The following is a 57671-nucleotide window of genomic DNA, read 5'->3' on the forward strand; positions in this document are numbered from 1 at the left end:
GCAGAGATCATCGGGATTGAATTCCGCATCGCGGACCGCTTCTACCCGAGTTCCAAGACCTGCCACGCCTGCGGGCATGTGCATAGCGGCCTGAAACTCAAAGACCGCACTTACGTCTGTCCTGCATGCGGCTACAAGGAAGACCGCGATTTGAATGCAGCGCTGAATCTGCGCGATACGAAGGACTATCGCATCGCCTGATTCACGCTCGCGCATTTCATAAATGTACCGATGGCTAGTCGGAAACAGGCCGTTGCCCTGCCGCGCAGGGAATATGGCCGACGCCTTTGGAGTGTACAAGAACTTGTGAGTAGTCTCAGGCTTGCCTGGACAAAAGCATACACGATGAAAAAGGAATATTTCTAGGCATAGATAATTTCTATGTTATTCTATGTTTTTAGTAGCAGGTATTTCAGTGAAAGCTGGTTTCATCAGTCTTGGCTGTTCCAAGAATCTCGTTGACACGGAGGTCATGCTCGGCATCCTCCAGCAGCACGGCATTGAGCTCACGGCCAACCCGGCCGAGGCCGACATCCTGATCGTCAACACCTGCGCCTTCATCCAGTCGGCCAAGGAGGAGTCGATCACGACCATCCTCAACATGGCCGAGTACAAGGAGAGCGGCCGCTGCCGCAGCCTGATCGTCGCGGGCTGCCTCGGCCAGCGCTACAAGCAGGAGCTCTTAGACGAGATTCCCGAGGCCGACGCCATCATCGGCACGGGCGCCTGGGGCCGCATCATGGAGGCCGTCGAGGAGACGCTCAAGGGCCATCGCCTTGTCATTGCCGGCAAGGACGAAGCGCTCTACGACGAGCACACGCCGCGCATCACGACGACGCCTTCGTACACGGCTTACGTCAAGATTGCGGAGGGCTGCAACAACCGCTGCGCCTTCTGCGCCATCCCGTACATCCGCGGCGACTACCGCAGCCGCCGCATCGAGGACATCTGCGATGAGATCCGCCACCTGACGGAGAACGGCGTGCGCGAAGTCGTGCTGATCGCCCAGGACTCGACGGAGTACGGCCGCGACCTCTACGGCCAGCCGAAGCTCGCAAAGCTCCTGCGCGAGATCGTCAAGGTGCCGAAGCTCAAGTGGGTGCGCACGCTCTACAGCTACCCGAAGTACTTCAGCGACGAGCTCATCGAGACGATCGCCAGCGAGCCGAAGATCTGCAAGTACGTCGACCTGCCGCTGCAGCACGCGCATGATGCCGTGCTGCGCAGCATGCGCCGTCCTGACACGCAGGAGGAGATGCGCGCGCTCATCCACAAGCTGCGCGAGCGCATCCCCGGCGTGACGATCCGCTCGACCTTCATCGTCGGCTTCCCGGGCGAGACGGATGCCCAGTATCAGACCTTGCGCAACTTCCTCGAGGAGATGCGCCTCGACAAGGTCGGCGTCTTCACGTACTCGCGCGAAGAGGGGACGCCGGCCTACGATATGCCGAACCAGGTGCCGGAGGAGATCATGCAGGAGCGCTATCACGACCTCATGAGCCTGCAGTGCAAGATCTCCGAGGAGATCAACCAGTCGCTTGAAGGCAAGGAACTCGATGTCCTCATCGAGGGTCGCGACGAGGAGCAGCCGAACATCTCGGTCGGCCGCTCCTACCGCGAGGCGCCCGAGGTCGATGGCCAGGTCTACGTCGAGAACGATGCGGACAGCAAGCCGGGCGACATCGTGCGCGTGCGCGTCCTGCAGGGCTTCACTTACGACGTCGTCGGCGAGCGCATTGACGGCGCAGAGACGGGGAAGAAGGCAGCGGAATGAGCAAGAAGCTTCTTGAAGAAAGCGTAGGAAAGGAACTCCTCGCGCAGGGGCTCACGATTGCCTGCGCCGAGTCGTGTACGGGCGGCCTCTTGACGAGCCGCCTGACAGATATCGCCGGCAGCTCGGCCTACGTCATGGGCTCGGTTGTCTCGTACACGAACCGCATCAAGGAATCGCTCGTCGGCGTGCGTCACGAGACGCTGCTTTCGCACGGGGCAGTCTCAGAGGAGACGGCGCGCGAGATGGCAGAGGGCATCGCGCGCGCCATCGGGACGGATATCGGCGTCGGCATCACTGGCATCGCCGGCCCGGGCGGCGGCACGAAGCAGAAACCCGTCGGACTCGTTTTCATCGCCGTTTCAGGTCCGAGGGGTACGATGGTCAAAGAAAATCACTTCAGCGGCGCGCGCACGGAGATCAAGCGCCAGACGACCGACACGGCCCTCGAGATGACCCGCGCGTATCTTGAACAGCTGAAACAGGAACAAGCCTGACAAGAAGAGAGGAAGAGATACTATGCGTTTCCATTCTTATATGGCAGCGGCGGCACTCGGTGCATCGCTGCTCCTGATGCCGGCTATGCCGGCCTTTGCCGCAGAGCAGGCACCGGCGGCAGCCTCGCAGGCAGCCGAAGCCGCGCTGCCCTACACTTACACGAGCCAGCAGTACGGCTACACGATACAGTGTCCGCAGAAGCCGGTCGGCGTCATTCCGGCCAGCGCGCTCTACGAGGACAGGAAGGGCGATGTCCTTATCTTCGACAACGACGGCTACAACATCAAGTACGCCTGGATTGTGCTGACGGACGCCTTTGACAACAAGAGCGTGCCAGATCTCAACAAGCTCAAGGAAGCAGATGCCGAGAAACTGCTCTCGGGGATCATGGGCAGCAACGGCTACGAGGGCATCATGCTCGTCAATCTCAACGCGAAGAACAAGGCCATCTACGCCGTGACGGCCAAGGAAATCGAGATCGACGAGAACGGTGACGGCCAGATTGACGGCGTGGCCAAGGCCGATACGCAGATGGCCGTCGCTTTCTTCCGCACGGAGAAGGGCAATCGCTACGGCGTTGAGCTCATCGACAACCCGGACCTGCGCGAATCGTCGCTCGCCGCTTTCCAGAAGGGCATCACGACTCTGAAGGATGTCGACGGCAAGCAGCTCATGAGCAGCAAGGACAAGAAAGTCAAGAACGTCAAGAAAGATAAGAAAGACAAGAAGAACAAGAAGTAAGGCAAAAGGGCTGCCGCACGGAAGAGTCGTGCGGCAGCCCTTTTGCTTGTACGGTCCATGGCTTGCATGGTGACGCAGGCATCAAAAAAGCCAGCCCTTGCGGACTGGCTCTGCATTCATATGGCAGGGGTAGCTGGACTCGAACCAACGCATGCGGGATTCAGAGACCCGTGCCTTACCAACTTGGCGATACCCCTGTGTCTTTCGACATTTATATATTATACGGATGAATACGGCATCTGTCAACCCATATCTTTTATTTTTTTTCAGGCATATCTATTGCATTTTCATAGCTGCATTGTTATAATTTACTTAACGAATGAACAATTGCTCATATGTTGGTAAATAGGAGGCCGAATATGAATCAAAGGCAAAAGACAAATCTCATCCGTATCATTACCGCGACACTACTCATGGTGCTGCTGGCATATCTGCCGCTTTCGGGCACGACGCGTTTTTTCGCATATCTCGTGCCGTATCTGATTGTCGGCTATGATATCCTCATCAAAGCGGGCAAGGGCATTTGGCGCCGTCAGCCCTTTGACGAATGCCTGCTCATGGCTGTCGCAACCATTGGTGCCATGGCTCTGGCTGTCTATGAGGACGGAGATTATACTGAGGGCATCGCCGTCATGCTGTTTTATCAGGTCGGCGAATGGTTCCAGTCCTATGCCGTCGGGCGCAGCCGCCGCAATATTTCCGACCTCATGGATATCCGACCAGATTATGCAAACCTCATGCAGGCAGACGGCAGAATGAAAAAAGTCCGGCCGGATGATGTCAGCATTGGTTCGGTTATCCTGGTCAAGCCGGGCGAAAAAGTGCCAATCGATGGCGTGATTACAGAGGGACACTCGAGCCTCAATACGGTGGCGCTTACCGGTGAGAGCCTGCCGCGCAGTGTGAAGCAGGGGGACGCAGTCATCAGCGGCTGCATCAATACCAGCGGTTTGCTGCATATCCGCACGACAAAGGCATTTGCCGAATCGACGGCTTCGAAAATCCTGAAGCTCGTTGAAGAAGCGGGTTCACGCAAATCAAAGTCGGAGAACTTCATTGCTAAATTTGCGCGTGTCTATACGCCGATTGTCGTCTTTGCCGCTTTGGCGCTGGCCATCGTACCGCCGCTGGTACGCATTGTGGGCATGGGCATGGCACCGGAATGGGGCACTTGGATTTACCGCGCGCTGACGTTTCTCGTCATCAGCTGCCCGTGTGCTCTCGTCATCAGCATTCCGCTATCGTTCTTTGCAGGTATTGGCGGGGCGAGCCGCGAAGGCGTGCTCGTCAAGGGCTCAAATTACATGGAAACGCTGGCAGATGTCGATACGGTTGTCTTTGATAAGACAGGAACCCTGACCAAAGGTGTTTTTGAAGTTGCGACCATTCATCCGGAAACCATCAATCCGCAGGAGCTCCTGCACCTCGCGGCGCATGTCGAACGTTTTTCGACGCATCCGATTGCCGTATCGCTGCGCAATGCCTATAAGCATGAGGCCGATGACTGCAGGGTTGAGGATGTGGAGGAAATTGCCGGCCGCGGGGTACGCGCACATGTCAACGGCAGGGTCATCTGTGTCGGCAACGAGAAAATGATGCAGGATATCGGTGCGGCCTGGCATCCGTGCGAAAAGACCGGCACGATTGTCCATGTGGCTATCGATGGGGAATACGCCGGCCACATCGTAGTCTCGGATATCGTCAAGGAACATTCTGCCGAGGCCATCAAGGCTCTGCACAGGAATGGCGTCAGAAAAGCCATCATGCTGACCGGCGATGCGAAGCGCGTGGCAGACCAGGTCGCGGGCGAGCTCGGCCTCGATGCCGTCTACAGTGAGCTGCTGCCGCAGGATAAAGTGGCAAAAGTCGAAGAATTCCTGCGTGAGGAAGACAAGCATAAAAAACTGGCCTTTGTCGGTGACGGCATCAACGATGCCCCCGTGCTTTCCCGCGCGGATGTCGGCATTGCCATGGGAGCCATGGGGTCGGATGCCGCCATCGAAGCGGCGGATATCGTTTTGATGGACGATGACCCGCTGAAGATTTCTGTGGCGAAGTGCATTGCGAAAAAGACGCTGCGCATTGTGCATCAGAACATCGTCTTCTCCATCGGCGTCAAAGTCATTGTACTCGTGCTCGGTGCCATTGGCCTTGCGTCGATGTGGGCAGCGATTTTTGCCGACGTCGGCGTCATGATCATCGCCGTGCTCAACGCCATGCGCGCACTCTTTGCCGGCGGCCGTGCCCCGGTCATCCCCGCAGCTAAAAATGAAGGCAAAACGGCTGCTGAGTCCTTGGCTGACGATAAGGCAGCAGGGGCTGTATCTTCGCCGCAGGAAACGAGTGCAGTTCATTCGTATAAGATTGACGTGGACTGCGCGAACTGTGCGAATCTCATGGAAGGGGCCGCAAAAAAGACTGCGGGCGTCAGAAATGCCGTGGTCAATTTCATGATGCAGGAAATGAAAGTCGAGTTCCGCGACGGGGCTGACCCGCAACAGGTCATGCAGCAGGTGCGCACGAACTGTAAGAAAGTCGAAGACGACTGCGAAATTTACCTTTGAATTTTGAATATAAATATTCGGTTTCCTTACAAAAATCGGCCGTCCGTCAGGACAGCCGATTTTTTATTGGCAAATGCGTATTACGTTGCCGGTGCAGAAGAGAGATGTTCAAAAAATGGTGTGGTCTCGAGGTAAATCTCAAACGTGCGCGGCCACGGGAAGCTCATGTCGGCCTGCATGTCGTGGAGCTGCAGATAGATGGTGCCCGAGGGTGCAGCGACGGGGAAGGGCGCGCGGAAGGCGGCCGTGTTCTTGTAGACGAGCAGGTGGCGCGTCATCGAGGTGCGCAGCATGAGGTTGGCCCAGCGGTAGTTGTGGTCGAGGTCGAGGTCGGCTGTGTTGGTGTAGTCGGCCTTCTTGAGCGTGCCGTTGATGGTGTCGATGTCTTCCTTGAGGTAGAAGTAATCCTCGAGGATGCGGTTCTCGAGGAAGCGGACCTGCGCGGCGGCGAGGCCGATGGCTTCATCCTCGCTGCTCACTGTTTCCAGCGAGGAGCGGTAGAGGCAGGCCTGGGCAATCGCCGTGCCGAGGGCGTTGCTCGTCGTGTTCCAGCCCGCGTAGGCCAGCAGGCGGTTGACGGGGAAGGCGGCCGCGATGAGCTGTGGCAGGACTGTCTCATCGGCGTTGAAGTGCTTGCTGAGGTCGACGAGTGCTGTCGGCTGCCCCTTGGCGAGGTTGTCTTCGAGCAGGCGCACGCAGGCACCGCGGCTCCAGAGCGTGTCCTTGTCGGTGTCGTTCGTCGAGACGAGCAGCGTGAAGTCGGCCTCTTCCGGCGAGGCGGCGAGTGAGCCGCCCGTCAGGCGTATCTTCTCCTCGGTGCAGATGCCCGTCGAGACGGCCATGTAGGGCATGACGCGGTCGCGCGCGCCGGGGTCGTTGTAGGCGACGAAGATCTTCGGCGCATAACCAGTCTGCTCGTTGTGCCAAGCGGCGAGCAGCGACAGGGCAATCTCGTCGGCGCCGTGCGTCAGGAAGACCTGGCGGTCAGAGAGGCCGAGGCTCTTGATGTAGTCCAGGAGCGCGTACTTCTCGATGTTCGGGATGCCGTACTCCTCGCCGTCGTCCTGACCGAGCACGAGGCGCGCCAGCGTGCCCTCGTGCGTGAGGTCGATGAGCCGTTCGTTGAGTGTGGCGTTCTCCCGGAAGTGTGCGAGGTAGCGCTCCAGGCTTGCGGGCGGGATCTTCGCCTTGAGGGCGGCGAGCTTCGTTTCGTCGACGGGCAGCCCTGCAGCCTGTCGGCCGGCGAGGCGCGAGTAGGCCATGATGTCGCGCCGCTCGTCGTAGCCGTCGATCGTGTCCTGCGGCGTCAGTCGCGGCAGGATGCTGAAGGCGTAGATGGGCACGGCGGGATTGGCTTCGTGGAGCTCGCGCAGGAAGGCGAGGAACTCCTCGACCTCTGCAGGTGTGGCCTGCTTCTCGCGGGCCGTCAGCAGGCCGCCGTAGAGCAGCTGGTCGACGGAGAGGAAGACGGCGTTGGTCGTTCCCTTGGCCACTTCCTCGAGCAGCCAGCGGCGCATGGCCTTCGTGTCGCCGGGCTGCGAGTAGTAGTCCTGCAGCTCGTGTGGCGGCGTCACGACCTCCGTGCCGCCGATGCGGCCCGCGTCGATGACGAACTGGCGGCATGGCGGGCGGCCGTCGAGCGGCACGAGGATGACATGATGCGCCGTTGTTTCCTGCGGCGAGACAGGCGTGCCGGCCGGATGGCGCAGGGCCCGCAGATTCCAGAGACCGAGCGCGAGGAGCGGCACGAGCACGAGAATGAGGAGAGCGCGGCGCTTTCGATATCGTTCCAAAGAGATGTCCATCCTTTCTCTACAGATGTTTGATACACGTTAGTTAATTATACCATAAAGGTTCACGAAAGCGGCAAAGTATGGTAGAATGAATCTGTTTATAGGCTTTTTGATTTGGAGTGGAATATATGAGAATCATAACGGGGTCGGCGCGGGGCTGCCGCCTCAAGACGCCGAAGGGCCAGGCGACACGGCCGACGTCGGACCGGATCAAGGAGTCCCTGTTCAACATCCTCGGCCAGAAGGTGTACGGGCGCAAGGTGCTCGACATCTTTGCGGGCACAGGGAATCTCGGGCTCGAGGCGCTGTCGCGCGGCGCAGCGTCGGCCTGCTTCGTCGACCAGGCGACGGCGGCGCTGATCCGCGAGAATGCGGTGCACACGCGCCTGCAGGACAAGGCTGCCGTGCACGGCTGCGATGTCTTCGCGCAGCTCTCGCGCTTTGCGCAGGGCGGGGAGTCCTTTGACCTGATCTTCTGCGATCCGCCCTACCACAAGGGCCTCGCCTGGCGGGCACTGACGTTTTTCGACGAGAGCACGGTGCTCGCTCACGCCGGCATCCTCGTCGTCGAGCACGGCGCGGATGAGAACGATATGCCGGAGCTCTCGGAGCTTCGCTGTGTGCTGAACCGCCGCTACGGCCGCACGACGCAGCTGAGCTTCTTCCAGCGCAAAGCGTACCTGAAAGAGATAGAGGAGGCAGAGCAATGAGGCGAGCCGTTTGTTCAGGCAGTTTCGACCCCGTGACGAATGGCCACATCGATATCTTCGAGCGCGCCAGCACGATGTTTGACGAGATCATTATCTGCGTGTTCCACAATGTGAACAAGCAGGCGTTCTTCCCGGTCGAGGAGCGCGTGCGCTTCCTGCGCGAGGCGACCGCGCACATCGAGAATGTCAGGGTCGACTCGTTCTCGGGGCTCATCACGGACTACATGAAGGCGCATGAGGCACATGTCATCGTGCGCGGCGTCCGCTCCATCAAGGACCTCGAGTACGAGCAGAACGAAGCCTATATGATCCGCCATCTGGAGCCCGATATCGACACGGTCTTCCTCTTGACGCGGCCGGAGTATTCATTCGTGAGTTCCTCGGGGATCCGGGAGCTCATCCGTTTCCACGGTGATGTGCACGGCCTGGTACCACCCTGCGTGGAGCAGGCAATCCAGATTCTAGGACAAGAAAGGGAGTAAGCGGAATATGGGAGTACGCGAGACTTTAAATAAGATCGAGAACATGGTGGCCACGGCCAAGACCTTCCCGTTCACGGGCCACATCCTCATCAACGATAACGACCTCGTCCACTACGTCGAGGAACTGCGCAATGACCTGCCGAAGGAACTCGATAAGGCAGAGGTCATCATGAAGGAGCGCGACCAGATCATCGAGGACGCGCGGCGCGAAGCGGAGCACATCCGCACGGAGGCGGAGCGCCAGGCTGCAGCGATGGTGGAGAACAGCGAGATCGTCTTGAAGTCGAAGCAGCGCGGCAAGGAGATCCTGCAGGAGACACAGCAGAAGGAGACGGCGATGGTCCAGGCCGCAGAAGCGCAGGCGCGGGAGCTCCAGAACAATGTGGACGCCTACGCAAACCAGGTCTTCGAGCAGCTGATCGCGCATGTCTCGCGGACGTTTGACGGCGTCCAACAGGCGCAGAACGGCGTGCAGCAGGCCGCCGCAGGTGTCCAGCAGGTCACGCAGGGACTCCAGCAGGCATTGCAGGTCCTGCAGACGGCCAAGGCGGGGCTCAATCAGCCACAGCCGCCCCTTCCTGCACAGTCGGCACCGACGCAGGCCCAGACCGCGGCAGAGGAGAAGCCGGCAGAAGAATGAGTGCGTGAGAATGCATGCAAATGATGGCCTATGATGAAGATCATGGGCCTTTTTGATTCTTGACAGGAGGATGAGGAGCGCATGACGGATGCGGAGATCGTGGCGATGCTTCGCCGCTATAAAGACGGGCGTCTCTCGGAGCGGGAGGCCGTGGCATACTTGGAGAAGTCTTCGGTTGAGGAACTCGGTTTTGCGGAGGTCGACCATGCGCGCGAAACGCGCCAGGGCTTCCCGGAGGTCATCTACGGCGAGGGCAAGACGGGGGAGCAGGTGCTCGCCATCATGGAATCGCTCGCGAAGAGCAGTGCAGGCAGCGTCATGGCGACGCGCATGAGCGCGGAGAAGGCCGCCTTTGTGCAGGAAAGACTGCCGGAGGCTGAGTATGATGCGGTTTCACGTATCCTCTACATCGAGCGGCCTGCCAGACGCGACGCAGCGCACATGGTCCTCATCCTGTCGGCCGGCACGAGCGACATCCCCGTGGCGGAGGAAGCGCGCCTCACGGCGCACCTCTATGGCAACGTGGTCAAGGTGCACTACGACTGCGGCGTAGCGGGCATCCACCGGCTCTTCGCCCACAGGGCGGACATCGAGGCGTCCAACGTCATCATCGTTGTCGCCGGCATGGAAGGCGCGCTCACGAGCGTCGTCGGCGGACTGACGGACAAGCCGGTCATCGCCGTGCCGACGAGTGTCGGCTACGGCGCGGCCTTCCACGGCGTTACAGCACTCCTAGCAATGCTCAGCAGTTGTGCCGCGGGTGTCAGCGTCGTCAACATCGACAACGGCTTTGGCGCGGGCGTGCTCGCGAGCAGGATCAACCATCTGCGCTGAAAAGGCGGAGAAGATAGAGGAGATGCATTTATGAAAGCGATTTATCTCGACTGTTTTTCGGGCATCAGCGGCAACATGCTGCTCGGGGCCTTCCTGCAGGCAGGCGTGCCGGAGGCGTATCTTCGCGCAGAGCTCGCGAAACTGCCACTTGAGGGCAGCTATGTGATGAAGGTGGAGCCCGTCATGAAGAATGGCATCGCCGCCTGCTATGTCGATGTCAGGCTTCCCTATCATGATGGGGAACATGGGCACGAGCATCGCACGATGGCGGATATCCGCGCGCTGATTGAAGCATCCGCGCTGTCGGAGGCGGTCAAGGCGCGCAGCCTGGCCATCTTCCAGATGCTTGCGGAGGCGGAGGGCAAGGTGCACGCGCGCCCCGCCGACACGGTGGCGTTCCACGAGGTCGGCGCGGTCGACTCCATCCTCGACATCGTCGGCGCGGCCATCTGCCTCGACTACCTGGGCATCGAGTGCGTCTTCGCCTCAAAGGTCAACACGGGCTCGGGCTTCGTGCACTGCGCGCACGGCCTTATGCCAGTGCCCGCGCCAGCGGTGGCCGAGCTCCTGCTCGACTGGCCGAGCTATCATGCCGGCGCCGAGAAGGAGCTCACGACGCCGACGGGCGCGGCCTTCCTGCGCAGCCAGGCTGCCTTCTCGGAGAGCCTGCCGGAGGGTTTCCGCGCAGCTGGCGCCGCCTATGGTGCCGGTACCTGGGATCTTGCCATCCCCAATGTGCTGCGCCTCTATATCGGCCAGCTTGATGAGGCAGCGGAGAACGGGCAGGGGACGGATTTCCTGGTGCTCGAGACGAATATCGACGACATGAGCCCACAGGTCTACGGCTATCTCTACGAGCGCCTTTTCACGGTCGGTGCTCTCGACGTCTGGACGACGCCCATCGTCATGAAGAAGACGCGGCCGGCCGCGATGCTTTCTGTGCTCTGCCGCACGGGCTCGAAGGATGCGTGCGCCTCCGTCATCCTGCGCGAGACGACGAGCATCGGCCTGCGCGTCCGCAAGGTGGCGCAGCGCATCGAGGCGGAGCGCGAGACGGTGCACGTCGCGACGCCGTACGGCGAGGTCGCCTGCAAGCGAGCCTTCTGGCACGGGGCGCTCGTCAACAGCAAGCCGGAGTACGAGGACTGCTGCTTATTGGCGCGCCGCGCAGGTGTGCCGCTGAAGCAGGTGGAAGAGGCCGCGCGACTGGCCCTCGCCGCGCTTGCCTGCGATGGACTGCTAGAGAGTAAGAGCTGAAATGCGAAAAGAGCCCTTTACAACACGATGAAGATGTCGTATAATGAGTCCTGTTGAAATCAAGATATGTTGTAACAAGGTTCGCGTGTTACTGGTCATGCAGGCATCAGCGAAGAGCAGCAGATCCCGTTTTAGAGGAAGGGATTTTTGTAGTTGCTTTTTGCTGATGCCTTTTTTGTGCCTGCACGCGGCGGGAAAGGACGGTCTTATGAAAGACGAAATCTTCAGCGTACTGCAGCGCGTCGGCCGCAGCTTCATGCTGCCGGTCGCTGTGCTGCCGATTGCCGGTATCCTGCTCGGTATCGGCGCGTCGTTCACCAACCCGACGACGATCAAGACGTATGGTCTCGAAGCCATCTTTGGCGATGGCACGCTTCTCGGCGGTCTCCTGACCATCATGGCCAGCGCGGGCAGCACGATCTTCGGCAACCTGCCGATCATCTTCGCCGTCGGCGTCGCTATCGGCATGGCCAAGGCGGAGCGCGAGGTCGCGGCTCTCGCGGCCATGATCTCCTTCTTTGTCATGCACAGCGCCTGCAATGCCATGCTCAAGCTCAACGGCCAGATCCTTCCGGACGGCACCATTGCGCCGGGCGTGCTCGAGGGCACGATCGCGAGCTCCTGCGGCATCATGTCGTACCAGATGGGCGTCTTCGGCGGCATCATCGTCGGCATCGGCGTCGCGTACCTCCACAATAAGTTCCACAAGATCGTGCTGCCGAACGCGCTGTCGTTCTTCGGCGGCTCGCGCTTCGTGCCGATTATCTCGACAGTCGTCTACCTCTTCGTCGGCATCGGCCTCTACTTCGTCTGGCCGCTGGCACAGCAGGGCATCTTCGCGCTCGGCAGCCTCGTCACGGGCACGGGCTACGTCGGCACGCTGATCTTCGGTATCATCAAGCGCGCCCTGATCCCGTTCGGCCTGCACCACGTCTTCTACCTGCCGTTCTGGCAGACGGGCGTCGGCGGTTCGATGATGATTGACGGCCAGCTCGTCCAGGGCGGCCAGAACATCTTCTTCGCGCAGCTCGCCTCGCCGGATGTCGCGCACTTCAGCGCTGACGCGACGCGCTACTTCTCCGGTGAGTTCATCTTCATGATCTTCGGCCTGCCGGGTGCAGCGCTCGCCATGTACCGCTGTGCGAAGCCGTCGAAGAAGACGGCGGCCAAGGGCCTGCTGCTTTCCGCTGCCCTGACCTCGATGCTCACGGGTATCACGGAGCCGATCGAGTTCTCCTTCCTCTTCGTCGCACCGGCACTCTTCGGCGTTCAGGTTGTCCTCGCCGGCGCAGCCTACATGATCGCGCACATGCTCAACATCGCTGTCGGCCTGACGTTCTCGGGCGGCCTGCTCGACCTCTTCATCTTCGGCATCCTGCAGGGCGAGGCGAAGACGAGCTGGATGTACATCATCCCGGTCGGCATCATCTACTTCTTCCTCTATTACTTCATCTTCACTTGGATGATCAAGAAATTCGACTTCAAGACGCCGGGCCGTGAGGACGACGACGAGGAGACGAAGCTCTACACGAAGGCTGACTACCAGGCTAAGAAGGGCGCTGGTGCAGATGGCAGTTCGCAGCAGAGCGTCGAGGATGCCAAGAGCTCGATGATCGCGCGCGGCCTCGGCAGCAAGAAGAACATCACCTCGGTTGACTGCTGCGCGACGCGCCTGCGCTGCTCGGTGGCGGATTCCTCGCTCGTCAACGAGAAGATCCTCAAGGCGACGGGCGCTGTCGGCGTCATCAAGAAGGGAACGGGTGTCCAGGTCATCTACGGCCCGCAAGTTGCCGTCATCAAGGCCAACCTCGAGACGTACCTCGAGACGGCCCCCGATATCGAGCCGGAACTCGATGCCCCGGCAGAGGAGCCTCAGGCAGAAGAGGCCCCAAAGGCTGAAGAGAAAAAGGCTGCTGCACCGCAGGCTGCTGCGCATGCGCTCTGCACGCCTGTCGCCGGCGACGTCCACCCGATCGCTGAGGCGCCGGATGAGGCGTTCGCGAGCAAGATGATGGGCGACGGCTACTTCGTCTACCCAACGGAAGAAACGGTCTACGCGCCGTCCGACGGCGAAGTCGTCTTCGTCTTCGACACGAAGCACGCCATCGGCATGAAGGCCGCTGACGGCACGGAGTACCTGCTGCACATCGGCGTCGACACCGTCAATCTCGGCGGCAAGGGCTTCGAGGTCTTCGTCGAGAACGGCCAGAAGGTCAAGAAGGGCGACAAGCTCATGCACTTCGACGATGCGTTCATCAAGGCGAATGCCAAGTCGGATGCCTGCCTCGTCATCTTCACGGGCCTGCAGGAAGGCCAGTCCATCGAGATGGAGAAGACGGGCGCAGTCAAGGCACTTGACGAAGTCGCGAAGTTCTGAGCAGATCCTATCATTATAACCGTATAATCATCGTATAACCGTATAATCACCGTAAAAAATCTCCTTGTATGGCTATAGCATATGACCTCGGAAATGGGTTATAATGATAGCATCATATAAGGGGGTTTTTTATGTTTCGTGTCATAAAGCCTTTGAACAACAACGGGCTCTTGGCGCTGACGGAGGAAGGAAGGGAAGTTATCCTGCTCGGCAAGGGCATCGGCTTCGGGAAGAAGAGCGGCGAGCGGCTCGGGCTCCTGCCGCAGGCCAAGGTCTACCACCTCATCACCGATGGGGAAAGCAGCGCCTTGCAGCGCATCAACGGCATCGATGCGCATGCGGTCGAGTTCGCGGCGCGCGTGCTCGACGAGGCGCGCAAGTCATTCCCTGACATGGCCGATGACATCCTGCTGCCGATGGCGGACCACATCGCGATGGCGCTCGAGCGCTGCCGGCGCGGCATCCGCCTGCCCAATCCTCTGCAGCACGACATCATGGCGATGTTTCCCGACGAGTACCGCATCGCCGAGCAGGGTATCCGCGCAATCGAGCGGGAAGATGGCGTAGAGCTGCCGCCTGAGGAGGCGGGCTACCTCTCCCTGCACATCCATGCGGGCATCAGCGAGCAGAATGCGGGCGACAGCCTGACGAACATCCGGCTGGCCGCCGAGTGCATCGCGGAACTTGAAGCAGAGCTCGGGCTGACGCTGCGGCGCACAGAGCTCAAGTACACGCGCCTCGTTAGCCACATCTGCTACATGATCCTGCGCATCCGCGCGCAGGAGGTGGTGCCCATCCAGATGGACGATTACGTGCGCAAGATGTACCCCAAGGCCTATGCGCTCGCAGAAAAGCTTTCAGTGTCGCTTTCCAGGAAGCTGCGCCTGCCCGTCGCGGCAGCGGAGACGACGCTGCTCGCCATCCACATCCAGCGCGTGCTCTGACCGTCCTCATGGCTCAGGCGCTGCGCGCAGGGATGCCCGAGGACAGTTGATACTTGACAAAGGAATGGGCACATCGCTATAATGTATGGAGGTTGATGCTGATATGAAAATAAACATTGCTGAATCGAATGCGGACTTCATGCAGGAGATTCCGTTTGCGTTCACGACGACGGCCGAAGCCATCGGCGCCGTTGCGGACGATTATGCCTTTGTGGGACCTCTGACGGTCGAGGGGCATATCGTCCACACGGGAAGCTGCTGGCGTGCGGAAGGCGTCATTCGCTGTACGAAATCCTTTGTGTGTGACCGCTGCCTGGCACCGTGCCAAGAGGAGCAGGAACATCCCTTCTCGGAAGAATTCCGCCGCACGGGTGAGATGGCTGAGGATGAAGAGGTCAATCGCTTCGACGGCGACCTCATCGATATCACGGAGCTTGTCCGCGATACCGTCCTGGCGGCTCAGCCGCTCAGCAAGCTCTGCAAGCCCGATTGCAAGGGCCTCTGCCCCGTCTGTGGAGCAGACCTCAATCAGGGAGACTGTGGCTGCGATCGGTTTGTACCGGACCCGCGCATGGCCGCCTTGCAGGAATTATTGGCGAAAAATAAGAAATGAACTCGTAAGGAGGTGTATCCGAGATGGCAGTACCAAAGCGCAAGACTTCCAAGGCACGCCGCGACCAGCGCCGTGCGAACTGGAAGCTCGAGGCTCCTGGCTTCGTAGCTTGCCCGCAGTGCCACGAACCGAAGATGCCTCATCATGTATGCCCGGAATGCGGCTACTATGATGGCAAAGAGGTTGTCAAGGCAGCTGAATAAGAACGATAGATGAGCAGGACATAGTCCTGCTTATTCTTTTTTTTGCCACTTTCCCGATTGCGCGATGAGAGGCTTGCTTTTTTAGGACAAACACCGTATAATGAATCCTGATATAAGGTTGTAATATCAGGTACTAAAATATTGGGGAGGAGATGAAGGCATGGCAAGGGTCAAGAAGAAGGAGCGTCAGCAGCTCCTCTTGCAACAGGTCAAGGAGAAACCGTTCCTGACCGACGAGGAGCTCGCTCAGAAACTCGGTGTCAGCGTGCAGACCATCCGCCTCGACCGGCTGGAGCTCGGCATACCGGAGCTGCGCGGGCGCATCCGCAAGATGGCGGAGAGCGCGCAGAACAAGGTCAAGTCCATCGAGAGCGGTGATGTTGTCGGTGAACTCATCGACCTCGAGCTTGGCCATTCCGGCATCTCTCTTCTGCGCATCACCGATGACATGGTCTTCGCGAAGACGAAGATCGCCAAGGGCTACTACATGTTCTCGCAGGCCAATTCCCTGGCCCTCGCGCTCATCGATGCGCCGATGGCCGTCACCGGCGTGGCAAACGTCAAGTACAAGGTGCCGGTGCACGTCGGCGAGAAGCTCATCGCCAAGGCGGAGATCGTCAAGGTACGCGGCAATAAGTATTTTGTCTGGGTCAAGACGCGAAATGATACCCAGGAAGTATTCCGTGCGAAATTCATCATGGTTTCGTGGGGAGAGGAGTGAGGAGGAATTCTGGCATGAAGATTGCAGTTGATGCCATGGGCGGCGATTACGCACCGCTCGAGATTGTTTTCGGTTCGGTGCGCGCCGCCAAGAAATACCATTGTGAGATCGTCCTCGTCGGCGACGAGGCGAAGATCCGCGAGGTCCTGTCGAAGGAGCCGGGCTGGGAGAAGCTCGGCATCTCCATCCACCACGCCTCGCAGGTCATCGAGATGGGCGAGCATCCGGCCGATGCCGTGCGCACGAAGAAGGATGCCTCCATCGTCGTGGCGACGCGTCTCGTCAAGGACGGCGTCTGCGATGCTGTGCTGTCGGCTGGCAGCACGGGCGCGGCCGTGACAGCAGCGCAGCTCATCCTGCGCCGCATCAAGGGCATCGGCCGTCCGACTATCGCGACGCCGATGCCGACACCGAAGGGTGTCACATTGCTTCTCGACTCCGGGGCCAACGTGGACTCGAAGCCGGAGCACCTCGTCCAGAGCGGCATCATGGGCTCAATCTACGCCGAATACGTCTTCAAGATCAAGAACCCGCGCGTCGGACTGCTCAATATTGGTGAAGAGGAGACGAAGGGCAATGAGCAGGCCAAGGCGACGTACGCACTGCTCAAGAACATGCACACGATCAACTTCTGCGGCAATGCCGAAGGGCGCGATGTGCCGAAGGGCAACTTCGACGTCGTAATTTGTGATGGATTTGTTGGCAATGTTGTGCTAAAATTTGCAGAGGGACTGGCAAAGACAATCCTGAAGCTCATCAAAGAGGCCATCAAGGGCGGCGGCATCCTCGCCAAGCTCGGTGCGCTTCTCCTGATGCCGACGCTCAAGAAGCTCGGCAAGCGCCTTGATGTCACGGAGTACGGCGGTGCGCCGCTCCTCGGCGTCAACGGCTGCTGCATCATCAGCCACGGTTCGTCGAACGCCAAGTCCATCTGCAGTGCAATCGGTGTGGCGAACGATTATGTCCGGGGGGATGTCCTCGCACACATCCAGGATACACTTGCAAAGGAGGATATACTGACGCATGATGGAGAAAAGAAATAGCGCTGGTATCATCGGGACGGGCTGGTATGTTCCCGAGAAGGTCATCACGAACGAGGACCTCGAGCAGATGGTCGACACGAATGACGCGTGGATTGTCGAGCGCACGGGCATACACGAGCGCCATGTGGCGCGCGAGGACCAGCCTGTATCGGACCTGGCGGAGCGCGCAGCCCGCATGGCCCTTGAAGATGCCGGCGTGCGTGCCGAAGACCTCGACCTCATCATCGTCGCGACGATGACGCCGGACCGCACGATTCCCTCGACGGCCTGCATCCTGCAGGACAGACTGGGGGCCTCGAAGGCCGGTGCCTTCGATCTCTCGGCGGCCTGCTCAGGCTTTGCCTATGCGGCAGCGACGGCCTGCCAGTTCATCGAGACGGGCGTCTACCGCCACATCCTCGTGGTCGGCGCGGAGACGCTCTCGAAGGTCGTGGACTGGACGGACCGCAATACCTGCATCCTGTTCGGCGACGGCGCCGGTGCCGCTGTCTTTGGCCCGGTCGACAAAGGCTTTGGCCTTTTGAGCTTCGACCTCGGCAGCGATGGCGCGGGCGGCGACCTGCTCGACATCCCTGCAGGCGGCAGTCAAAAGCCGCTGACGGCAGAATCCCTGCTGATGCACGAGAACTGCATCCACATGGACGGCAGGGCGGTCTTCCGCTTCGCAGTCAAGATTCTCGGCGAGACGGTCGAGAAGTCGCTGGAGCGCGCAGGCATCGAGAAGACGGAGATTGACTGGCTCGTCCCGCATCAGGCCAACACGCGCATCATCGATGCAGCGGCGAAGCGCCTGGAACTGTCGGCGGAGAAAGTCATCGTCGATATCGGGAAATATGGCAATATGTCAGCGGCGTCCATACCGGTTGCCCTGGCGGAGGCAGTGCAGGCGCACCGCTTCAAGAAAGGCGATCTCATTGCCCTGGCCGGTTTTGGTGCCGGACTCACCTGGGCATCCTGCATCATGAAATGGGCTAAGGAGGACTAATCTGATGTTCGAAAACAATGCAATCTGTAAGTTACTCAACATAAAGTACCCGATTTTCCAGGGCGGCATGGCCTGGATCGGCACGGCAGAGCTCGCCTCGGCCGTCTCGAATGCCGGCGGCCTCGGCATCATCGGCGCCGGCCACATGCCGCCGGAGATCCTGCGCGCAGAGATCCAGAAGTGCAAGGGCTGGACGGACAAGCCGTTCGGCGTCAATGTCATGCTCATGAGCCCGTACGTCAAGGAAGTCATGCAGGTCGTGCTCGAGGAGAAGGTCCCCGTCGTCACGACAGGTGCTGGCAACCCGGGCGAATACGTGCCGGCCCTCAAGGAGATCGGCACGAAGGTCATCCCGGTCGTTGCATCGGTCGCACTCGCGAAGCGCCTCGTGCGCTCTGGCGTCGATGCCCTGATTGCAGAGGGCACGGAGTCGGGCGGCCACATCGGCGAGATCACGACGATGGCACTCGTGCCGCAGATCGTCGACGCTGTCGACGTGCCGGTCATCGGTGCGGGCGGCGTCGCGGATTCGCGCGGCATGGCGGCTGTCTTTGCGCTCGGCGCACAGGCCGTCCAGATGGGCTCCCGCTTTGTCATGAGTGAGGAGTGCATCGCGCATCCGAACTACAAGAAGATGGTCCTCAAGGCGAAAGACCGCTCGACGGTCGTCACGGGCCGCACGCTCGGCCATCCGGCACGCGTGCTCCACAACAAGCTCACGCGCAAGTATGAGGAACTCGAGGCGGCAGGCGCTCCGGCAGAAGAGCTCGAGAAGCTCGGCGTAGGCTCCCTGCACCGCGCGACGCATGAGGGCGATGTCGAGAACGGTTCCGTCATGATCGGCGAGATCTCGGGCATGCTTCACGACATCAAGCCGGTCAAGGCAATCATCGAAGACATCGTCGCAGGCCTGCCAGGCGTCATCGAGACGATCCAGGACGACTGCAGATAATCACGATAAGTCAAGCACGTTGCTATCATAAATAAATACAGTAAATCTAATATATAAATAGAGCATAGATACATGCAATACAGAGAAGCAAGAGCGAATCTAGAACAGGGGGTAGTGAAAGGTGAATAAACTCGCATTCGTATTTCCGGGGCAGGGCGCACAGGCTGTCGGGATGGGCAAAGACCTTTTCGACCAGTATGACGTCGCCAAGAGACTCTTTGCCGAAGCCGACGAGGCACTTGGATATTCCATCAAGGACATGTGCTTCGAGGGGCCGGCAGACGACCTCAAGCTCACGGCCAACACGCAGCCGGCTATCCTGACGGTCAGCGTCATCGTCAACGAGATCCTCAAGGAACACGGCATACAGCCGGATGTCGCCGGCGGCCACAGCCTCGGCGAGTACTCGGCTCTCGTCGCAGCGGGCGTCCTTTCTTTCAAGGATGCCGTCGCGCTCGTCCACAAGCGCGGCCAGTACATGCAGGAGGCCGTCCCCGTCGGTGAGGGCGGCATGGCCGCCATCATCGGCCTCGACGACGAGACGATTGCCGCCGCCTGCGAGAAGGCGACGAAGGAAGCTGGCGAGGTCCAGCCCGTCAACTTCAACTGCCCGGGCCAGACGGTCATCGCCGGCACGACGAAGGGCGTGGAGAAGGCCGTCGAGGAGCTCAAGGCAGCTGGTGCCAAGAAGGCCGTCATTCTGCCCGTCTCTGCGCCGTTCCACTCGACGCTCATGAAGCCGGCCGCCGAGAAGCTCGCAGACGAGCTCGCGAAAGTCGCAATCCACGATGCTGCCTTCCCGGTTGTCTCGAATTACACGGGCGAACTGGAGACGAAAGCAGAGGAGATCAAGGCGAACCTCGTCGCACAGGCTGACCATCCGGTCCGCTGGATCACCTGCGTCAAGACGATGCAGGCCTTCGGTGCTGACACGTTCGTCGAGGCCGGTCCGGGCAAGACGCTCTGCGGTTTCAATCGCCGCATCGACCGTTCTATCAAGAGTCTCAATGTCGAAAACCTTGAAAGTTTGCAAAAAACGCTTGACTATTTGAAGGAGGTTCGCTAATATGCTTTTAGATGGGAAGGTCGCACTCGTAACGGGTGCGTCGCGCGGTATCGGCCGTGCCATTGCTATCCGCCTCGCTTCTGAGGGTGCCAAGGTTGCCATCAACTTCGCTGGCAACCAGAAGGCAGCGGAGGAAGTCAAGAGCGAGATCGAGAAGAATGGCGGCGAGGCAATCCTCGTGAAGGCCAATGTGGCAGACAGTGCTGCAGTAGAAGAAATGTTTGCAAAAGTTGTCGAGGCGTTCGGCACGGTTGACATCCTCGTCAACAACGCCGGCATCACGCGCGACGGTCTGCTCGTCCGCATGAAGGACGAGGACTTCGATGCCGTCATCGACACGAACCTCAAGGGCGTCTTCTACTGCACGAAGGCAGCTGCGAAGATCATGATGAAGAAGCGCAGCGGCCGCATCGTCAACATGAGCTCGGTTGTCGGTCTCATGGGCAATGTCGGCCAGACGAACTACGCTGCAGCGAAGGCTGGCGTGCTCGGCTTCTCGAAGTCGGCAGCCAAGGAATTCGCTGCGCGCGGCGTCACGGTCAACATGGTTGCACCGGGCTTTATCGACACGGATATGACGGCAGTCCTTTCGGACAAAGTCAAGGAAGCGATGGTCCAGGAGATTCCCATGCGCAAGATGGGCCGCCCGGAAGACGTCGCTGGTGCCGTACTTTTTCTCGTATCAGATTGTTCATCCTATATCACTGGTCAGGTCGTCAATGTAGACGGCGGCATGGTTATGTGATATAACTATATAGGATACTAATTTAAGGAGGTGAAACTTCATGTCGACTTTTGAAAAAGTTAGAGATATCGTTGTTGAGCAGCTGGGCGTTGAGCCGGACGAGGTCGCAATCGATTCTACCTTCATCGATGATTTGGGCGCTGACTCCCTGGATATCGTTGAGCTGATCATGGCTTTCGAAGAGGAATTCAACATTGAGATTCCGGATGAGGCTGCTGAGAAGATCAAGACCGTTCAGGATGTAGTTACCTACATTGACCAGCACAAGGACAAATAAGATTGAGCGTCTTACCTTTTGAGAATCCCGTGAAGTTGCTTCGCGGGATTTTCTTAAGAGGTAAAATGATTGGAGGAGTAACATTGAAACTTCCAGAGCTTAAGATTGGCAACAAGATTGCGCGTGTACCGATCCAGCAGGGCGGCATGGCAATCCGCTTGTCAACGGCCCGTCTGGCCGCAGCCGTTGCGAACGAGGGCGGTATCGGCCTCATTGCTGCATCTGGCATGAGCCACGACGAACTGCGTTATGAAATCAGGCTCGCACGGTCGCTCACATCTGGTATCATTGGCATCAATATCATGGTAGCAGCCCGTGATTTTGCTGGCATTGTCAAGACGGCCATCGATGAGGGCATCGATCTCGTTGTAGCAGGTGCAGGCTTTTCACGCGATATGTTTGGCCTTGGCAAGGAATCCGGAACGCCGATTGTTCCGATTGTTTCTTCTGTAAAATTAGCTAAAATCTCGGAGCGTCTTGGCGCAGCAGCCATTGTGCTGGAGGGCAAGGAAGCTGGCGGGCATCTCGGGACGAACACGTCGGTACGTGATCTCATCTCGGATGTCAGTGCAGCAGTCAAAGTCCCGGTCATCGCGGCCGGCGGCGTCCTTCATGGCCAGGACATCGTTGATCTGATAAAGATGGGCGCAGCAGGCGTCCAGATGGGCTCGCGCTTCGCGGCTTCGGAGGAATCCAACGCGGCACCGGCCCTCAAAGAATATTACCTGAAATCAAAGCCGGAGGACATCGTCGTCATCCACAGCCCTGTCGGGCTGCCAGGGCGTGCCGTGCGCACGCCGTTCTCGGCACGCGTCCTCGAGGGCCCTGTGCCGCCGAAGACGTGCGACGCATGTCTCAAGGCCTGCAAGCATAACTTCTGCATCATCCGCGCGCTGATCCGCGCGCAGCAGGGCGATGTGGAGACGGGCCTCGTCTTCACGGGCGAATACATGCCGCGCATCGACAAGATCATGTCGGTGCACGAGATTTTCGAGCAGCTCAAGAAAGAAGCAGAAGCTGCCAACTGAGTCCCCAATGCCGCAGGGAGCACGGGGACAGCAAGATACAAGATATTAGAGGGGAGTCATTGTTTTGAGTAAACGCGTAGTAATTACGGGCCTGGGGGCCATCACCCCAATTGGCATCGGCAAGGACGCATTCTGGGAAGGCCTCATGGAAGGCAAGAACGGCATCGGCAAGATCACCCGTTTCGATGCATCGGAATACGGTGCACAGATTGCAGGCGAAGTCAAGGGCTTCGAGCCGACGGACTACATCGACAAGAAGGAGTCCAAGCGCATGGACCGCTATGCACAGTTCGCTGTCGCTGCGGCTAAGCTGGCAATCGAGGATGCAGGTCTCGATCTCGAGAAGGAAGACCGTGACCGCATCGGCACGTACATCGGCGCGGGCATCGGCGGTATCGAGACGATGCACGCTCAGTACAAGAAGCTCTTTGACAAGGGCCCGAACCGCATCAGCCCGTTCTTCATCCCGATGATGATCGCGAACCTCGCCGCTGGCCAGGTCGCCATCACCTACAAGCTCCACGGTCCGTCTTCGTGCGTCGTCACGGCCTGCGCGACGGGCACGAACTGCATCGGCGATGCCTTCCGCGTCATCCAGGAAGGCAAGGCAGATGTCATGGTCGCTGGCGGCACGGAAGCAGCCATCAGCCAGGCAGCTGTCGCAGGTTTTGCCGCGATGAAGGCACTCTGCATGGACCACAACGATGATCCGGAGCACGCATCGCGCCCGTTCGACAAGAACCGCAGCGGCTTCGTCATGGGCGAAGGCGCTGGCCTCGTCATCCTCGAGAGCCTCGAGCATGCCAAGGCGCGCGGCGCACACATCTACGCAGAGCTCGCCGGCTACGGTGCAAACTCGGATGCCTACCACATGACGAGCCCGGCACCGGGCGGCGAGTACCAGGCCAAGTGCATGCAGCTCGCCATCGATGATGCCGGCCTTCAGGCTGCCGATATCGATTACGTCAATGCACACGGCACCTCGACGCATCTCAACGATGAGGGTGAGTCGCTGGCCATCAAGGCCGTCTGGGGTGAGCATGCCAAGGATGTCTCCGTCTCGTCCATCAAGTCGATGACGGGCCATCTGCTCGGTGCCGCGGGCGGTATCGAGGCAGTTGCCACGGCGCTGACGGTCGAGAACGACATGATGCCGCCGACGATCAACTATGAGACGCCGGACGAGGGCCTCGACCTCGACTACGTGCCGAACAAGGCGCGCGCGAAGAAAGTACGCGCGGCCATCTCGAACAACTTCGGCTTTGGCGGTCACAATGCGTGCATCGTCATGAAGAAGTACACGGAGTAATGCGATGAGAAACGTTCGGAAGGAAGGAGGAGAGCGCCGCGAGCAGCTGTTGGCGCTCTCGGAGCGCCTCGGCGTGACCTTCCACGATCTCGCACTCCTCGACCAGGCTCTGACGCATACCTCGTATGCCAATGAGTCGAAGCGGAACACGCCCCATAACGAACGCCTCGAATTTTTGGGGGATGCTGTGCTGGAGCTTGCCTCCAGCACCTATCTCTACGAACACTTCCCGGAGATGCCGGAAGGCGAGCTCACGAAGACGCGTGCGAGCATTGTCTGCTCGACGACGCTCGCCAAGCTCGCGTCCGGACTCCATCTCGGCGACTACCTGCTCCTGGGACGCGGCGAGGAGATGGGCGGCGGGCGCACGCGCCAGACGAACCTCGAAGATGTCTTCGAGGCCGTCATCGGTGCTGTCTACCTCGACCAGGGCTGGGAGGCGGCGCAGGCTTACGTCGTGCGCCAGCTACGCGGCGAGTTCGAGAACGCCGAGCACGGTGCCATCCTCAAGGACTACAAGACCATCCTGCAGGAGATTGTCTTCCGCAAGGACGGGCAGAGCATCACGTATGAGCTCGTCTCCGAGTCCGGCCCCGACCACGCTAAGGAGTTCACGTTCCGCGTGCGCGTGACGGGAACAGTCATGGGCGAGGGCACAGGCCACAGCAAGAAAGAAGCGGAGCAGCACGCTGCCCGCGCTGCACTCGAGAAAATCGCCCCGCATACGCAGAAAAAGCGCTGAGCAGCGCTGTAATATAGAGCAAGGGTGCTGACAAGGTCGGCACCTTTGTTTTATAATTAAATTGTAGTCAAATGAGATAAATGAGATAGTGGATGGGAGATGTTTTCATGAGAAAACTTACGATGCTCGGCACGGGCAATGCCATGGTGACGAAATGCTACAACACATGCTTCTATGTGACGCTTGAGAATGGTGCGCTGTTCCTGACGGACGCAGGCGGCGGCAACGGCATCCTGTGCCAGCTTGAGCTCGCGGGCTTCGACTACCAGAAGTGCCATCATATGTTCGTGACGCATGGCCACACGGACCACGTGCTCGGCGTTATCTGGGTCATGCGCAAGGTCGCGGACCTCATGAACAAGGGCAAGTATGAGGGCGAGTTCCACATCTACTGCCATGACGTCGTGCGCGACATGCTGCTCGCGATGACGAAGATGACGCTAAAGAAGAAGGATTTCGCACGCGTGGGCACGAGCATCTTCCTGCACGAGGTCAAGGACGGCACGGTCGTCAACTTCGAGGGGCTCCAGCTCACGGCCTTCGATATCCTCTCGACAAAGGCGAAGCAGTTCGGCTATGAGCTGCGCTTCCCTGATGGCATGCGCTTCACCTGCCTAGGTGACGAGCCCTACAACGAGCACGACGAGGTCTACGCCAAGGGTGCAGACTGGCTGCTCGCCGAGGCTTTCTGCAAGTACGGCGACCGCGATAAGTTCAAGCCGTATGAGAAGAACCACTCGACGGTCAAGGAGGCCAGCGAGCTCGCCGAGACGCTCGGCGTCAAGAACCTCGTGCTCTATCACACGGAGGACAAGAGCATCGAGAGCCGCAAGCAGGCGTACACAGCGGAGGCCAAAGAGTACTATCACGGCAATGTCTTCGTGCCGGACGATCTCGACGTGATCGATCTCGGCTGAGCGCGGCTGTCACACGGGAAATGGGGATGAAAAAAGGAGAAGCGGATGATGCTTCTCCTTTTTCTGTCGTATGCTGTTGCCTGGCGGCTGCCGACTTGATGCTGGTTCAGCCGTTGTGCGACGGGCCCATCTTCTCGATGTAGTGATTGAGGTCCGTGATGGAGTGGTAAAGCTCTGCTCGCTCCTCCTCGCTGAATTCCTGCAAGCTGCTCAGGAACTTCTGACGCACAATCTCATTCTGGTCGTCGAGCATCTTCTCGCCTGCGGATGTCATCGAGACGAGGATGCGGCGCCGGTCCTCGCGGTCCTGCTGCTTCGTGACGAGTCCGGCCTGCATCAGCTTGTCGCAGATGTTCGTCATCTGTTGCTTCGAGATCTTCAGGCGTTGCCCAATCTCAGAGATGGTGGCCTGTTTCTCGAGGCGCAGCGTCATGAGCGTCGCGAACTGGTTGAGCGGTATCGGCGTTGCCAGGTTGCGGTAGAAGTTGCGGTGGATGAGCACGAGCGTCTCGATGAAGGCGAAGGATATATCTGTGGAGGCTTCCGGGGATGGCGTCGTCATGACATCACTCCTTTAAGAATCGTATAAGAGAATTGCGATCAGAATGGTATAAGACGGTTCAAAGACAAATATAAGACGGTTTTTCTTGACTTTTATATAGATATACTATACTATAAAAGTCGTTAATAGTAAACATTTATTTACTAATCGAACAGTGAAGAAGGTATCATCCGATATCACCAAAGTCAAAGGAGGTTATCTCTTTGTTTTTTGCGAAGAACAAGAAACCGCTGGCTCTCATGCTGACCTTGGCGCTCTCGGCCACGGTGCTCCTCTCAGGCTGCGGCGCGAAGCAGCAGCAGCAGGCAGCGGGGGCAACCCAGGTCAAGGCCATGAAGGTCCTGCAGCAGGACGCGCCGGTCAGCAGCGAGTATGCTGGCCAGATTGTCGGCCGGGATGAGGTCAAGGTCCAGTCGAAGGTGTCCGGCAAGATTGTCGAGAAGTACTTCCACGGCGGCGACCATGTAGAAGCCGGCCAGCCGCTCTACCGCCTCGACTCGCGCCAGTACGAGTCGGCTGTCCTGCAGGCTCAGGCAAATCTCGCACAGTCGCAGGCAACGCTCTCGAATGCGCAGACCGATCTCTACCGCGACCAGTCGCTGCTCGCCGCTGATGCCATCTCGGAGCAGACGGTGACGACGCAGCAGGCAAATGTCAATGCCTACTCGGCCGCGGCTGCCGCCAACGAGGCGCTCGTGCAGAAAGCACAGCAGGACCTCGATGACACGGTCGTCTACGCGCCGATGTCGGGGCAGGTGTCCGTCGACGATGTCGCTGTCGGCACGTTTGCCACGGCCGGCAACACGAATCTCGTGACCATCGGTACGATCGATCCGGTCTTCGTGCAGTTCAGTATCTCGGAGGCCGAGTATCTGAAATTCCGCAACATCCAGTCCATGCAGAGCGGTTCGGGCAATCCGCTTGACGTCACGGTCAAGCTCTCCGACGGCTCGACGTACCCGATGGACGGACGCATCGTCCAGGCTGACCGCGCGCTCGCCCAGAATACGGGCACGCTGACGGTCAAGGCTCTCTTCCCGAATCCGAACGGCCTGCTGCTGCCGGGCATGTTCGCGCGCGTCAAGCTCACGGGCGAGACAATCCCAAACGCCATCCTCGTGCCGCAGCGCGCTGTCCAGCAGCTGCTCGACAAGACGTTTGTCATGGTCGTCGGCGCTGATGGCAAGTCGGAGTCGCGCAGTATTGAGCTCGGCCAGCAGATCGGCAGCTATTACATCGTCAAGAGCGGCCTCTCCGCCAGTGACACGGTCGTCGTCGAGGGCCTCTCGAGCCTGACGGAGGGCAAGGACCTCGCCGTCACGATGGTGACGCCTGAGGAGATGGGCTTCTCGTTCGATGAGGATACGACGCCGTTTGACACGATGACTTCTTCGGAAGCAAACAGCGGCGACAGCAACAGCTAAGGGGGCGGCGTCTTGTCTAAATTCTTTATCCACCGCCCGATATTCGCCATCGTCATCTCGCTGATCATTGTCATCGCCGGTTCGATTGCGGCGACGCAGCTGCCAATTGCGCAGTACCCGCAGATCTCGCCGCCGACGGTCAGCGTCAGCACGTCGTACACGGGCGCGAGCGCGGCCGTCGTCAATCAGACCGTCGCGCAGATCATCGAGGACCAGGTCAACGGCACGCAGGGCATGGACTACATGTCCTCGACCTCCGATGATACGGGCCGCTACAGCCTGTCGGTCACGTTCGAGGTCGGCACGGATGGCGATATGGACTCGGTCAAGGTGCAGAACAACGTCGCTTCGGCGACGAGCCAGTTGCCTTCTGAGGTTCAGCAGATCGGTGTCACGACCAAGAAGTCGACGAATGATATGGCATACATGATGTCGTTCTATTCGCCGGATGGCACGTACGACCGTGCCTTCATGAAAAACTACGCGACAATCTACCTCCTCGACAAGCTCAAGCGCATCAACGGCGTCGGCGATGTCCAGGTATTCGGTTCCGACTACGCGATGCGCGTCTGGCTCAACCCGGACAAGCTTGCAGAGCTCAACCTGACGGTCTCCGATGTCTCGGCGGCCATCAAGGAGCAGAATGTCCAGGCCCCGGCCGGTACGGTCGGCGCCATGCCGGTCAACAACGGCCAGGAAAAGCAGATGTCCGGCAAGATCGAAGGCCGACTGACGACGCCGGAGGAGTTCGGCAACGTCATCATCAAGTCGAATGGTGACGGCCAGTTCGTCCGCCTCAAGGATGTCGCAAAGATCGAGACGGGCTCCCAGTCGGAAGCCATCATCTCGAAGTTCAACGGCTACCCGGCCGTCGGCTTCGGCATCAAGCTCACGAGTGATGCAAACGCCATGAAGACAATTGGCGAAGTCCGCAAGGTCTTCGATGAAGCGAAGGAGACGCTGCCGCCGGGCATGCAGATGTCGACGATCTTCGACTCGACGAACTACATCAGCACATCCATCGAAGAGGTTCTCATGACGTTCTTCGAGGCACTGCTGCTCGTCGTCTTCGTCATCTTCGTCTTCCTGCAGAACTGGCGCGCGACGATCATCCCGCTGCTCGCCGTTCCGGTTTCCCTGATCGGTACGCTCGGCGCGTTCATCGTGCTCGACTTTACGATCAACACACTGACGCTCTTCGCGATGGTCCTCGCCATCGGCCTCGTCGTCGATGATGCTATCGTCGTCATCGAGAATGTCGAAAAACACATGGAAGAGGGCCTGACGCCTATCGATGCGACGGAGCGCGCCATGGACGAAGTCCAGGGCCCGGTCATCGCCATTGCTATCGTCCTCTCGGCCGTCTTCGTGCCGGTCGCCTTCCTCGGCGGCATGACGGGCGTCCTCTACAAGCAGTTCGCCCTGACGATTGCCGTTTCGGTCTGCCTCTCGGCCTTCGTGGCCCTGACGCTGACGCCGGCGCTCTGCGCGATGATGCTCAAACAGCACACGGAGAAGGATGACGAGGGCGTGCTCGGCCGCTTCTTCGTCAAGTTCAACAACTGGTTCGAGCGCATGAAGCGCGGTTACGTCGGCATCGTGGCGAAGTTCATCCGCCACTCGCGCCTGGCCATCATCTTCCTGCTGATTGTCTCGGGCTGTGCCGGCATCATCTACAAGAACCTGCCTTCGACCTTCGTCCCGAATGAGGACCAGGGCTACATGTTCGCAGCCGTCGAGATGCCGGATGGCACCTCGGCCAACCGCACGCAGGCCGTCATCGACAAGCTCAACGTCGCCATGATGGAGAACATCAAGGGCCTGCAGAGCACGATGGCCATCACGGGCTTCTCGCCGCTTTCCGGCGGCTCCTCGTCGAGTGCCGGCATGATCGTCGTCGGCATGAAGGACTGGTCGCAGCGTGAAGACGCGGCTGCCTCCATCGATGCGGCCGTGCGCACGACGTTCGGCCTCGGCGCCAAGGTCGCGCCGGAGGCGACGGTCATCGCCATGAACCCACCGGCTCTGCCGGGCCTCGGCATGACGGGCGGCTGGACGCTCCAGCTGCAGGATATGACGGGCCACACGGAGACGGAGCTCAACGACATCACCAAGAAGATCGTCGCAGAGGCCAACCAGCGCCCTGAGCTCGCCGGTGTCCGCTCGACGTACTCCGTCGGTTCGCCGGTCGTCCAGTATGAGGTCGACCGCGAGAAGGTCAAGAACCTCGGCATCCAGCTCTCGGATGTCTTCACGGCCATGCAGGTCAACTACGGCGGCTATCAGGTCAACGACTTCAACCGCTTCGGCCGCAGCTACAAGGTCATGCTGCAGGCCGACAACGACTACCGCAGTTCGACCGACCAGATGAAGTTCATCTTCGTCAAGTCGAGCAAGGGCACGATGGTCCCGCTCGACACGCTGCTGCGCCCGAAACTCACGTCGGGCCCGTCGAACATCTCCCGCTTCAACGGTACGCGTTCCATCCAGATCACGGGCCAGACGGGCAATGGCTATTCCTCTGGCCAGGCCATGAATGCCATCAAGGAAGTCGTCCAGCAGAACGCTGGCACGGGCTTCAATATCGAGTGGTCCGGCCAGAGCCGTGAGGAGGCCAAGGCCTCGAGCTCGACGATGCAGGTCCTCGTGCTCTCGCTTGTCTTCGTTTTCCTCTGCCTCGCCGCTCTCTACGAGAGCTGGAGCGTCCCGTTCGCCGTCCTCCTGACGGTGCCGACGGGCATCTTCGGCGCACTCGTCTCGGAGTATGGCCTGTCCATCCTCGAGGCGATGTTCGGCCACCAGAACGCCGGCCTCCAGGACAGCGTCTACATGCAGATCGGTATCATCGCGATCATCGGTCTTGCTGCAAAGAACGCCATCCTGATCGTCGAGTTCGCGAAGGTCCGCGTCGACCGCGGCATGGAGCCTGTCAAGGCAGCAATCGAGGCGGCCGGCCTGCGCCTGCGCCCGATTCTCATGACGTCGTTTGCCTTCATCATCGGCTGCGTCCCGCTGGCCATCGCCACGGGTGCCGGTGCTGCAGCGCGTAACGGCATGGGCGTCGCCGTCGTCGGCGGCATGCTCTTCGCGACGGCCATGGGTATCTTCCTGATCCCCGTGTTCTTCGTCGGCATGGAGTGGATTGCCGCCAAGCTCGGCCTCGTCAAGCAGGAGCGCAAGAAATCCTCGGCCGATTACATGTGATCCAGAATGCCATCGCAGAGTCGATGTGCTATCCATAGAAAGGCACCTTCCTTGTCAGGAGGGTGCCTTTTTTGGTATACTAAGAATATACTGACCCCTATGCGCTGAAATCGAATGAGTCAACATAGATGCGTCAATCACGATGGATTGTCATGAAAGGAGCGAAATACATGGCAGCAGATAAGAAAGAAGCAGCAAGCAAACAGGAAGCGCTCGAGAATGCGCTGAAGAAGATCGAGAAGGACTTCGGCAAGGGTTCGATTATGCGCCTCGGCGATGCCAAGGCACACATGGACATCGAGGTCATCCCGACGGGCATCCTGCCGCTCGACATCGCACTCGGCGTCGGCGGCATCCCGCGCGGCCGCATCATCGAGGTCTACGGCCCGGAATCCTCCGGTAAGACGACGGTCACGCTGCACATGATCGCCGAAGCACAGAAGAACGGCGGCATCGCGGCCTTCATCGATGCCGAGCACGCGCTCGACCCGGTCTACGCCGCCAAGCTCGGCGTCAACATCGATGACCTCCTGATTTCCCAGCCGGATACGGGCGAGCAGGCACTCGACATCGTCGATGCGCTCGTGCGCAGCGGCGCCATCGACATCATCGTTGTCGACTCCGTCGCCGCACTCGTGCCGAAGGCCGAGATCGAGGGCGACATGGGCGACAGCCACGTCGGTTTGCAGGCCCGTCTCATGAGCCAGGCCATGCGCAAGCTCACGGGCATCATCGCGAAGTCCCGCACGGCGGCCATTTTCATCAACCAGATCCGCGAGAAGGTCGGCGTCATGTTCGGCAACCCCGAGACGACGACGGGCGGCCGCGCGCTGAAGTTCTACTCGTCCGTCCGCCTCGATGTCCGCAAGATCGACACGATCAAGCAGGGACAGGATGTCATCGGCAACCGCACGCGCATCAAGGTCGTCAAGAACAAGGTCGCGCCGCCGTTCCGCACGGCAGAGTTTGACATCATGTACGGCGAGGGCGTCTCGCGCCTCTCGAGCATCATCGATATGGGCGTTGACCTCGACATCGTCGACAAGAGCGGCGCCTGGTTCTCCTATAACGGCACGCGCCTCGGACAGGGCAAGGAGAATGCCAAGCAGTCCCTGCGCGATCAGCCGGCCATCTGCGAGGAGATCGAGGCCAAGATCCGTGCCAAGCTGCTTGAGAACCCCGAGGCGGGCGATTCGCTCAAGCAGGCTGAGGCCGAGGCCGAGCGGGCAAATGAGGGCGCTCCGGCCGATGACGAAGCATGATGTACCGCAGCTACCACGCAGGCTCAGGCGCCTCGGATGAGGAGCCGCCGCGCCCGCGCCGCCGCGCGCGCCGCAATCGCGCGCGACGGGCAGAGGCAGCCGACGGCGAAGTCCCCGAGAAGCCGAGGAAGCCGGAGAAGACGGCTCTCATAGCCGCCGTCGACATCCTCGCGCGCCAGGAGTACAGCGAAGCAAAGCTTTATGAGAAACTCGCGCGCAAGGGCTACCGTGACGAGGAAATCGAAGGTGCCATCGCGCGCCTCAAGGAGCGCCGCTACCTCAACGACGCCGAAGCGTGTGCGCGCCAGTTCGCCTTTCTCTACACGGAGAGCCGCAATTCCGTGCGCCAGATCTGCCTCAAGCTCCGCCAGCGGGGCTTCACCAAAGAGGACATCGACGCCTGCAAGCCAAGGGACACCTATGAGCGCGAGAAGCAGGCTGCCCTGCGCGTGCTCGCCCTCAAGTACCCGCACGATGCGGACCGCCAGAAGATGATGGCCAATCTCTACCAGAAGGGATTTGAAGCAGGAACGGCAAGGGATGCTGTCGAACTATACAGGAGTCAGGGCGCCGGAGACGGAGAGGCCTGACACGGACATGCTTCCACTGCCGTACCGCTTTCAGCCGTGCGGATTCGACAAGAAATGAGGGATAGTATGGGACGTCTTAATGTTCGTCTTGATGCGCAGGAACTGCGCGAGAAATTTTTCAGTTGCCAGGGCCGGTTGAACCGCAAGCCGTTCATCATGCGGCTGTTCGGCGTTATCGTCGTCTCCACGATCGTGGCGATGATCTTCTACACGCTCTTCTACAGTCTGCTCGGCAGCAAGCAGGTCGCCGACGGCGCGGCTATCGTCATCTCCATCATCGAGGTCGTCGCCATCTACACGCTCGTCGTGCGCCGGCTCCACGACCTCGGCATGGGACAGCCGCTGGCCGTCCTCTACCTCGTCATCGCCATCCTGCAGCCGTTCTTCTTCCGCCTGATCGCAGAGCTGCCCGAGGACAGCATGGAAGCGCAGATGGTGCAGGGGCTCAACCTCTTCACCATGCTCCTGATCGTCTGCCTCATGATGATCCGCGGCAAGCGCGGCCAAAACCAGTACGGTGACGATCCGCTGCAGAAGAGATGAATCAAGTGAACCAGGAAACGCCGCATCTGCGGCGTTTCTTTTTGCTCTGCCATGATATCTATGATATAATTTGAAAAAGTAGGTTTTTGATTTGGGAGGAAAAAAATTGAGCAAGCCTGTAAATGAAATGATTCTCGTGCTGGACTTCGGTGGCCAGTACAATCAGCTCATCGCGCGCCGCGTGCGTGAAAACCATGTCTACTGCGAAGTCCATCCGCAGTCGCTTTCGCTGGAGAAGATCCGCGAGATGGCGCCGAAGGGCATCATCCTGACGGGCGGCCCGAACAGCGTCTACACGGAAGACGCCGTGACCTGCAGCCCCGAGATCTTCGAGCTCGGCATCCCGGTGCTCGGCATCTGCTACGGCTCGCAGCTCATGGCCCATCTGCTCGGCGGCAAGGTCGAGACGGCGCCGACGAGCGAATACGGCAAGACGGAAGTCACGCTCAATGAGGCGGGCAAGGCATCAAAACTCTTTGCCGGTGTGCGCGAGAAGAGCATCTGCTGGATGAGCCACACGGACTACATCGCCGAGGCACCGGAAGGCTTCACGGTCACGGCCTTCACGCCGGTCTGCCCGGTCGCCGCGATGGAGAATGAGGAGCGCCGCCTCTATGCGACGCAGTTCCATCCGGAAGTCATGCACACGGAGCAGGGCAAGGAGATGCTCCACAACTTCGTCTACAATGTCTGCGCGTGCAAGGGCGACTGGAAGATGGACTCCTTCGTCAAGACGACGATTGACGAGCTCAAGGCCAAGATCGGCAAGGGCAAGGCACTCTGCGCGCTGTCGGGCGGCGTCGACTCGTCCGTCGCAGCCGTGCTGCTCTCCAAGGCCATCGGCAAGCAGCTGACCTGCGTCTTCGTCGATCACGGCCTGCTGCGCAAGGATGAGGGCGACCAGGTCGAGTCCGTCTTTGGCCCAGAAGGTCCGTACGACCTCAACTTCATCCGCGTCAACGCCAAGGATCGCTTCTACGAGAAGCTCAAGGGCGTGACGGAGCCGGAGAAGAAGCGCAAGATCATCGGCGAGGAATTCATCCGCGTCTTCGAGGAAGAGGCCAAGAAGATCGGCGCCGTCGACTACCTCGTCCAGGGCACGATCTACCCGGATGTCATCGAGAGCGGCCTCGGCAAGTCGGCCGTCATCAAGAGCCATCACAATGTCGGCGGCCTGCCCGACTTCGTCGATTTCAAAGAGATCGTCGAGCCGCTGCGCCTGCTCTTCAAGGATGAAGTGCGCGCCGCCGGCCGCGAGCTCGGCCTGCCTGAGTACCTCGTGAGCCGCCAGCCGTTCCCGGGCCCGGGCCTCGGCATCCGCATCATCGGCGAGGTCACGGCCGAGAAGGTCAAGATTGTCCAGGAAGCAGATGCCATCTACCGCGAGGAAGTCGCCAAAGCCGGCGTCGAGGGCCTCGGCCAGTACTTCGCCGCGCTGACGAACATGCGCAGCGTCGGCGTCATGGGCGACGGCCGCACCTACGACTACGCCATCGCCCTGCGTGCGGTCATGACGAGCGACTTCATGACCGCTGAGAGCGCCCAGCTTCCGTGGGAAGTCCTGCAGAAGACCACGAGCCGCATCGTCAACGAAGTCAAGGGCGTCAACCGCGTGCTCTACGACTGCACCGGCAAACCGCCCGCAACGATCGAATTCGAATAAGAGCCGTATTGGCACACAAAAGAAGGGCCTGCTCGCTTTGAGCAGGCCCTTTTGTCCGGAATATGAAGTACGGAATTATGAAAGCCCATGTCGCGATGAATTAGCGATTATTCCAAAGGGCGGGGCTTGACAATTTTCCGTCAGGAGTTTCGAGGTCAAAGGTACTCCGGAGCGTTATAAGATCGCTGGAAGATCGTTTGTCAACATTTGAAAACATGTATCACAGCGCCTGTGCGTCCAGGCGGCATTGTGATACGGAAGATACGTAAAGGTGGTATAACAGGATCTTTTTGAATATGCGGCTGAGCGCCGGAAAGAAAAGGAGGCTCCCCTTGCTGCCAGGATGCGTCCGCAGACTTTAGAAGAGGTGGTTGGTCAGGAGAACATTGTAGGGAAGGGAAAGCTTCTTTACCGTGCGATTAAAGCGGATCGGATCAGCTCGGTTATTTTTTATGGACCGCCTGGCGTGGGGAAAATAACCCTCGCACGTGTGATCGCTGGTACTACGTCCGCTGATTTTCATCAGGTGAACGCAACGATTGCAGGAAAGAAAGATCTTGAGGAAGTTGTCGCAAGAGCTAAAGAGAATCTGGGCGGTTACGGAATAAAAACGATTCTTTTTATTGATGAAATCCATCGGTTCAATAAGGCACAGCAGGACTACTTGCTGCCATATGTGGAAGACGGCACGGTGATTCTGATTGGTGCAACAACAGAGAATCCGTATTTTGAAGTGAATGGTGCGCTTCTTTCAAGATCGAGAATTTTTGAACTGAAGCCGCTCTCGAAGCAGAACGTCCTGACTTTGATCCACAGAGCGTTCGCTTCGGAACGGGGACTAAAACCATATCATGCTGATATTACGGAAGATGCGGCAGATTTTCTGGCCGATATCGCAGATGGCGATGCCCGCGCCGCGCTAAACGCTATAGAACTTGCTGTGCTTACGACAGATCCGGGAAGTGATGGAACGATACATGTCACACTAGAAGTGGCAGAGGAATGCATACAGAAGAAGGCAATCTGCTACGATAAGACCGGGGATCATCATTACGATACAATCGCTGCATTTATTGAGTCCATGTGCGGTTCGGATCCAGATGCGGCCCTCTATTATCTGGCTCGGATGCTGGAAGCGGGCGAGGATGTGAAGTATATTGGACGCAGAATGCTGGTAGCTGCATCTGAAGAAGTTGGTAATGCCGACCCGATGGCAATCTGTGTTGCAGCATCGGCGGCAATCGGTGTAGAGCGCGTTGGCATGCCGGAGGGGAGAATCATTTTGGCACAGGCGGCCGCCTATATCGCTTCCGCCCCAAAATCCAATTCTGCTTATCTTGGCATTGAGAAGGCCTTGTCAATTGTCCGGAAGACGGGCAATCTCCCGATTCCTTCCTACCTGCAGGACTCTAGTTATAAAGGTGCCAAAAAGCTCGGACGGGGTATTGGTTACAAGTATGCGCATAATTATCCGAATCACTGGGTGGAGCAGCAGTATCTTCCTGATGCGATTCGTGAAGAACGGATATATGAGCCGAATGATATCGGTCACGAGGCAGACATCAAGGCCTATTTTAGAACGATTGGGAAAGAACCCAAAAGGTATGCGTTTGTTGACCCATCGCGGTCCGGAAGGCCTGAGAAACCATGGGAAGATAAAAAATGATACATGCGGACGGCGAATAGCCGCCCGCATGTATCATTTGGATCTCAGTCCTCGTGGAAGAACTCGATGATCTTGTGGATGGCGAGTGCCATGTGGTTGGGGTTCTGGAACGGGTGATTGGCTCCCTCGACGGGGATGAACTCGATGACGTTGTTCTCGGCGAACGTTTTGGCGTCTTCGAAGGGGACCATCTCGTCTTTCGTGCCGTGCAGGATCAGCATATCGTCGGCGAAGTCGAAGTACTCGTGGTCGAGCGGGCAGAAGGACTTGAGGTCGTCGAAGAAGGCCTGGTCGACTTTCATCTTGCGCTCGAAGCCGACCTGGACTTCCTTGCCCTTCGCGAGCTTTGTCTTGTCGGCGTCTGGGATGCGGCTGTACATCGTCTCGTACATGTGGATGGCCGGGCAGCGCAGCGCAATCTTGCGGAAGGGGGTGCCGACCTCGATGAGGTAGCGCAGTGTCAGGTAGCCGCCGAGGCTCGTCGAGTAGATGCAGACGTCTTTTGCCTGCAGCTCGCGCTTGGCGTATTCGGTGACGATGGTCAAGTAGGTCAGGCACTCGCCGACCGTCAATTTCTTGCGCGCGTCCATGCCGTGACAGGGCCAGTCAAAGGCGATGACGCCCCAGCCCTTGTACTTGGAAGTCAGGTGCTCGCCGAAGTTCGCCGTGCCGGCCGTTTCCTTGTTGCTGCCGAAGCCATGCGTGACGATGGCGATGTGGTCGAAGGACCGCGCCGTCTTGTCGCTTGCGCTGCAGATGAGCTTGCAGCGGATGCTGAGTCCCTGCTCGTTGATATCAAAATGCTTTTCCATGATTGAATCCCTCGTTTTCTTGTGTGGTTATTGCGTCTTCATTATACGCGCAAAGCGTTCATCTGAAAAGTCACGCCGCGCGGGCCAGGGGTGGGAAAAGTGCGTACTTGTCTGATGGCATAAATCTGCTATACTGGAGAGGGATGAGATATAAATAGTGTGTACAATAGGAGGGGTATTATGGATACGGGAGCGTTCGAGGAAAATCTCAGGAAGCGCGGCATTGTGCTCAAGGTGTTCGATACGAAGGAGGAGGCTGTTTCGTACCTGACGCAGGCCATCAAGGGCAAGACCGTCGGTTTTGGCGGCTCGATGACGCTGGAGGAGATGGGCCTCTATGAGAAACTCAAGCCGGCGAACACGCTTTACTGGCACTGGCGCCAGGAGATGACGGGCGATGAGGCGAAGGCGAAAGCGTATACGGCAGACGTCTACGTCACGTCGCTCAACGGTGTCGCAGAGACGGGCGAGCTCGTCAACATTGACGGCAGCGGCAACCGCGTCGCTGCCACGCTGACGAAACACGAGTGCGTCTATTTCGTCGTCGGTGAGAACAAGATGGCCTCGGATCTCCACAGTGCCATCCATCGTGCGCGCAATATAGCGGGCCCGCTCAATGCGCAGCGCATGCATCGCAAGACGCCGTGTGCCGTGAAGGCAGACCGCTGCTATGACTGCAAGAGTCCGGAGCGCATCTGCTGCACGCTCAACATCATCTGGGAAAGGCCCATGCAGGTAGAGCGATGTGAGCTGATCCTGATTCGCGAAAATCTGGGGTATTGACAGAAAGGAACACGACCATGAAATTCCAGTTTGCCCACAACAACTTCAATGTGCTCGACCTCGAGCGCAGCCTGAAATTCTATGAAGAGGCGCTCGGCTTCAAGCCGGCCCGCAAGCTCGAGGGGCCAGGCTTTACGCTCGCCTATCTTTCCGATGGCGGCCAGACGCAGCACGAGCTCGAGCTCACTTGGATCCACGGCCGCAAGGAACCGTACAATCTCGGCGAAAATGAATTCCATCTCGCGGTGCGCACGGACGACTTCGAGGCTGCTCATGAGAAGCACAAGGCGATGGGCTGCATCTGCTTCGAGAATGAAGAGATGGGCATCTACTTCATCAGCGATCCGGATGGCTACTGGATTGAGATCCTGCCGCCGACGATGTGACAGTGCTGTGCGCTGCGACTGTATGTGATGTCCGGGAATCGAAAATCCTGTCAGCCCCTGCGGGCGGCAGGATTTTTTTGAGGCTCTGGTAGAGGAGAAGATATGCTGCAATACATTAAGCCGTACCGCCACTATGCTGCGATGACGATCGTGTTCATGGTCGGTGAAGTCCTCATCGACCTGTACCAGCCGCGTATGATGGAGACCATCGTCAATGAGGGTGTACTGGGGCTCCATCACGGCGGTGTGCCGGATCTTTCGCTCGTGATGCAGACGGGAATCTGGATGGCCCTGATTGTCGCAATCGGCGGCATCTGCGGCGTCATGGGCGGCGTCTGCGTCAATTTCTGTGCGCAGAATTTCGGCAACGACATCCGCAAGGACTGCTTCCAGCGCATCATGCATCTGTCGATGGAGCAGATCGATGCGTTCCGCACGGGCTCTTTGATCACGCGCATCACGAGCGATACGACGCAAGTGCAGACGATGGTCAGCGCCGCGCTGCGCGGCGTCGTGCGCAGCCTGACCTTCCTGATTGCGGGTACAGCGGCGCTTTTGACGCTCGACATCCACTTCAGCATGATCGCGGCGCTTGCCGTGCCGGTCATCCTCATCGAGGTCGCTGTCGTCGTCTGGCGCAGCAGCCCACTCTTCCTGCTCGTGCAGCAGAAAATTGACGGGCTCAACAACGTCATGCAGGAGGACATCCAGGGAGCGCGCGTCATCAAGGGATACGGGCAGGAGGCGCGCGAGAATGAGCGCTTCGGCGCGGCCAATGAAGACCTCGCGGCGGCGCAGCTGCGCGTCCTCTTGCTCATTGCCTGCCTGCTGCCGCTCGTCAACATCGTCTTGAACATCGCGCTGATTGCCGTCATCTACATCGGCTCCTTCGATGTGCAGGCGGGCATGGTCGGCCCGGGCACGGTCATGGCCGCGCTGACGTACATCGTGCTGATCCTCAACGGCATCCTGATGTTCGCGATGATCATGCAGATCTTCGCGCGCGGCATGACGTCGAAGCGCAGGCTGGAAGAAGTTCTGGCGACGCAGCCCGCTATCGTGGATGGCGGAGAGGGGAGCAAAGCCAGCGGCCCGGGCAAGACTGCTGCCATCGAGCTTTGCCATGTCTCGTTTTGCTATCCCGGCCAGCAGGAGAACGTATTGACCGATATCTCCCTTGCCGTGGCACGCGGTGAGACATTGGCCATCGTCGGCGCGACAGGCTCGGGCAAGAGCACCTTGCTCGCGCTCCTGCCGCGCTTCTACGATGCGACAGCAGGCGAGGTCTTCGTCGACGGCGTGGATGTCCGCACGTATGCGCTGCGCGCCTTGCGCCAGAAGATGGCCATCGTCCTGCAGAAGACGGAGCTTTTCTCGATGACGATCGGCGAGAACATCGCCTGGGGCATGGATGCGGCATCCGATGAAGAGATCCGCAGGGCGGCGAAGATTGCGCAGGCAGTGGACTTCATCGAGAGGCAGCCAAAGGGATATGCGACGGAAGTGGCCGAGGGCGGTACGAGTCTGTCGGGCGGTCAGCGCCAGAGGCTCGCGCTCGCGCGGGCCATCATCCGCAAGCCGGAAATCCTGCTGCTCGATGACAGCACGAGCGCGCTCGACCTGCGGACAGAGTCCGCTTTTTACAGGACGCTGGATGACTACACAGAGGCTCTGCACCGCGAGGGGCGCAGCCTCACGAAGATCATCGTCGCACAGCGCATCGCGACGGCGCGCCGTGCCGACCGCATCGCCGTGCTCGACGGCGGCAGGCTCGTCGCCTGCGGCAGCCATGAATCATTGCTGGCGAGCTGCCCGGTCTATCAGGAAATCTGCGCCTCACAGCTGCGCGCAAAGAGCGGGAAGGGGGAGTGAAGGTGGCACGAAAGAGACAAGAAGCGCCGCACTTTGGCCCGCACCGCCATATGAAGGCGCCAGTCGAGCATGCCATGCACCGCAAGGCGACGTGCCTGCGGCTATTGTGCTACTTCCGTGAGGAGCGGTGGCGCGTCGCGCTCTTGACGTTCATCGTCGCCGTCAGCGTGGCGGCCGGCGTCAGTGCACCTGTATTTATGAGCCAGGCCATCGACGCCATCACGGCCGCTGCGTACGAGCGCGTGCCTGGCATCCTCTGGTGGATGTTCGGGGCCTGTGCGCTCTACGCCGTGCTGCTCTTCTTCCAGGGGCGCCTGAGCGCGCGCCTGAGCCAGAGCATCATCCTGCGCCTGCGCAAAGACCTCTTCGAGAAAATCAACGGCCTGCCGCTCGCCTCGATTGACCGCCATCCGCACGGCGACCTCATGAGCCGCATGACGAACGATGCCGACAATATCGCGACGGTCATCTCGACGTCGCTCGGCACCTTGTTTGCCGACGTCCTGTCGGTCATCGGCACGACGGCGGTCATGCTGTCCTTCAGCGTGCCGCTGACACTGCTGACCTGGATGACGGCTGTCGTGACCGTTGTGACGACGAAGTGCGTTGCCAAGAAGATGGGCCGCTATTTCCGCGAGCGCCAGGAGTTGCTCGGCCAGCTCAACAGCATGGTCGAGGAGAAGGTCACGGCTGTGCGCACGGTCAAGGCGTATGCGCGCGAGCGGCAGGTCATCGCGGCGTTCAATCAGACAGCGGACAGCCTGACGAAGACCGGCATCCGCGCGGAGAGCATCGGCTCCTCGATGGGCCCGCTCATGAACACGATCTCGAATTTCTCGTTCGTCGTCGTCACCGTCTTCGGTGCGTACTTCGCGCTCGAGGGCTGGATCACGGTCGGCGTCATCTCGGCCTTCACGATCTACTCGAAGCAGTTCACGCGGCCCATCAATGAGATGGCGCAGCTCTACGGCCAGGTCGAGACAGCACTGGCGGGCGCGGAGCGCATCTTTGCCGTGCTCGACGAGCCGGACGAGCAGCGGGAGGGACGCGAGGTGCCAGCCGATGCAAAAGGTGAGATCGAGTTCCGCCACGTGAGCTTCTCGTATGTGCCCGAGAAGCGCGTCATCGACGACTTCAGCCTCAAGATCGGGGCGGGGCACAAGATCGCACTCGTCGGGGCGACAGGGTCCGGCAAGACGACTATCGTCAACCTGCTGATGCGTTTCTATGAGCTCGATGAAGGGGAGATCCTGCTCGACGGCGAGGATATCCGCATGTATGCGCCGGGCAGCCTGCGGCGGCTCGTCGGCATTGTCCTGCAGGACACCGTGCTGTTTTCCGATACGGTCCGCAACAACATTGCCTACGCCAGGCCGGAGGCGACGATGAGCGAGGTACGGCGGGCGGCCAAGCTCGCCCATGCGGACGACTTCATCGCGCATCTGCCGCAGCAGTACGCGACTGTCCTGCAGAGCGCCGGTGCCGAACTATCGGCTGGTCAGCGCCAGCTTCTCGCCATCGCGCGCGCCTGCCTCGCTTCGCCGCGCATCCTGATACTCGACGAGGCGACCTCGAACGTCGACACGCGCACCGAGACGCGCATCCAGGACGCCATGGCGCGCCTCATGCACGACCGCACCTGCCTGATCATCGCCCATCGTCTCTCGACCATCCGCGACGCCGACGAGATCATCGTCATGGACCAGGGCCGCATCGTCGAGCACGGCCGACACGAAGAACTCCTGCAGCAGAACGGCCGCTACCGCGCCCTCTACGAGATCCAGTTCGCCGGACAGGAATCATGAGTGAACGAGATTTTGAGAAGGGAGAATACCATGCCATTAACCATCATCCGCAATGATATCACGAAGATGCAGGTGGATGCTATTGTCAATACGGCGAATCCGCGGCCTGTCGTAGGCGGCGGGGTGGACCGGGCCATCCATCGGGCGGCAGGGCCGGAGCTCTTGGCTGCACGACGGAAGATTGGCGATATCGCTGCTGGCGCGGCCTTCATCACGCCGGGGTACGGGCTGCCGTCCAAGTCTGTCATCCACACGGTAGGCCCAGTCTGGCGGGGCGGCAGTCACAGAGAGCGTGAGCTCTTGGCTGCATGCTACGAGAACTCTCTTGCGCTTGCAGAGGCACATGATTGCCACTCGGTGGCCTTCCCCCTGATTTCGGCTGGTATCTTTGGCTGTCCAGCGGATATCGCCATCGCCACGGCGGTTCAGGCCATCCGCGACTTCCTGCAGCAGCATGAGTGCGAGATGGACGTCTACCTTGTAGTCTTTGACAGGGAATCCTTCCAGCTTTCGGGCAGACTTTTTGACGATGTGAAAAGCTATCTCGATGAGCACTATGTAGAAGAGCATCTCGAAAAAGAATATCGTGGGGATGACCGCAGGAGACGCCTGCAGGAGCTCATGCCGTCTGCGCAGCCTTGCGACGAGAGGCTGATGGAGTCGCCGTGCATATTGCCGTCGAAGAGCCCTACGGCAGAGCAGAAGCTTTCCCAGAAGCGGTCTTTGGACGATTGGCTCGAGGCGATGGACGACACGTTCTCGGAGTCACTGCTGCGCCTCATCGATGCGAAGGGCAGGAAGGACCCCGAGGTCTACAAGCGGGCTAATGTCGATCGTAAGCTCTTCTCGAAGATACGCAACAATCCGGAATACCAGCCGAGCAAGCGGACGGCGCTTGCCTTTGCGGTGGCGCTCGAACTCAATCTCGACGAGACGCGCGACTTCATCGCGCGGGCGGGCTACGCGCTCTCGCACAGCAACAAGCTGGACATCATCGTGGAGTACTTTATCGTGCATCATGAGTACGACATCTTCACCATCAACGAGACACTCTTCGCCTTTGGCCAGCCGCTGCTCGGCTGCTGAATTTGTCGCATGGCAAGCGACCGCATGACCCCTTGCTTTCGGTACAATGAAGATACAAAAAGCAAGGGGGCAGGCAATCATGAGAAAAGGTTTGACGGAGGTCGTATTCATCCTAGACCGCAGCGGCTCGATGAGCGGGCTGGAGGCAGACACCATCGGCGGGTTTAACTCGCTGATTCGGAAGCAGCGCAAAGAGGAGGGCGAGGCCATCGTCTCGACCGTGCTGTTTGACGACGCATGCGATGTGATCCATGACCGCGTGCCAATCGCGAAGGTGGAGAATCTGACAGAGGAGACTTACTTCGTGCGGGGCTGCACGGCGCTCTTAGATGCTGTTGGCGGCGCCATCCATCACATCGGCAATGTCCACAAGTACGCGCGCGAGGAGGACCGCCCCGAAAAGACGCTCTTCATCATCACGACTGACGGTCTGGAGAATGCCAGCCGCCGCTATACCTACGCGAGGGTCAAGGCGATGGTCGAGCGTCAGAAAGAGAGATACGGCTGGGAATTCCTCTTCCTGGGCGCTAATATCGATGCCATCCGCGTGGCGGGCAACATCGGCATCTGCGCCGACTTTGCCGCGACGTACCTGCACGACGAGAAGGGCACGGCCCTGAACTACGAGGTCATGGACGAGGCTATCCGCGAGGTGCGGTGCAGCAAGGCGCCTCTGTCGTCCAATTGGAAGAAGCGCATCGTAGAAGATGCCGAGCGGCGGGGCAGGATGTGAATCGGAATAGGCAAGAGGGGCAGCACCTTCATCTGGTGCTGCCCCTCTTCTTGTATCGCTTTATGCTTTGTCGGCCTTGTCCTGCTCGTCTTTTTTCTCCTCGACAATCTCGGCCTCAAAGACCATGATGGTGTCGGCGTCGGAGCAGCAGAATTCGGCCTTGCCCTTTTCCTGACCGGGGATGGTGCCGCCGTAGCGCAGGATGTCGATGTAGGGGAAAGCGCAGTGCATGGCCATCGGGCAGATCTTGCCGCGGTCTTCGTCGAAGTCGAATACCTCGCCGACATGATGGCCGCGATGGCAGCCCATCTTGCCGCGGCGGTCTGTGATGGTGATCTTGATCTTTGGTCGTCTTCTCATGGGAAAACCTCCTGCTGTCTGTGGTATAATGATAGTGAAACAAACACTTGTTGGAGTGAGTGGTGATCGGAAGGGGATGGCCGGATATGGATTCAACACGATTGGAAGAACTCGGGGCGTTCTTAAAGATCTTTCAGCCCATTTACGCGCGCCGCTTGGAAAAGACGCGTCTTGAGCGCATGCGCTTCGCCTATTACACGAGCGCGAGCACAGGCATCAATATCCTCAAGGGCCATGCACTATGGATGCGCGCGGCAGCCTGCATGAATGACTACCGCGAGATTGACTACGGCATCCAGCTGCTCAACAAGACGGTCTACGGTTCGGATTACCGGCGCGAGCGCATCCAGCATCTGGCGGAGCGCCTCGACTGGGGGACGAACGTGCTCGACTCGATGATGAGCGACCTCAACAAGAATGAGCGGCGCTACATCACGAACACATATCTGGCCTGCGTCTCGGAGCACCGGCCGCGTGAGCGCGGCAAGGGGCGTCTCTCGATGTGGCGCGCTTACGGCCGCAAGACGGGCGTGGCTTTTGTCCTGAAACCAACGTCTATCTTTCAGCGCCTGGAACCTCTGCCGCTGCGGCTGACGCCCGTCGAATACCTCACGCAGGGGCAGTTCACAGAGGGATTTGACTGGATGCTCGACAACATCGACACGTATCTTGATGACCTGCGCCGCTACGAACCGGCAAAGGTGCTCGAGTACTTCGTCAACATGCTCATGACCTCTCTGTTCTCCATCAAGAATCCCGGCTTCAACGAGGAGCGCGAATGGCGCTTCGTCTATCATGAGTCGGCCAGCAGCCACCTTCACCACGATATCGTCGTCGTCGACGGCATCCCGCAGGTCATCTACAAGCTGCCGCTGAGCAGCCCGTCCGCGCCGCAGACAGGGGTGCCGCTCGAGGAGGCGCTCGAGGAGATCATCATCGGCCCGAGCCAGTACGCTGAGGTCATCGAGCTCGCCTTTGTGCGCATGCTCGAAGAGCTCGGCATATCGAATGCCGCGGAGCGCGTGAGCAAGAGCAATATCCCGCTGCGCTGACGCAAGCCGCTTCGCATTCAGCCGTTCCTGTCATCTTGGCAGAGATCGTCGGGCTCACTCTGCCAGCATGTCATCTTCTTGACATTGAGGCAGCTGATGCGGCCGCCGGGCAGGTAGGAGCCCGTGTCGCAGTCGATGATGTGGTTGCGGAACAGCAGAGGATGGTGGCGCGTTTCATCGAAGTACTGGACTGGCGTATGGCCGATGACGACCGTCTCGCGTCCCGTATATTCTTCGTAGAACTCCGTGCGGATCCAGAGCATGTCATCGACCTGATCGGCATATGATTTTTGCGGCAGGAAGCCCGCATGCGTGAAGATGTATTCTTCGCCGACGGCGGCGAGATGGTCGAGCGACAGCACGAATTCCAGCAGCCGATGATAGATGCCGGGATCGCTCTGATAGACGCGTGCAAGGCTCTCGAACGTCGCCTGGCCGCCGCTGCGGAGCCAGCCGTGGCTCATGTCCATCGGCTCGCGGATGCTGTGATCCTGGAAATAGTGGAGCATCATGGCCTCGTGGTTGCCCGTCAGCGTGATGACATGCGGGCTCTTCTCGGCGAGCTCCATGACCATCTGCAGGACTTCTGCACTGTAGGCGCCGCGGTCGATGTAGTCGCCGAGGAAGACGAGCAGGTCTTCCTGCGGATCGTAGGGAACGTGATGCCATAGCGACAGAAAGCGCTGCCAGTTGCCGTGGATGTCGCCGATGGCGAGGATACGGCGGAACGCCGTGCTGTCCGGCACGATGACGAGGCCGCCCTCCCTTGAGATGGCTCCCCGCTCCGATGACCGGAGCGCTTGCCGTTTTTCTGCGATTTCATCTAAGATAGTCATATGCACCGTCCCCTCTGCGCAACGCGAAAAGCCGCCACCGCCGTATCCCTGCTGATACACGCCGTGACGGCTTTCTTTCATTATAGCAAAAATGACTTAAAACATCTAGACAATCTGATGCGGGCAGAGTGCCGTCGTGTGTGTATTCTCTTGGATGACAGCGGCAGGGCTCTGCGCTATAATAGATATTATACCGTATAGAAAGGAATGGATGCGATGATGGTCATATTCAAGCGCCTGTTGCCCGTTCTTCTCGTCCTGACGCTTCTCCTGTCAGGCCGTATGGGGGCAGAGGCTTCGCCGGAGATCACGGATGCGCGCGCGACGGCGTCTTATTGGACACAGCGCAATCCGCAGGGCGATACCGTTCTCCTGACGGGGGAACAGGTCAAAGCCGCGAATGAGGCACTGCGTCGCCGCAATGATACGCTCTTTGACCTCGCGTCGGTGCCAGAGAGCGTCTCTGGTGCAGAGGTGCGGCAGCGCATCGAGAAGGTCCAGGCGATTGGCGATTTTGATACAGCCGAACTGCCGTCTCTCTACAAGAATGGCAGTGCCCTGACGGCTTACAGCTACGCATTTGCGCGCAAGAACTGCAATCTCGATGCACTGCCGGAGCGCACAGAGACGCGCTACGGTGTGGTGACGCGCCGCGCCAACCTGCGCCTGCTTCCTGAGGCAGCTGGCTGGTTTGAGAGTGCAGGCGATGTGCATTACGATACGCTGCAGGCGACCGCACTCGATCCGGCTGAGCCGGTGGCCGTGCTCGGCGACAGCTACGACAAGAAGTTCGCCTTTGTGCGCACGCGCTTCTACGATGGCTGGCTCGCGAAGGAAGACTTCGCTGAGACGGACCGCGCGACATGGGAAAACTTTGTCCATCCCGCGGATTTTGCTGTCATCACGGCCAACAAGAAGACCATCGGGAACGGTGCAGGGGAGACACTGCTCTTCCAGATGGGCGCAACGATACCGCTCGCTGCAGGTGCAGACGGGGGCAAGGTGCTCCTGATGCCGGTCAGCGATAACGGCACACTGCAGATAAAGAGGCGCCCGGCCGCCTTTGACGCGACACTGCATGAGGGCTTCCTGCCTTGTACCGAAAACAACTTCGTGCGTCAGGGATTCCGCTTTCTCGGCGATGAGTACGGCTGGGGCGGTCTCGATGACAGCGTCGATTGCTCCTCATTCGTCGGCGACGTCTACCGCAGCATGGGCATCGAGCTGCCGCGCGATGCCGACCAGCAGGCTAAGTCGATGGCGAATGTCATCGACCTGTCGGGCATGGGCGAAGCGGACCGGCTGGCCGCGCTGGAGTCGTGCGTGCCGGGCACGCTGCTGGCCAACAACACGCATGTCATGATGTACCTCGGACAGGATGACGCGGGAACGCCGATTGTCCTGCAGTCGATGAGCAGCTGGTTCAGCTTCGGCAGTGATTATGGCAAGCATTACCTGCGCAAGGTCATTGCTTCGACGGCGACCTTCCTCAACTTCAGCGGCGTGCCGTACATCAACGGCGTGCACTACCTCGGCTCACTGCGCTGAGCCATAAGAGCTTTTTAGATGGGAGTATAATTTATGAAGAGTCCTTTGCGCTATCAGTTCTCGGAGTATGACTGCGGTCCGACGACGATGCTCAATGCAGTCAGCTATCTCTTTGAGCGCGAGGAGATCCCGCCGGAGATCATCCGCAATGTCATGCTCTACAGCCTCGACTGCTACAGCCAGAAGGGAGAGCCGGGGCGGGCGGGGACGAGCCGCATGGCGATGATGTTCCTCTCGAACTGGCTTGACGGCTTTGGCCGTGCGACGAATTTGCCGCTCTCGAGTCAGTACCTTTCAGGAAAATCCGTCTACATCGGGCAGGAGAGCTTCATCAACGATGCCCTGCATCGCGGCGGTGCAGCCGTTGTGCGCCTCTTTTATGATGTCGAGCACTACGCCCTTCTGACCGGCGAGCTGCCCGATGGCCGCATCCTGATGTTCGACCCTTGGTACGTGCCGGAGTCGTCCGACGAATTCCGCGGCACCGGCATCGAGATGAGCCTGCAGCATCCCCTGGCCTACAACCGCATCGTACCGGCCGACTGCTTCAACCGCGAGGAGAACGCCCCTTACGCCCTCGGTCCCGTTGAAGACCGCGAGGCTGTGCTGCTCTTCAATGCGCGCACCAAGAAGACCGCCCAGGCCACGATCGAGTACTTTATTTGATGTGCTCGACGCATTTGCCACTTTACAAGACTGTGACTCTATTGTATAATATAACTTGTCGTCGGGACGTAGCGCAGTTTGGTAGCGCGCTTCCTTGGGGTGGAAGAGGTCGCCTGTTCAAATCAGGTCGTTCCGACCATTTATCTGAAAATTGACCTCCTGTGAAAACAGGAGGTTTTTTTATGTAAAGGAGCACGATATGAGCGTACTTTATGTAAAGGAGCACGATATGAGCGTACTGGAGGTTTCGCATCTTTCGCACAGCTATGGCGGGCGGGAGATTTTTGAGGATGTTTCGTTCCGCCTGCTGAAGGGGGAGCATGTGGCGCTGGTTGGGGCGAATGGCGAGGGCAAGTCGACGTTCATGGCAATCATCACGGGCAAGCTGACTCCGGATGCGGGGCAGGTGACCTGGGCGAAGCGCACGAAGGTCGGGTATCTTGACCAGCACGCGGCGCTGAAGCCGGGCATGACGATCCGGGAAACGCTGCGCACGGCATTCGACCATCTCGTGACGCTCGAGCAGGAGATGCTCGCGGCCTACGACAAGATGGGCGAGGCAACGCCAGAGGAGATGGACAAGCTCATGAAGGATGTCGGCGACATCCAGGACATCCTCGAGGCGGGCAGCTACTATACGATTGACGCGCGCATCGAAGAGGTCGCAGGCGGCCTCGGCCTGCGCGACATCGGCCTTGACCGCAAGGTGGATGAGCTCTCGGGCGGCCAGCGCACGAAGGTCCTCCTGACGAAGCTCCTGCTCGAGAACCCGGAGATCCTGCTGCTCGACGAGCCGACGAACTACCTCGATGCCGAGCATATCGAGTGGCTCAAGAACTACCTGACGAATTACGAGAATGCCTTTATCGTCATTTCTCATGATGTGCCGTTCCTCAATGCCGTGACGAATGTCATCTGGCATGTTGACAACTACAAGCTCACGCGCTACACGGGAAGCTACGAGAAGTTCGAGGAGATGGCTGCGCTCAAGCGTCGCCAGGAAGAGGCGGCCTATGAGCGCCAGCAGGCGGAGATCAAGCGCGAGCAGGACTTCATCCAGCGCAACAAGGCGCGCGTCGCGACGCGCGGCATGGCCAACAGCCGTCAGAAAAAGCTTGACAAGATGGAAGTCCTGACGAAGCGCCAGGAGAAGCCAAAACCGCACTTCCACTTCCAGTCGGACCGCACGCCGTCGCGCTTCGTCATCGAGGCGCAGCGCCTCGTGCTCGGCTATGACACGCCACTGACAAAGCCTGTCGACATCAAGGTCGAGCGCAACAAGAAGATCGCGATCCGCGGCACGAACGGCCTCGGCAAGTCGACGCTCTTAAAGACGCTGCTCGGCCTCATCAAGCCGGTTTCAGGTGATATCGAGCATGGCGAATTCGTCTCGGTCGGCTACTTCGAACAGGAGGAGGCCAAGGGCAATATGAACACGGCCCTCGAAGAGCTCTGGCAGGAGTACCCCGGCATGACGAACTTCGAGGTGCGTGCGGCGCTGGCTTCGTGCGGCCTGACGAATGAGCACATCACGACGAAGATGACGGCGCTCTCAGGCGGCGAGGCGGCTAAGGTCCGCCTGGCCAAGATTATGCAGAAGCCGGTCAATCTGCTCGTGCTCGACGAGCCGACGAACCACCTCGACGTCGAGGCCAAGAAAGAGCTCAAGCGCGCACTGCAGGAGTACAAGGGCACGCTGCTGCTCGTCTCGCATGAGCCCGACTTCTACGAAGACCTCGTCGACACCGTCTGGAACATCGAGAGCTGGTCGACGAAAATCGTCTGACCTGATTTCATAGCAGAATAAAAAGACTCCGCTCTTTCCGTCATGCATCATGAATGACGGAAGGAGCGGAGTTTTTTGCTGCCCGCATCTCAGCCTGTTCGACTGTCAGGGCATCTGCGCAAGGCATGACTCGGATGCTTTATCGGTTTCGCTGGTCTTGCGGCTCTTGGCGACGAGGTAGGCCTGGTCCTCCCAGATGAGGACGGGGGCGGGTTCAAAGCCGTTGAAGCGCGTGGCGGAGACTGTCGTGTAGGCGCCGATGTCACTGACGAGCACCTTGGCGCCGATCGGGAGCTTCGGTGCGGGGAAATCGCGGTAGAGCACATCGATGCCGTCGCAGCTCGGCCCCGCGAATGTCGAGGGGACTTTCCTGCCTGTGCCGAAGCAGTGCAGCGGATATTCCCAGTGGTCGAACAGGATGCCCGAGAAGACACCGTAGATGCCTTCGTCGAGGATGTACCATGGGATATCGCCGCGCTGCTTCGTGCCGATGACGGAGGTCACAAGATTCATGGCTGTGCCGCAGAGGAAGCGGCCCGGCTCCGTCCAGACGGCCGTGTGCGGGAACAGGCGGTCGAGCTGTCGGTTGATGGCCTCGAGCATGGCGGCGAGGTCGACGTGCAGCCCTTCAGCCGACGGGATCGGGAAGCCGCCGCCGATATCGAGATCGGTCAGGTGCATGCCGGAGGCTTCGGCCTCAAGGAAAAGGTGATGAACGAGCAGCAGCGCTTCTTCGTACGCTGCGGTGGACAGGGACTGGCTGCCGACGTGGAAGCAGATGCCCTTGGCGTGGAGTCCGGACTGTTCGGCCTTGCGCAAGAGAGGCAGGGCCTTATCGAGCGGTGCGCCGAACTTCGTATTGAGGTCGACGAGCGCCTTGCTGTTGTGGACCTGCACGCGCACGAGGACATCGGCGCCGGGCGCCGCGGCAGCGAGTTTGGGAATCTCGCTGGCATCGTCGAACGTAAAGCGGCGGACGCCGAGACGGGAGGCCGCCGAAAAACCGCGTGTATCGTGGACCGGATTGGCGTAGATCATGCGTGAGCCGTCGACACCTATTGCGTGGAGCATCTCCATCTCGCCGGCTGAGGCGACATCGAAGTGCGAGCCAAGCGCAAAGAGGCGCTCGAGCACGCGCGGATGAGGGTTCGCCTTGATGGCATAGTAGATGCCGGCGCGTGGCAGGTGCTTGCGCAGGAACGCGTAGTTCTCGGCAACCCGGTCGACGGACAGCACGAGGAATGGCGTCGGCTGTCTCTTGGCCATTTCATTCATTTCGTTTTCGTTGAGGATAAAGCTTCTCATAACACAACCCTTCCTGTATTGTATCGCTTGATTACCGTTCCCTGAACGAAACGGAGCAAGAGACATGGCGATGCCAGTCCTCTTGCTCCGTTGCAGTTCAGGTCACGCTTAGTATAAGGCTTTTGCTGTCTCTTTTCAATAGGCGTGTATAAAAAAATAAAATATCTTTTTAAGTATACAAAAGACCTGCTCTGCGGATGCGCTGCAGAACAGGTCTTTGTGTGGATTATATGATGTTTAGGAGTTTAGGACAAGGGATTATTTGCCGAAGTAACGGTCGAAGAGGCCCTTGAAACCGCGGCCATGGCGAGCCTCGTCTTTTGCCATCTCGTGAACCGTGTCATGGACAGCGTCAAGGCCGAGCTGCTTTGCGAGCGTTGCGAGCTCTTTCTTGCCAGCGCAAGCGCCGTGCTCTGCATCGATGCGCATCGTGAGGTTCTTCTCCGTGCTGTTCGTCAGGACCTCGCCGAGGAGCTCAGCGAACTTAGCAGCATGCTCTGCTTCTTCGAATGCATAGCGCTTGTAAGCCTCTGCGATTTCCGGATAGCCTTCACGATCAGCCTGGCGGCTCATAGCGAGGTACATGCCGACTTCGGAGCACTCGCCCGTGAAGTTCTGGCGAAGGCCTTCGAGGATGCGCGGATCAACGTCCTTAGCAACACCGACGCGATGCTCATCTGCGAACGTCATCTCACCGCTCTGCTCAACGAACTTGGATGCCGGAGCATGGCAGATCGGGCACTCAGCCGGAGCTGCTTCGCCTTCGTAAACATAACCGCAAACCGTGCAAACAAACTTTTTCATAATGATAGCCTCCTAAAATATATCTTGATTTTCATACACATCGTAGGTGGGTACCGGCTGTCGGCTCTCGGCCGCTCACCGGTGTTGCTCACTTGCTATGCTTTGATTATACGGCATATGACAGCAAATAGGAATATCTATATGGAGCGATTGAAGAAGATTATCTCTCGAATGCTAATTTTATCTACTTGTATCGCCGTATATCACATTTTATTAAATAAATTAGTTACGGATAATAATTATTGAATATGGGACTGCCTGCTGATTTACCGAATGAATTCCGTGTGATATAATGAGGATACGTTTTGACTACAGACTATGAGACTATACCATATAGGAGCGATAAGAAACAAAAATGTTTACCTGTACAACGAATTCTCCCGAGGAGACTGCCCATTTGGCCGAGATGGTTGGACAAAAGATACGGGAGGGAACTGTGCTCTGCCTGGAGGGAGACCTCGGAGTCGGCAAGACTTTGTTCGTCCAGAGCCTTGCGCATACGCTCGGCGTCGAAGGCGAGGTGACGAGCCCGACGTTCAACCTCATGAACGTATACGAAGGCATCTGCCCGATCTACCACTTCGACCTCTACCGCCTCGAGACGGAGGAGGAGCTCGAGGACATCGGCTTCTATGAATACACGGAGGACCCAGAGGGCATCGTCGTCATCGAATGGTCGGACAAGTTTCCGCAGTGCATGCCGGAGGATCATGTCGAGGTCCGCATCGAGAAGTCGGACGATGCGGATGGACGCCGCATCACCTTCGCGAGTATCGGAGAGCGCTATCAGGAATTCATAAAGGAGTTGGAGTCATTTGTCTATCTTAGCCATTGATACGGCAACGCAAGTCTCGAGTGTCGCCGTGGCTTCTGCCGATAAGCTCGCAGCGGAGCTGACGATGCAGGCCAAGCTCACGCACTCGGAGACGCTGATGCCCCATATAAAGGAAGTCCTGCGCATGGCAAACGTCAGGAAAGAGAATCTTGAGGGCATTGCCGTCAGCATAGGCCCGGGCTCCTTTACGGGGCTGCGCATCGGACTGGCGGCTGCGAAGGCTATGGCGTATGCCTTGAATCTTCCCATCGTCGGCGTCTCGACGCTCAAGGCGCTCGCCTTCCACTATCCCGTTCCGGGCATCCGCATCGTGAGCCTCTTGGATGCACAGAAGGGCAATGCCTACCGCGAGAGCTATGAGTGGGAACATGGAGAACTGCGCATCGTCAATCCTGTGGAGGTCCTGCCCATCGCGGAGATCCTCGCAGAGTGCACAGAGTCGGGGCGCGAAGTCGTCGTGCTCGGCGACATCGCTGCGCGCCGCATCCGCGGCAAGGTCGACCTGCCATCGAATGTCTCGGTCGCGCCGGCACATCTCGTCATGCCGCGGGCGGCCTGTGTCGCCATGCTCGGCCTGCAGGAGTTCGCTGCGGGCCATGCGGACAATGTCATGAACATGGAGCCCGTCTACATCCGCCGTAGCGAGGCGGAGGTCCTCTGGGAGAAGCGCCATCCGGAGGGTGCGAAATGAATCTGACTTTCCGCGAGATGAAGCCGGAGGATGCCGACGCTGTCGAGGCCGTGGAGAAGGCGTGCTTTGCCATCCCGTGGTCGCGCGAGTCGTTCTGGAAGGAAGCCGCCAACGAGAACACGTGCTACCTGCTCGCGCTCGATGGGGAGAAGGTCATCGGCTACGCCGGCTGCTGGATCTCCTTTGAGGAGGCGCAGATCACGAATGTCGCGATTGTGCCGGAGTGCCGCGGCCATAAAGTTGGCACGCGTCTCATGGCGGAACTCATTGCGCTCGTAAAGGCGCGCGGCGTGACGGCGATGACGCTCGAGGTGCGCCCGTCGAATGCACCGGCGCGCGCCCTCTACGCGCATTACGGCTTCCGCGAGGCCGGTGTCCGCAAGAAATACTACCATGACAATGGCGAAGATGCCATCATCATGTGGAATACGAAATTGTGATCGCTGTTCTGGCTGAGTGCAGCGATGAGGAGAGATTATTTTGGAAAAGGAAATCCTGACTCTGGGCATTGAGTCGAGCTGTGATGAGACGTCGGCTGCCGTGCTGCGTGGCGGCCGCACGGTCCTGTCGAACGTCATCTCGACGCAGATTCCCATTCACCAGAAGTTTGGCGGTGTCGTGCCGGAGATCGCTTCGCGCAAGCACATCGTCAACATCATGCCCGTCATCGATGAGGCCGTCCGCCAGGCCGGTGTGACGCTCACGGACATCGACCAGGTCGCCGTGACGTACGGACCGGGACTCGTCGGCGCACTGCTCGTCGGCGTCTCGGCGGCCAAGGCCCTGGCCTTTGCGCTCGACAAGCCGCTCATCGGTGTCAACCATCTCGAAGGCCATATCTTCGCGAACTTCCTCGCGGACCCGACGCTCGAGCCGCCCTTCATGGCACTCGTCGTCTCGGGCGGCCACACGGCGCTCGTCGATGTGCGCGGCTATGACACTTTCCACATGATGGGACAGACGCGCGATGATGCGGCGGGCGAGGCCTTTGACAAGATCGCGCGCGTCATGGGCCTGCCGTACCCGGGCGGCCCGCGCATTGATGCGCTGGCCAAGGAGGGCGACCCTCTCGCCATCGACTTCCCGCGCGCACTCGAGGAGAAGGGCAACTATGAGTTCAGCTTCAGCGGCCTCAAGTCGGCTGTTCTCAATTACATCAACAGCGAGAAGATGAAGGGGCATGAGCTGCGCAAGGCCGACATCGCGGCCTCGTTCCAGCACTCCGTCGTCGAGGTGCTCGTCGAGAAGGCCTTCGATGCCGTGCAGCGCGCAGGGCGCGATACGCTCGTGCTGGCCGGCGGCGTCGCGGCCAACAGCGGCCTCGAGGCGCGCCTGCGCGAGCGCGCCGCTGAGACTGGCGTGCGCTTCTTCTATCCAAGCCGCATCCTCTGCACGGACAATGCGGCGATGATCGCCTGCCGCGGCTACTATCAGGCGAAGCACGGCGACTTCAGCGACCTTTACCTCAACGCTGTGCCGGGACTCGGCTTGGAGGAAAGAGAATAAGAGAGCGATCTGGACCGTTGCCTATGAGCAGCGGTCTTTTTTGTTCATCAAATGTATTCATGAATTTCTGCATTACAAAGTATGCGTTTTCTGTTATACTGTATAGCAGAAATTGTAAAAGAGAGGTGCGGATATATGGATGACATTACACGGCTCTGCCGGGCGCAGACACGGCTCACGATGCTGCAAATCAGCCTGCTGGCCCGCATGGCGATCGTCTTTCCCTTCCTCGCGGACCTTGCACACGGCGAGCTCAAGGTCTACGTGAAGGCGAAGGACCCCGAGTACTTCCTGGTCATAGCACAGCAGCGGCCGCATACGGTCTACCTGCCGGGCAAGGAAAGTGCGGTCGGGAAGCTGGTGCGCTGCATCGAGGAGCCGCTCATCAAAGAGACGTTCCAGACGGGCAAGCCGGCGCGCGGCAAGCGCGAGCTGAATTACGGCTCGATGGTCGACATGTTCACATTCGGCATCCACGACGGCGACAAGGTCATCGGCGTACTGAATTTCGAGGTCGACCTCGACAAGCTTTCAATCGAGGGCTATTCGCACCTGCTCGATGCGGCGGTAGCCGTGCTCTACCATGCGCGCCACATCCTCAATCCAGAGCAGTTCCGCCCCATCACGGCGAGCGACGGCATCATCATCACGGATGCGCACAGCCGCATCGTCTTCGCGGATGCGGCGGCGCAGCGCATCTACCGCGTGCTCGGTGTCGGCAGCCTGCGCGGCGGTCATCTCTTTGACCGCCAGATGACGCAGCATGTCACGCGCGAGACGGTGGAGACGGAGCGTCCGTGGCAGAAGGAGATTACGGCAGGCGGGCTCATCCTCATCAGGCGCGAGATCGTCATCCGCGAGGGCGGCAATCTCTGCATGCGCATCGTCATCATCTCGGATGTCACGGAGACGCGCGCCAAGGATAAGGAAATCCGCATCAAGTCGGCTGTCATCCAGGAGATCCATCACCGCGTCAAGAACAACCTGCAGGCCATCGCGAGCCTGCTGCGCATCCAGGCGCGACGGGCCAAGACGGCCGAGGTAAAGGCAGCGCTGAAGGAGAGCGTCAACCGCATCCTCTCCATCTCCGTTGTCCATGAGTACCTCTCGCAGCAGGGCAGCGAGGACATCGATGTCCAGGAGGTCATGGGCCACATCTTCGACCTGGCTGCGCGCAACATGACAGACCGGGAGTTCACGATACGGACGGAGTTCCGGGGCCCACGCCTCATCCTGCCGTCGAAGTGCGCGAGCTCTGTGGCGCTCGTGCTCAACGAGCTCGTGCTCAATGCGATGGAGCACGCTTTCACGGGCCGCAAATCGGGCCTCATCGGCCTGGCCGTGCAGGAGGATGAAGACCACTGGCATCTCGATTTCTACGACGACGGCGTAGGGCTGCCGGATGGCTTTGAAGACTTGCCACGCAAGTCGCTGGGGCTGACGATCGTCCAAACGCTCGTCGAGGGCGACCTCGGCGGCACGTTCTCCATCGAGAACGACGAGCGGGGTCCTGGGCACGGCGCGCATGCGCGCCTGCGCATCCCGAAGGTGCAGCCGAATCCGACAGACGAGGGACAAGGCTGACGTGTCAGGCGCTATCGTTTTTGTTTTGTTGTTTTTGGAAAGATTGCAAGGGAAGGCTGGAATACTTATGGCACATGAGACGTTACGGATTGTCATTGCAGATAATGAATCCATCATCCGCATGGATTTGCGTGAAATGCTCGAAGAAGCCGGTCATGAGATCGTCGGCGAGGCCATCGATGGGCGCAAGGCGGTGGAACTGACGCGGCAGCATCGCCCGGACCTCGTCATCATGGATATCAAGATGCCGCAGATGGACGGCATCACGGCTGCGCGCAAGATCTCGGAGGAGAAGATGGCGCCTGTCCTGTTGCTCACTGCCTTCAGCCAGCCGGAGATCGTCGAGAAAGCCAAGGATTCCGGCGTCTTGGGCTATCTCGTCAAGCCGGTTCAGGAGAATAATCTCTTCCCGGCCATCGAGATTGCCATGTCGCGCTGGCGGGAGATGCAGGGCCTCGAGCAGGAGCTTGCCGGCCTGCGCGATTCGCTGGCCATGCGCAAGACGCTCGATCGGGCCAAAGGTATCCTCATGGCGGCCCATCATCTCTCTGAGCCGGAGGCCTACCGCCGCATCCAGCAGTACGCGATGATGAAGCGCCTGACCGTCAAGGAAGTCGCCGAGGCCATCGTCAAGGCAGCGGGCGGCAAGGTCTGAAGCTAATTGCATGGCTTTGCATATAACGATAACAAACAATAAAAACGTTTTGGACATCACAAAACCCTTGCTGTATAAGGAATTAGCAGGGGTTTTTGAATTTTGTCCAAAACAAATCAGGACGAAATAAAATGTCTTTTGATTGTTTTTAGGGGAAATAGCCACTATAATAAAGGTAACTTAAGTTAAAGGAATCCAGAGGGCTTCCAAGTGTACATAGGAGGCTGAAACATGAAGACAAGTGCTCGTACCGTCGCAATCATCCGGGATCTCCTGAATGGACTGGATGGAGGCGATACGATGACAGCTGGAATGATTGCAGAGCGACTCGGTGTCAGCAGCAAGACGATATCGAGGGAGCTCCCAAGAGTGGAGATGGTGCTGAAACCGTACGGCCTGGAGCTATTGCGGAAAACAGGGGCAGGCATCCGGATTGCAGG

General features: G+C 59.2%; 56 protein-coding genes and 2 tRNA genes (1 of these 58 running past the window's edge). 50 read left to right on the top strand and 8 right to left on the bottom strand.

What is annotated here, in order from left to right; translation table 11 throughout:
- The 4 genes from B2X55_RS03285 to B2X55_RS03300 all read left to right on the top strand — a co-directional run.
- Nucleotides 1-201, top strand: a 201-nt coding sequence (locus B2X55_RS03285; RefSeq protein ID WP_286820868.1) for a zinc ribbon domain-containing protein, incomplete at its 5' end; no start/stop codon positions are given.
- A gap of 214 nt (nt 202-415) precedes the next feature.
- A complete protein-coding gene (gene rimO / locus B2X55_RS03290; protein WP_055161503.1) occupies nt 416-1774 on the top strand; it encodes a 30S ribosomal protein S12 methylthiotransferase RimO in 1359 nt (452 codons plus the stop codon).
- Nucleotides 1771-2268 carry a CinA family protein gene (locus B2X55_RS03295; RefSeq protein WP_270528888.1) on the top strand — a complete coding sequence of 166 codons (498 nt, stop codon included), beginning with the start codon at nt 1771-1773 and terminating at the stop codon, nt 2266-2268. Before rimO ends, B2X55_RS03295 begins: the two co-directional genes overlap by 4 nt.
- 22 nt (nt 2269-2290) lie before the next feature.
- Nucleotides 2291-3010: a hypothetical protein gene (locus B2X55_RS03300; protein WP_036375962.1), complete on the top strand. Its 720-nt coding sequence runs from the start codon at nt 2291-2293 to the stop codon at nt 3008-3010.
- A gap of 121 nt (nt 3011-3131) precedes the next feature.
- Here the strand turns inward: B2X55_RS03300 and B2X55_RS03305 are convergent.
- A tRNA-Gln gene (locus B2X55_RS03305) sits at nt 3132-3207 on the bottom strand.
- A 162-nt stretch (nt 3208-3369) separates the two neighbouring features.
- Here B2X55_RS03305 and B2X55_RS03310 point away from each other — a divergent pair.
- Nucleotides 3370-5574, top strand: coding sequence for a heavy metal translocating P-type ATPase (locus tag B2X55_RS03310; RefSeq protein ID WP_349678222.1), 2205 nt, complete (start codon nt 3370-3372; stop codon nt 5572-5574).
- An 80-nt stretch (nt 5575-5654) separates the two neighbouring features.
- Here the strand turns inward: B2X55_RS03310 and B2X55_RS03315 are convergent, their stop codons facing one another.
- Entirely contained in the window at nt 5655-7367 is a 1713-nt protein-coding gene (locus B2X55_RS03315) for a DUF4127 family protein (protein WP_286820871.1), read from the bottom strand.
- Nucleotides 7368-7495: 128 nt separating this feature from the next.
- Here B2X55_RS03315 and rsmD point away from each other — a divergent pair, with 128 nt between their 5' ends.
- The 20 genes from rsmD (at nt 7496) to B2X55_RS03415 (ending at nt 25212) form a co-directional block, all read left to right on the top strand.
- Nucleotides 7496-8077, top strand: a complete 582-nt coding sequence (gene rsmD / locus B2X55_RS03320) for a 16S rRNA (guanine(966)-N(2))-methyltransferase RsmD (protein ID WP_055161506.1) — start codon at nt 7496-7498, stop codon at nt 8075-8077.
- Entirely contained in the window at nt 8074-8559 is a 486-nt protein-coding gene (coaD, locus tag B2X55_RS03325; protein ID WP_036375971.1) for a pantetheine-phosphate adenylyltransferase, read from the top strand. Before rsmD ends, coaD begins: the two co-directional genes overlap by 4 nt.
- Nucleotides 8560-8566: 7 nt before the next feature.
- Nucleotides 8567-9199, top strand: coding sequence for an ATPase (locus tag B2X55_RS03330; RefSeq protein WP_286820872.1), 633 nt, complete (start codon nt 8567-8569; stop codon nt 9197-9199).
- Nucleotides 9200-9280: 81 nt separating this feature from the next.
- Nucleotides 9281-10033 carry a nickel pincer cofactor biosynthesis protein LarB gene (gene larB / locus B2X55_RS03335; protein ID WP_286820874.1) on the top strand — a complete coding sequence of 251 codons (753 nt, stop codon included), beginning with the start codon at nt 9281-9283 and terminating at the stop codon, nt 10031-10033.
- A gap of 30 nt (nt 10034-10063) precedes the next feature.
- Nucleotides 10064-11290: a nickel pincer cofactor biosynthesis protein LarC gene (gene larC, locus B2X55_RS03340; protein ID WP_286820875.1), complete on the top strand. Its 1227-nt coding sequence runs from the start codon at nt 10064-10066 to the stop codon at nt 11288-11290.
- A gap of 208 nt (nt 11291-11498) precedes the next feature.
- Nucleotides 11499-13667 (top strand): PTS transporter subunit IIABC, encoded by a 2169-nt coding sequence (locus B2X55_RS03345; protein ID WP_286820876.1) that lies wholly within the window; start codon nt 11499-11501, stop codon nt 13665-13667.
- Nucleotides 13668-13798: 131 nt separating this feature from the next.
- Nucleotides 13799-14611, top strand: coding sequence for a PRD domain-containing protein (locus tag B2X55_RS03350; protein ID WP_286820877.1), 813 nt, complete (start codon nt 13799-13801; stop codon nt 14609-14611).
- Between the two features lie 103 nt (nt 14612-14714).
- A complete protein-coding gene (locus tag B2X55_RS03355) occupies nt 14715-15224 on the top strand; it encodes a YceD family protein (protein ID WP_036375985.1) in 510 nt (169 codons plus the stop codon).
- Nucleotides 15225-15247: 23 nt separating this feature from the next.
- Nucleotides 15248-15427 carry a 50S ribosomal protein L32 gene (rpmF, locus tag B2X55_RS03360; RefSeq protein ID WP_005842638.1) on the top strand — a complete coding sequence of 60 codons (180 nt, stop codon included), beginning with the start codon at nt 15248-15250 and terminating at the stop codon, nt 15425-15427.
- A 160-nt stretch (nt 15428-15587) separates the two neighbouring features.
- Complete coding sequence (fapR, locus tag B2X55_RS03365; RefSeq protein ID WP_055161515.1) at nt 15588-16148, top strand: transcription factor FapR; 561 nt, start codon at nt 15588-15590, stop codon at nt 16146-16148.
- A gap of 14 nt (nt 16149-16162) precedes the next feature.
- Nucleotides 16163-17191 (top strand): phosphate acyltransferase PlsX, encoded by a 1029-nt coding sequence (plsX, locus tag B2X55_RS03370; protein ID WP_055161517.1) that lies wholly within the window; start codon nt 16163-16165, stop codon nt 17189-17191.
- Nucleotides 17172-18176 carry a beta-ketoacyl-ACP synthase III gene (locus tag B2X55_RS03375; protein ID WP_286820880.1) on the top strand — a complete coding sequence of 335 codons (1005 nt, stop codon included), beginning with the start codon at nt 17172-17174 and terminating at the stop codon, nt 18174-18176. The genes plsX and B2X55_RS03375 overlap by 20 nt, the downstream gene beginning before the upstream one ends.
- A 4-nt stretch (nt 18177-18180) precedes the next feature.
- Nucleotides 18181-19128, top strand: a complete 948-nt coding sequence (fabK, locus tag B2X55_RS03380) for an enoyl-[acyl-carrier-protein] reductase FabK (protein WP_055161523.1) — start codon at nt 18181-18183, stop codon at nt 19126-19128.
- 121 nt (nt 19129-19249) lie between these two features.
- Complete coding sequence (fabD, locus tag B2X55_RS03385) at nt 19250-20194, top strand: ACP S-malonyltransferase (RefSeq protein WP_278823079.1); 945 nt, start codon at nt 19250-19252, stop codon at nt 20192-20194.
- Nucleotide 20195: 1 nt separating this feature from the next.
- Entirely contained in the window at nt 20196-20939 is a 744-nt protein-coding gene (gene fabG / locus B2X55_RS03390; RefSeq protein ID WP_286820882.1) for a 3-oxoacyl-[acyl-carrier-protein] reductase, read from the top strand.
- A 40-nt stretch (nt 20940-20979) separates the two neighbouring features.
- Nucleotides 20980-21216 carry an acyl carrier protein gene (locus tag B2X55_RS03395; RefSeq protein ID WP_005842646.1) on the top strand — a complete coding sequence of 79 codons (237 nt, stop codon included), beginning with the start codon at nt 20980-20982 and terminating at the stop codon, nt 21214-21216.
- An 83-nt stretch (nt 21217-21299) separates the two neighbouring features.
- Entirely contained in the window at nt 21300-22244 is a 945-nt protein-coding gene (locus B2X55_RS03400) for an NAD(P)H-dependent flavin oxidoreductase (RefSeq protein ID WP_055161532.1), read from the top strand.
- Between the two features lie 64 nt (nt 22245-22308).
- On the top strand, nt 22309-23553 hold the full coding sequence (gene fabF / locus B2X55_RS03405) for a beta-ketoacyl-ACP synthase II (protein WP_286820883.1): 1245 nt from the start codon (nt 22309-22311) through the stop codon (nt 23551-23553).
- Between the two features lie 4 nt (nt 23554-23557).
- Complete coding sequence (gene rnc, locus B2X55_RS03410) at nt 23558-24295, top strand: ribonuclease III (protein WP_055161538.1); 738 nt, start codon at nt 23558-23560, stop codon at nt 24293-24295.
- Nucleotides 24296-24402: 107 nt separating this feature from the next.
- The gene (locus tag B2X55_RS03415; protein WP_286820885.1) at nt 24403-25212 is read left to right on the top strand and encodes an MBL fold metallo-hydrolase; all 810 of its coding nucleotides are present in this window, start codon (nt 24403-24405) and stop codon (nt 25210-25212) included.
- A 106-nt stretch (nt 25213-25318) separates the two neighbouring features.
- Here the strand turns inward: B2X55_RS03415 and B2X55_RS03420 are convergent, their stop codons facing one another.
- On the bottom strand, nt 25319-25774 hold the full coding sequence (locus B2X55_RS03420; RefSeq protein ID WP_055161544.1) for a MarR family winged helix-turn-helix transcriptional regulator: 456 nt from the start codon (nt 25772-25774) through the stop codon (nt 25319-25321).
- Between the two features lie 203 nt (nt 25775-25977).
- Here B2X55_RS03420 and B2X55_RS03425 point away from each other — a divergent pair, with 203 nt between their 5' ends.
- From B2X55_RS03425 to B2X55_RS03455, 7 genes are all read left to right on the top strand, one after another.
- Nucleotides 25978-27198, top strand: coding sequence for an efflux RND transporter periplasmic adaptor subunit (locus tag B2X55_RS03425; protein WP_055161547.1), 1221 nt, complete (start codon nt 25978-25980; stop codon nt 27196-27198).
- A 12-nt stretch (nt 27199-27210) separates the two neighbouring features.
- Nucleotides 27211-30402: an efflux RND transporter permease subunit gene (locus tag B2X55_RS03430; RefSeq protein ID WP_286820886.1), complete on the top strand. Its 3192-nt coding sequence runs from the start codon at nt 27211-27213 to the stop codon at nt 30400-30402.
- Between the two features lie 170 nt (nt 30403-30572).
- Nucleotides 30573-31664, top strand: a complete 1092-nt coding sequence (gene recA / locus B2X55_RS03435) for a recombinase RecA (protein ID WP_286820887.1) — start codon at nt 30573-30575, stop codon at nt 31662-31664.
- Nucleotides 31661-32254, top strand: coding sequence for a regulatory protein RecX (locus B2X55_RS03440; protein ID WP_286820888.1), 594 nt, complete (start codon nt 31661-31663; stop codon nt 32252-32254). Before recA ends, B2X55_RS03440 begins: the two co-directional genes overlap by 4 nt.
- Before the next feature lie 66 nt (nt 32255-32320).
- Nucleotides 32321-32797 carry a DUF805 domain-containing protein gene (locus B2X55_RS03445; protein WP_286820889.1) on the top strand — a complete coding sequence of 159 codons (477 nt, stop codon included), beginning with the start codon at nt 32321-32323 and terminating at the stop codon, nt 32795-32797.
- Between the two features lie 127 nt (nt 32798-32924).
- On the top strand, nt 32925-34460 hold the full coding sequence (guaA, locus tag B2X55_RS03450) for a glutamine-hydrolyzing GMP synthase (RefSeq protein WP_286820925.1): 1536 nt from the start codon (nt 32925-32927) through the stop codon (nt 34458-34460).
- A 343-nt stretch (nt 34461-34803) separates the two neighbouring features.
- Nucleotides 34804-36126 (top strand): replication-associated recombination protein A, encoded by a 1323-nt coding sequence (locus tag B2X55_RS03455; protein WP_286820890.1) that lies wholly within the window; start codon nt 34804-34806, stop codon nt 36124-36126.
- Nucleotides 36127-36170: 44 nt separating this feature from the next.
- Here the strand turns inward: B2X55_RS03455 and B2X55_RS03460 are convergent, their stop codons facing one another.
- Complete coding sequence (locus tag B2X55_RS03460; RefSeq protein WP_286820892.1) at nt 36171-36938, bottom strand: alpha/beta hydrolase; 768 nt, start codon at nt 36936-36938, stop codon at nt 36171-36173.
- 180 nt (nt 36939-37118) lie between these two features.
- Here B2X55_RS03460 and B2X55_RS03465 point away from each other — a divergent pair, with 180 nt between their 5' ends.
- The 6 genes from B2X55_RS03465 (at nt 37119) to B2X55_RS03490 (ending at nt 43603) form a co-directional block, all read left to right on the top strand.
- Nucleotides 37119-37721, top strand: a complete 603-nt coding sequence (locus B2X55_RS03465) for a lactate utilization protein (RefSeq protein WP_286820893.1) — start codon at nt 37119-37121, stop codon at nt 37719-37721.
- Between the two features lie 17 nt (nt 37722-37738).
- Nucleotides 37739-38107: a VOC family protein gene (locus B2X55_RS03470; protein ID WP_226867187.1), complete on the top strand. Its 369-nt coding sequence runs from the start codon at nt 37739-37741 to the stop codon at nt 38105-38107.
- 102 nt (nt 38108-38209) lie between these two features.
- Nucleotides 38210-39979, top strand: coding sequence for an ABC transporter ATP-binding protein (locus B2X55_RS03475; protein ID WP_286820894.1), 1770 nt, complete (start codon nt 38210-38212; stop codon nt 39977-39979).
- A 2-nt stretch (nt 39980-39981) separates the two neighbouring features.
- Nucleotides 39982-41784, top strand: a complete 1803-nt coding sequence (locus B2X55_RS03480; protein ID WP_286820895.1) for an ABC transporter ATP-binding protein — start codon at nt 39982-39984, stop codon at nt 41782-41784.
- 30 nt (nt 41785-41814) lie between these two features.
- The gene (locus tag B2X55_RS03485) at nt 41815-42870 is read left to right on the top strand and encodes a macro domain-containing protein (RefSeq protein WP_286820897.1); all 1056 of its coding nucleotides are present in this window, start codon (nt 41815-41817) and stop codon (nt 42868-42870) included.
- Between the two features lie 79 nt (nt 42871-42949).
- The gene (locus tag B2X55_RS03490) at nt 42950-43603 is read left to right on the top strand and encodes a vWA domain-containing protein (RefSeq protein WP_286820898.1); all 654 of its coding nucleotides are present in this window, start codon (nt 42950-42952) and stop codon (nt 43601-43603) included.
- A 60-nt stretch (nt 43604-43663) separates the two neighbouring features.
- Here B2X55_RS03490 and B2X55_RS03495 read toward each other — a convergent pair whose 3' ends face one another.
- Complete coding sequence (locus B2X55_RS03495) at nt 43664-43963, bottom strand: TIGR04076 family protein (protein WP_286820899.1); 300 nt, start codon at nt 43961-43963, stop codon at nt 43664-43666.
- Nucleotides 43964-44049: 86 nt separating this feature from the next.
- On the opposite strand from B2X55_RS03495, the gene B2X55_RS03500 reads away from it, so the two are divergent.
- Nucleotides 44050-45015: a DUF2971 domain-containing protein gene (locus B2X55_RS03500; RefSeq protein ID WP_286820901.1), complete on the top strand. Its 966-nt coding sequence runs from the start codon at nt 44050-44052 to the stop codon at nt 45013-45015.
- Nucleotides 45016-45032: 17 nt separating this feature from the next.
- Here the strand turns inward: B2X55_RS03500 and B2X55_RS03505 are convergent, their stop codons facing one another.
- A complete protein-coding gene (locus B2X55_RS03505) occupies nt 45033-45851 on the bottom strand; it encodes a metallophosphoesterase family protein (RefSeq protein ID WP_286820903.1) in 819 nt (272 codons plus the stop codon).
- A 216-nt stretch (nt 45852-46067) separates the two neighbouring features.
- Here B2X55_RS03505 and B2X55_RS03510 point away from each other — a divergent pair, with 216 nt between their 5' ends.
- The 4 genes from B2X55_RS03510 (at nt 46068) to abc-f (ending at nt 49851) form a co-directional block, all read left to right on the top strand.
- Nucleotides 46068-47399, top strand: a complete 1332-nt coding sequence (locus B2X55_RS03510; protein WP_286820904.1) for an NlpC/P60 family protein — start codon at nt 46068-46070, stop codon at nt 47397-47399.
- 33 nt (nt 47400-47432) lie between these two features.
- Nucleotides 47433-48065 (top strand): peptidase C39, encoded by a 633-nt coding sequence (locus B2X55_RS03515; RefSeq protein WP_286820905.1) that lies wholly within the window; start codon nt 47433-47435, stop codon nt 48063-48065.
- A 62-nt stretch (nt 48066-48127) separates the two neighbouring features.
- A tRNA-Pro gene (locus tag B2X55_RS03520) sits at nt 48128-48204 on the top strand.
- A 90-nt stretch (nt 48205-48294) separates the two neighbouring features.
- Nucleotides 48295-49851: a ribosomal protection-like ABC-F family protein gene (gene abc-f, locus B2X55_RS03525; protein ID WP_286820906.1), complete on the top strand. Its 1557-nt coding sequence runs from the start codon at nt 48295-48297 to the stop codon at nt 49849-49851.
- A 105-nt stretch (nt 49852-49956) separates the two neighbouring features.
- Here abc-f and B2X55_RS03530 read toward each other — a convergent pair whose 3' ends face one another.
- Entirely contained in the window at nt 49957-51156 is a 1200-nt protein-coding gene (locus tag B2X55_RS03530) for a type III PLP-dependent enzyme (protein WP_286820907.1), read from the bottom strand.
- Between the two features lie 258 nt (nt 51157-51414).
- Entirely contained in the window at nt 51415-51960 is a 546-nt protein-coding gene (locus B2X55_RS03535) for an NADH peroxidase (RefSeq protein ID WP_036376069.1), read from the bottom strand.
- A 355-nt stretch (nt 51961-52315) separates the two neighbouring features.
- Between B2X55_RS03535 and tsaE the strand changes: the two genes are divergently transcribed.
- From tsaE to B2X55_RS03570, 7 genes are all read left to right on the top strand, one after another.
- Entirely contained in the window at nt 52316-52795 is a 480-nt protein-coding gene (tsaE, locus tag B2X55_RS03540; protein WP_226867211.1) for a tRNA (adenosine(37)-N6)-threonylcarbamoyltransferase complex ATPase subunit type 1 TsaE, read from the top strand.
- Nucleotides 52776-53486, top strand: a complete 711-nt coding sequence (gene tsaB, locus B2X55_RS03545; RefSeq protein ID WP_286820909.1) for a tRNA (adenosine(37)-N6)-threonylcarbamoyltransferase complex dimerization subunit type 1 TsaB — start codon at nt 52776-52778, stop codon at nt 53484-53486. Before tsaE ends, tsaB begins: the two co-directional genes overlap by 20 nt.
- Nucleotides 53483-53926 (top strand): ribosomal protein S18-alanine N-acetyltransferase, encoded by a 444-nt coding sequence (rimI, locus tag B2X55_RS03550; RefSeq protein WP_036376077.1) that lies wholly within the window; start codon nt 53483-53485, stop codon nt 53924-53926. Before tsaB ends, rimI begins: the two co-directional genes overlap by 4 nt.
- Nucleotides 53927-53963: 37 nt before the next feature.
- Nucleotides 53964-54992, top strand: a complete 1029-nt coding sequence (gene tsaD / locus B2X55_RS03555) for a tRNA (adenosine(37)-N6)-threonylcarbamoyltransferase complex transferase subunit TsaD (RefSeq protein WP_404810297.1) — start codon at nt 53964-53966, stop codon at nt 54990-54992.
- A 135-nt stretch (nt 54993-55127) separates the two neighbouring features.
- Nucleotides 55128-56576 carry a histidine kinase N-terminal domain-containing protein gene (locus tag B2X55_RS03560; RefSeq protein WP_286820911.1) on the top strand — a complete coding sequence of 483 codons (1449 nt, stop codon included), beginning with the start codon at nt 55128-55130 and terminating at the stop codon, nt 56574-56576.
- 67 nt (nt 56577-56643) lie between these two features.
- A complete protein-coding gene (locus B2X55_RS03565; RefSeq protein ID WP_286820912.1) occupies nt 56644-57231 on the top strand; it encodes an ANTAR domain-containing response regulator in 588 nt (195 codons plus the stop codon).
- Between the two features lie 231 nt (nt 57232-57462).
- Nucleotides 57463-57671, top strand: partial view of a BglG family transcription antiterminator gene (locus B2X55_RS03570; RefSeq protein ID WP_286820913.1) — the 5' portion only. 1921 nt of this gene lie beyond the right edge of the window; 209 of the gene's 2130 nt are visible here — the first part of the coding sequence; its start codon is at nt 57463-57465; its stop codon lies off the right edge, out of view.

The organism is Mitsuokella sp. UBA4253 (assembly GCF_002395285.1).
In the GTDB taxonomy this organism is placed as follows: domain Bacteria; phylum Bacillota; class Negativicutes; order Selenomonadales; family Selenomonadaceae; genus Mitsuokella; species Mitsuokella jalaludinii.

Coding starts and splice junctions, on each gene's coding strand:
- B2X55_RS03295 (WP_270528888.1), top strand. CDS start 1,771: ATGAGCAAGAAGCTTCTTGAAGAAAGCGTAGGAAAGGAACTCCTCGCG.
- B2X55_RS03300 (WP_036375962.1), top strand. CDS start 2,291: ATGCGTTTCCATTCTTATATGGCAGCGGCGGCACTCGGTGCATCGCTG.
- B2X55_RS03310 (WP_349678222.1), top strand. CDS start 3,370: ATGAATCAAAGGCAAAAGACAAATCTCATCCGTATCATTACCGCGACA.
- rsmD (WP_055161506.1), top strand. CDS start 7,496: ATGAGAATCATAACGGGGTCGGCGCGGGGCTGCCGCCTCAAGACGCCG.
- coaD (WP_036375971.1), top strand. CDS start 8,074: ATGAGGCGAGCCGTTTGTTCAGGCAGTTTCGACCCCGTGACGAATGGC.
- B2X55_RS03330 (WP_286820872.1), top strand. CDS start 8,567: ATGGGAGTACGCGAGACTTTAAATAAGATCGAGAACATGGTGGCCACG.
- larB (WP_286820874.1), top strand. CDS start 9,281: ATGACGGATGCGGAGATCGTGGCGATGCTTCGCCGCTATAAAGACGGG.
- larC (WP_286820875.1), top strand. CDS start 10,064: ATGAAAGCGATTTATCTCGACTGTTTTTCGGGCATCAGCGGCAACATG.
- B2X55_RS03345 (WP_286820876.1), top strand. CDS start 11,499: ATGAAAGACGAAATCTTCAGCGTACTGCAGCGCGTCGGCCGCAGCTTC.
- B2X55_RS03350 (WP_286820877.1), top strand. CDS start 13,799: ATGTTTCGTGTCATAAAGCCTTTGAACAACAACGGGCTCTTGGCGCTG.
- B2X55_RS03355 (WP_036375985.1), top strand. CDS start 14,715: ATGAAAATAAACATTGCTGAATCGAATGCGGACTTCATGCAGGAGATT.
- rpmF (WP_005842638.1), top strand. CDS start 15,248: ATGGCAGTACCAAAGCGCAAGACTTCCAAGGCACGCCGCGACCAGCGC.
- fapR (WP_055161515.1), top strand. CDS start 15,588: ATGGCAAGGGTCAAGAAGAAGGAGCGTCAGCAGCTCCTCTTGCAACAG.
- plsX (WP_055161517.1), top strand. CDS start 16,163: ATGAAGATTGCAGTTGATGCCATGGGCGGCGATTACGCACCGCTCGAG.
- B2X55_RS03375 (WP_286820880.1), top strand. CDS start 17,172: ATGATGGAGAAAAGAAATAGCGCTGGTATCATCGGGACGGGCTGGTAT.
- fabK (WP_055161523.1), top strand. CDS start 18,181: ATGTTCGAAAACAATGCAATCTGTAAGTTACTCAACATAAAGTACCCG.
- fabG (WP_286820882.1), top strand. CDS start 20,196: ATGCTTTTAGATGGGAAGGTCGCACTCGTAACGGGTGCGTCGCGCGGT.
- B2X55_RS03395 (WP_005842646.1), top strand. CDS start 20,980: ATGTCGACTTTTGAAAAAGTTAGAGATATCGTTGTTGAGCAGCTGGGC.
- rnc (WP_055161538.1), top strand. CDS start 23,558: ATGAGAAACGTTCGGAAGGAAGGAGGAGAGCGCCGCGAGCAGCTGTTG.
- B2X55_RS03415 (WP_286820885.1), top strand. CDS start 24,403: ATGAGAAAACTTACGATGCTCGGCACGGGCAATGCCATGGTGACGAAA.
- B2X55_RS03420 (WP_055161544.1), bottom strand. CDS start 25,774: ATGACGACGCCATCCCCGGAAGCCTCCACAGATATATCCTTCGCCTTC.
- recA (WP_286820887.1), top strand. CDS start 30,573: ATGGCAGCAGATAAGAAAGAAGCAGCAAGCAAACAGGAAGCGCTCGAG.
- B2X55_RS03440 (WP_286820888.1), top strand. CDS start 31,661: ATGATGTACCGCAGCTACCACGCAGGCTCAGGCGCCTCGGATGAGGAG.
- B2X55_RS03445 (WP_286820889.1), top strand. CDS start 32,321: ATGGGACGTCTTAATGTTCGTCTTGATGCGCAGGAACTGCGCGAGAAA.
- guaA (WP_286820925.1), top strand. CDS start 32,925: ATGATTCTCGTGCTGGACTTCGGTGGCCAGTACAATCAGCTCATCGCG.
- B2X55_RS03455 (WP_286820890.1), top strand. CDS start 34,804: ATGCGTCCGCAGACTTTAGAAGAGGTGGTTGGTCAGGAGAACATTGTA.
- B2X55_RS03460 (WP_286820892.1), bottom strand. CDS start 36,938: ATGGAAAAGCATTTTGATATCAACGAGCAGGGACTCAGCATCCGCTGC.
- B2X55_RS03465 (WP_286820893.1), top strand. CDS start 37,119: ATGGATACGGGAGCGTTCGAGGAAAATCTCAGGAAGCGCGGCATTGTG.
- B2X55_RS03470 (WP_226867187.1), top strand. CDS start 37,739: ATGAAATTCCAGTTTGCCCACAACAACTTCAATGTGCTCGACCTCGAG.
- B2X55_RS03475 (WP_286820894.1), top strand. CDS start 38,210: ATGCTGCAATACATTAAGCCGTACCGCCACTATGCTGCGATGACGATC.
- B2X55_RS03485 (WP_286820897.1), top strand. CDS start 41,815: ATGCCATTAACCATCATCCGCAATGATATCACGAAGATGCAGGTGGAT.
- B2X55_RS03490 (WP_286820898.1), top strand. CDS start 42,950: ATGAGAAAAGGTTTGACGGAGGTCGTATTCATCCTAGACCGCAGCGGC.
- B2X55_RS03495 (WP_286820899.1), bottom strand. CDS start 43,963: ATGAGAAGACGACCAAAGATCAAGATCACCATCACAGACCGCCGCGGC.
- B2X55_RS03500 (WP_286820901.1), top strand. CDS start 44,050: ATGGATTCAACACGATTGGAAGAACTCGGGGCGTTCTTAAAGATCTTT.
- B2X55_RS03505 (WP_286820903.1), bottom strand. CDS start 45,851: ATGACTATCTTAGATGAAATCGCAGAAAAACGGCAAGCGCTCCGGTCA.
- B2X55_RS03510 (WP_286820904.1), top strand. CDS start 46,068: ATGATGGTCATATTCAAGCGCCTGTTGCCCGTTCTTCTCGTCCTGACG.
- B2X55_RS03515 (WP_286820905.1), top strand. CDS start 47,433: ATGAAGAGTCCTTTGCGCTATCAGTTCTCGGAGTATGACTGCGGTCCG.
- abc-f (WP_286820906.1), top strand. CDS start 48,295: ATGAGCGTACTGGAGGTTTCGCATCTTTCGCACAGCTATGGCGGGCGG.
- B2X55_RS03530 (WP_286820907.1), bottom strand. CDS start 51,156: ATGAGAAGCTTTATCCTCAACGAAAACGAAATGAATGAAATGGCCAAG.
- B2X55_RS03535 (WP_036376069.1), bottom strand. CDS start 51,960: ATGAAAAAGTTTGTTTGCACGGTTTGCGGTTATGTTTACGAAGGCGAA.
- tsaE (WP_226867211.1), top strand. CDS start 52,316: ATGTTTACCTGTACAACGAATTCTCCCGAGGAGACTGCCCATTTGGCC.
- rimI (WP_036376077.1), top strand. CDS start 53,483: ATGAATCTGACTTTCCGCGAGATGAAGCCGGAGGATGCCGACGCTGTC.
- B2X55_RS03560 (WP_286820911.1), top strand. CDS start 55,128: ATGGATGACATTACACGGCTCTGCCGGGCGCAGACACGGCTCACGATG.
- B2X55_RS03565 (WP_286820912.1), top strand. CDS start 56,644: ATGGCACATGAGACGTTACGGATTGTCATTGCAGATAATGAATCCATC.